General features: G+C 52.8%; 52 protein-coding genes (1 of these 52 running past the window's edge). 28 read left to right on the top strand and 24 right to left on the bottom strand.

Going from position 1 to position 57,671, the window contains the following annotated elements; translation table 11 throughout:
• On the top strand, window positions 1-1,233 hold the 3' portion of the coding sequence (gcvPA, locus tag ACP5H1_RS04510; protein ID WP_427972222.1) for an aminomethyl-transferring glycine dehydrogenase subunit GcvPA. Its footprint begins 162 nt before the window's first position; the window shows 1,233 of its 1,395 coding nt (coding positions 163-1,395); the start codon falls outside the window, past its left edge; its stop codon occupies window positions 1,231-1,233.
• Window positions 1,230-2,795: an aminomethyl-transferring glycine dehydrogenase subunit GcvPB gene (gcvPB, locus tag ACP5H1_RS04505; protein WP_427972220.1), complete on the top strand. Its 1,566-nt coding sequence runs from the start codon at window positions 1,230-1,232 to the stop codon at window positions 2,793-2,795. Before gcvPA ends, gcvPB begins: the two co-directional genes overlap by 4 nt.
• On the opposite strand, the gene ACP5H1_RS04500 is transcribed toward gcvPB, so the two are convergent.
• Window positions 2,787-3,416, bottom strand: coding sequence for a CPBP family intramembrane glutamic endopeptidase (locus ACP5H1_RS04500; protein ID WP_427972257.1), 630 nt, complete (start codon window positions 3,414-3,416; stop codon window positions 2,787-2,789). The two genes, gcvPB and ACP5H1_RS04500, sit on opposite strands and share 9 nt — an antisense overlap.
• 134 nt (window positions 3,417-3,550) lie before the next feature.
• Here ACP5H1_RS04500 and ACP5H1_RS04495 point away from each other — a divergent pair, with 134 nt between their 5' ends.
• Window positions 3,551-5,971, top strand: coding sequence for a DUF3536 domain-containing protein (locus tag ACP5H1_RS04495; RefSeq protein ID WP_427972218.1), 2,421 nt, complete (start codon window positions 3,551-3,553; stop codon window positions 5,969-5,971).
• 11 nt (window positions 5,972-5,982) lie between these two features.
• Here the strand turns inward: ACP5H1_RS04495 and ACP5H1_RS04490 are convergent, their stop codons facing one another.
• Window positions 5,983-6,498: an NUDIX hydrolase gene (locus ACP5H1_RS04490; protein WP_427972216.1), complete on the bottom strand. Its 516-nt coding sequence runs from the start codon at window positions 6,496-6,498 to the stop codon at window positions 5,983-5,985.
• Between the two features lie 79 nt (window positions 6,499-6,577).
• On the opposite strand from ACP5H1_RS04490, the gene ACP5H1_RS04485 reads away from it, so the two are divergent.
• The 9 genes from ACP5H1_RS04485 to ACP5H1_RS04445 all read left to right on the top strand — a co-directional run bounded on the left by ACP5H1_RS04485 (window position 6,578) and on the right by ACP5H1_RS04445 (window position 18,010).
• Window positions 6,578-7,567 (top strand): TIGR00269 family protein, encoded by a 990-nt coding sequence (locus tag ACP5H1_RS04485; protein WP_427972213.1) that lies wholly within the window; start codon window positions 6,578-6,580, stop codon window positions 7,565-7,567.
• Window positions 7,568-7,576: 9 nt separating this feature from the next.
• Complete coding sequence (locus ACP5H1_RS04480; RefSeq protein WP_427972211.1) at window positions 7,577-8,635, top strand: radical SAM protein; 1,059 nt, start codon at window positions 7,577-7,579, stop codon at window positions 8,633-8,635.
• A gap of 78 nt (window positions 8,636-8,713) precedes the next feature.
• A complete protein-coding gene (locus tag ACP5H1_RS04475; RefSeq protein WP_427972208.1) occupies window positions 8,714-8,986 on the top strand; it encodes a hypothetical protein in 273 nt (90 codons plus the stop codon).
• Window positions 8,987-8,989: 3 nt separating this feature from the next.
• Window positions 8,990-12,175, top strand: coding sequence for an isoleucine--tRNA ligase (gene ileS / locus ACP5H1_RS04470; protein ID WP_427972205.1), 3,186 nt, complete (start codon window positions 8,990-8,992; stop codon window positions 12,173-12,175).
• A complete protein-coding gene (gene cas4 / locus ACP5H1_RS04465) occupies window positions 12,172-12,801 on the top strand; it encodes a CRISPR-associated protein Cas4 (RefSeq protein WP_427972255.1) in 630 nt (209 codons plus the stop codon). Before ileS ends, cas4 begins: the two co-directional genes overlap by 4 nt.
• A gap of 49 nt (window positions 12,802-12,850) precedes the next feature.
• The gene (locus ACP5H1_RS04460) at window positions 12,851-13,813 is read left to right on the top strand and encodes an AAA family ATPase (protein ID WP_427972202.1); all 963 of its coding nucleotides are present in this window, start codon (window positions 12,851-12,853) and stop codon (window positions 13,811-13,813) included.
• Between the two features lie 484 nt (window positions 13,814-14,297).
• A complete protein-coding gene (locus ACP5H1_RS04455) occupies window positions 14,298-15,368 on the top strand; it encodes a VWA domain-containing protein (protein WP_427972200.1) in 1,071 nt (356 codons plus the stop codon).
• Window positions 15,369-15,403: 35 nt separating this feature from the next.
• On the top strand, window positions 15,404-17,317 hold the full coding sequence (locus ACP5H1_RS04450) for an arginine--tRNA ligase (RefSeq protein ID WP_427972198.1): 1,914 nt from the start codon (window positions 15,404-15,406) through the stop codon (window positions 17,315-17,317).
• Entirely contained in the window at window positions 17,318-18,010 is a 693-nt protein-coding gene (locus ACP5H1_RS04445; protein ID WP_427972195.1) for a purine-nucleoside phosphorylase, read from the top strand.
• Here the strand turns inward: ACP5H1_RS04445 and ACP5H1_RS04440 are convergent.
• Window positions 18,003-18,935, bottom strand: a complete 933-nt coding sequence (locus tag ACP5H1_RS04440; protein ID WP_427972193.1) for a hypothetical protein — start codon at window positions 18,933-18,935, stop codon at window positions 18,003-18,005. The genes ACP5H1_RS04445 and ACP5H1_RS04440 overlap by 8 nt on opposite strands.
• A 108-nt stretch (window positions 18,936-19,043) precedes the next feature.
• On the opposite strand from ACP5H1_RS04440, the gene ACP5H1_RS04435 reads away from it, so the two are divergent.
• The 5 genes from ACP5H1_RS04435 (at window position 19,044) to ACP5H1_RS04415 (ending at window position 26,408) form a co-directional block, all read left to right on the top strand.
• Window positions 19,044-20,489, top strand: coding sequence for a phenylalanine--tRNA ligase subunit alpha (locus tag ACP5H1_RS04435; protein ID WP_427972191.1), 1,446 nt, complete (start codon window positions 19,044-19,046; stop codon window positions 20,487-20,489).
• A gap of 4 nt (window positions 20,490-20,493) precedes the next feature.
• Window positions 20,494-22,170 (top strand): phenylalanine--tRNA ligase subunit beta, encoded by a 1,677-nt coding sequence (gene pheT, locus ACP5H1_RS04430; RefSeq protein WP_427972189.1) that lies wholly within the window; start codon window positions 20,494-20,496, stop codon window positions 22,168-22,170.
• A 7-nt stretch (window positions 22,171-22,177) separates the two neighbouring features.
• Window positions 22,178-22,996, top strand: coding sequence for a GTP cyclohydrolase I FolE2 (locus tag ACP5H1_RS04425; protein WP_427972186.1), 819 nt, complete (start codon window positions 22,178-22,180; stop codon window positions 22,994-22,996).
• A 158-nt stretch (window positions 22,997-23,154) separates the two neighbouring features.
• Window positions 23,155-25,008: a glycoside hydrolase family 15 protein gene (locus ACP5H1_RS04420; RefSeq protein ID WP_427972183.1), complete on the top strand. Its 1,854-nt coding sequence runs from the start codon at window positions 23,155-23,157 to the stop codon at window positions 25,006-25,008.
• A 59-nt stretch (window positions 25,009-25,067) separates the two neighbouring features.
• Complete coding sequence (locus ACP5H1_RS04415; RefSeq protein WP_427972181.1) at window positions 25,068-26,408, top strand: hypothetical protein; 1,341 nt, start codon at window positions 25,068-25,070, stop codon at window positions 26,406-26,408.
• A gap of 11 nt (window positions 26,409-26,419) precedes the next feature.
• On the opposite strand, the gene ACP5H1_RS04410 is transcribed toward ACP5H1_RS04415, so the two are convergent.
• The 4 genes from ACP5H1_RS04410 to ACP5H1_RS04395 form a co-directional block, all read right to left on the bottom strand.
• A complete protein-coding gene (locus ACP5H1_RS04410) occupies window positions 26,420-28,150 on the bottom strand; it encodes a glutamate--tRNA ligase (RefSeq protein ID WP_427972179.1) in 1,731 nt (576 codons plus the stop codon).
• A gap of 2 nt (window positions 28,151-28,152) precedes the next feature.
• Complete coding sequence (locus tag ACP5H1_RS04405) at window positions 28,153-29,169, bottom strand: polyprenyl synthetase family protein (protein ID WP_427972176.1); 1,017 nt, start codon at window positions 29,167-29,169, stop codon at window positions 28,153-28,155.
• Window positions 29,159-30,292 carry a type 2 isopentenyl-diphosphate Delta-isomerase gene (gene fni, locus ACP5H1_RS04400; protein ID WP_427972174.1) on the bottom strand — a complete coding sequence of 378 codons (1,134 nt, stop codon included), beginning with the start codon at window positions 30,290-30,292 and terminating at the stop codon, window positions 29,159-29,161. The genes ACP5H1_RS04405 and fni overlap by 11 nt, the downstream gene beginning before the upstream one ends.
• A 74-nt stretch (window positions 30,293-30,366) precedes the next feature.
• Window positions 30,367-31,773 carry an APC family permease gene (locus tag ACP5H1_RS04395; RefSeq protein ID WP_427972172.1) on the bottom strand — a complete coding sequence of 469 codons (1,407 nt, stop codon included), beginning with the start codon at window positions 31,771-31,773 and terminating at the stop codon, window positions 30,367-30,369.
• Between the two features lie 330 nt (window positions 31,774-32,103).
• Between ACP5H1_RS04395 and ACP5H1_RS04390 the strand changes: the two genes are divergently transcribed.
• Complete coding sequence (locus tag ACP5H1_RS04390) at window positions 32,104-32,292, top strand: hypothetical protein (RefSeq protein ID WP_427972169.1); 189 nt, start codon at window positions 32,104-32,106, stop codon at window positions 32,290-32,292.
• A gap of 7 nt (window positions 32,293-32,299) precedes the next feature.
• Here the strand turns inward: ACP5H1_RS04390 and ACP5H1_RS04385 are convergent, their stop codons facing one another.
• Window positions 32,300-32,734 carry a hypothetical protein gene (locus ACP5H1_RS04385; RefSeq protein WP_427972167.1) on the bottom strand — a complete coding sequence of 145 codons (435 nt, stop codon included), beginning with the start codon at window positions 32,732-32,734 and terminating at the stop codon, window positions 32,300-32,302.
• Window positions 32,735-32,861: 127 nt separating this feature from the next.
• On the opposite strand from ACP5H1_RS04385, the gene ACP5H1_RS04380 reads away from it, so the two are divergent.
• Window positions 32,862-33,293: a class I SAM-dependent methyltransferase gene (locus ACP5H1_RS04380; RefSeq protein WP_427972165.1), complete on the top strand. Its 432-nt coding sequence runs from the start codon at window positions 32,862-32,864 to the stop codon at window positions 33,291-33,293.
• Between the two features lie 230 nt (window positions 33,294-33,523).
• Here ACP5H1_RS04380 and ACP5H1_RS04375 read toward each other — a convergent pair whose 3' ends face one another.
• Window positions 33,524-34,471, bottom strand: coding sequence for a molybdopterin-dependent oxidoreductase (locus ACP5H1_RS04375; protein ID WP_427972162.1), 948 nt, complete (start codon window positions 34,469-34,471; stop codon window positions 33,524-33,526).
• A 130-nt stretch (window positions 34,472-34,601) separates the two neighbouring features.
• On the opposite strand from ACP5H1_RS04375, the gene ACP5H1_RS04370 reads away from it, so the two are divergent.
• Window positions 34,602-36,251 (top strand): ATP-binding protein, encoded by a 1,650-nt coding sequence (locus tag ACP5H1_RS04370; RefSeq protein WP_427972159.1) that lies wholly within the window; start codon window positions 34,602-34,604, stop codon window positions 36,249-36,251.
• Here ACP5H1_RS04370 and ACP5H1_RS04365 read toward each other — a convergent pair.
• The 4 genes from ACP5H1_RS04365 to ACP5H1_RS04350 are packed head-to-tail and all read right to left on the bottom strand — an operon-like array spanning window position 36,132 to window position 39,772.
• Entirely contained in the window at window positions 36,132-36,746 is a 615-nt protein-coding gene (locus ACP5H1_RS04365) for an adenylate kinase family protein (RefSeq protein ID WP_427972156.1), read from the bottom strand. The genes ACP5H1_RS04370 and ACP5H1_RS04365 overlap by 120 nt on opposite strands.
• Window positions 36,739-37,803 carry an AIR synthase family protein gene (locus ACP5H1_RS04360; RefSeq protein ID WP_427972153.1) on the bottom strand — a complete coding sequence of 355 codons (1,065 nt, stop codon included), beginning with the start codon at window positions 37,801-37,803 and terminating at the stop codon, window positions 36,739-36,741. The genes ACP5H1_RS04365 and ACP5H1_RS04360 overlap by 8 nt, the downstream gene beginning before the upstream one ends.
• Window positions 37,797-38,789: a methionine synthase gene (locus tag ACP5H1_RS04355; protein WP_427972150.1), complete on the bottom strand. Its 993-nt coding sequence runs from the start codon at window positions 38,787-38,789 to the stop codon at window positions 37,797-37,799. Before ACP5H1_RS04355 ends, ACP5H1_RS04360 begins: the two co-directional genes overlap by 7 nt.
• Window positions 38,786-39,772, bottom strand: a complete 987-nt coding sequence (locus ACP5H1_RS04350) for a methylcobalamin--homocysteine methyltransferase (protein ID WP_427972147.1) — start codon at window positions 39,770-39,772, stop codon at window positions 38,786-38,788. Before ACP5H1_RS04350 ends, ACP5H1_RS04355 begins: the two co-directional genes overlap by 4 nt.
• A 145-nt stretch (window positions 39,773-39,917) precedes the next feature.
• On the opposite strand from ACP5H1_RS04350, the gene ACP5H1_RS04345 reads away from it, so the two are divergent.
• Window positions 39,918-41,111: a thiolase family protein gene (locus ACP5H1_RS04345; RefSeq protein WP_427972144.1), complete on the top strand. Its 1,194-nt coding sequence runs from the start codon at window positions 39,918-39,920 to the stop codon at window positions 41,109-41,111.
• 2 nt (window positions 41,112-41,113) lie between these two features.
• Here ACP5H1_RS04345 and ACP5H1_RS04340 read toward each other — a convergent pair whose 3' ends face one another.
• From ACP5H1_RS04340 to thsB, 7 genes are all read right to left on the bottom strand, one after another.
• On the bottom strand, window positions 41,114-42,055 hold the full coding sequence (locus ACP5H1_RS04340) for an acyl-CoA thioesterase (RefSeq protein WP_427972253.1): 942 nt from the start codon (window positions 42,053-42,055) through the stop codon (window positions 41,114-41,116).
• Window positions 42,056-42,258: 203 nt separating this feature from the next.
• The gene (locus tag ACP5H1_RS04335) at window positions 42,259-42,726 is read right to left on the bottom strand and encodes a Fur family transcriptional regulator (RefSeq protein WP_427972142.1); all 468 of its coding nucleotides are present in this window, start codon (window positions 42,724-42,726) and stop codon (window positions 42,259-42,261) included.
• Window positions 42,727-42,822: 96 nt separating this feature from the next.
• Entirely contained in the window at window positions 42,823-44,058 is a 1,236-nt protein-coding gene (locus ACP5H1_RS04330; RefSeq protein WP_427972139.1) for an Nre family DNA repair protein, read from the bottom strand.
• Window positions 44,059-44,067: 9 nt separating this feature from the next.
• A complete protein-coding gene (locus tag ACP5H1_RS04325) occupies window positions 44,068-46,092 on the bottom strand; it encodes a beta-CASP ribonuclease aCPSF1 (RefSeq protein WP_427972137.1) in 2,025 nt (674 codons plus the stop codon).
• Window positions 46,093-46,134: 42 nt separating this feature from the next.
• Window positions 46,135-46,773, bottom strand: a complete 639-nt coding sequence (gene psmB, locus ACP5H1_RS04320; protein WP_427972135.1) for an archaeal proteasome endopeptidase complex subunit beta — start codon at window positions 46,771-46,773, stop codon at window positions 46,135-46,137.
• 101 nt (window positions 46,774-46,874) lie between these two features.
• Entirely contained in the window at window positions 46,875-47,936 is a 1,062-nt protein-coding gene (locus ACP5H1_RS04315) for an NAD(P)-dependent glycerol-1-phosphate dehydrogenase (RefSeq protein WP_427972133.1), read from the bottom strand.
• A gap of 185 nt (window positions 47,937-48,121) precedes the next feature.
• Window positions 48,122-49,804, bottom strand: coding sequence for a thermosome subunit beta (gene thsB, locus ACP5H1_RS04310; RefSeq protein ID WP_427972131.1), 1,683 nt, complete (start codon window positions 49,802-49,804; stop codon window positions 48,122-48,124).
• A gap of 129 nt (window positions 49,805-49,933) precedes the next feature.
• On the opposite strand from thsB, the gene ACP5H1_RS04305 reads away from it, so the two are divergent.
• From ACP5H1_RS04305 to arcC, 3 genes are read left to right on the top strand one after another with little or no spacing between them, the layout of a single operon-like run.
• On the top strand, window positions 49,934-50,161 hold the full coding sequence (locus ACP5H1_RS04305; protein ID WP_427972129.1) for a 30S ribosomal protein S17e: 228 nt from the start codon (window positions 49,934-49,936) through the stop codon (window positions 50,159-50,161).
• 16 nt (window positions 50,162-50,177) lie between these two features.
• On the top strand, window positions 50,178-50,933 hold the full coding sequence (locus ACP5H1_RS04300) for a phosphoribosyltransferase family protein (RefSeq protein ID WP_427972127.1): 756 nt from the start codon (window positions 50,178-50,180) through the stop codon (window positions 50,931-50,933).
• A gap of 27 nt (window positions 50,934-50,960) precedes the next feature.
• Window positions 50,961-51,878 carry a carbamate kinase gene (gene arcC, locus ACP5H1_RS04295; RefSeq protein WP_427972125.1) on the top strand — a complete coding sequence of 306 codons (918 nt, stop codon included), beginning with the start codon at window positions 50,961-50,963 and terminating at the stop codon, window positions 51,876-51,878.
• Here arcC and ACP5H1_RS04290 read toward each other — a convergent pair.
• Window positions 51,875-52,336, bottom strand: a complete 462-nt coding sequence (locus tag ACP5H1_RS04290) for an acyl-CoA thioesterase (RefSeq protein ID WP_427972122.1) — start codon at window positions 52,334-52,336, stop codon at window positions 51,875-51,877. The genes arcC and ACP5H1_RS04290 overlap by 4 nt on opposite strands.
• A 76-nt stretch (window positions 52,337-52,412) precedes the next feature.
• Here ACP5H1_RS04290 and ACP5H1_RS04285 point away from each other — a divergent pair, with 76 nt between their 5' ends.
• The gene (locus ACP5H1_RS04285; RefSeq protein ID WP_427972120.1) at window positions 52,413-52,862 is read left to right on the top strand and encodes an Lsm family RNA-binding protein; all 450 of its coding nucleotides are present in this window, start codon (window positions 52,413-52,415) and stop codon (window positions 52,860-52,862) included.
• The gene (gene tgtA, locus ACP5H1_RS04280) at window positions 52,862-54,409 is read left to right on the top strand and encodes a tRNA guanosine(15) transglycosylase TgtA (RefSeq protein ID WP_427972118.1); all 1,548 of its coding nucleotides are present in this window, start codon (window positions 52,862-52,864) and stop codon (window positions 54,407-54,409) included. The genes ACP5H1_RS04285 and tgtA overlap by 1 nt, the downstream gene beginning before the upstream one ends.
• Before the next feature lies 1 nt (window position 54,410).
• On the opposite strand, the gene ACP5H1_RS04275 is transcribed toward tgtA, so the two are convergent.
• Both ACP5H1_RS04275 and ACP5H1_RS04270 read right to left on the bottom strand, forming a co-directional pair.
• Window positions 54,411-55,148, bottom strand: a complete 738-nt coding sequence (locus tag ACP5H1_RS04275; RefSeq protein WP_427972115.1) for a proteasome assembly chaperone family protein — start codon at window positions 55,146-55,148, stop codon at window positions 54,411-54,413.
• Window positions 55,145-55,570 (bottom strand): PUA domain-containing protein, encoded by a 426-nt coding sequence (locus tag ACP5H1_RS04270; protein WP_158303777.1) that lies wholly within the window; start codon window positions 55,568-55,570, stop codon window positions 55,145-55,147. The genes ACP5H1_RS04275 and ACP5H1_RS04270 overlap by 4 nt, the downstream gene beginning before the upstream one ends.
• Window positions 55,571-55,687: 117 nt before the next feature.
• Between ACP5H1_RS04270 and argF the strand changes: the two genes are divergently transcribed.
• Both argF and ACP5H1_RS04260 read left to right on the top strand, forming a co-directional pair.
• Window positions 55,688-56,635 (top strand): ornithine carbamoyltransferase, encoded by a 948-nt coding sequence (gene argF, locus ACP5H1_RS04265; RefSeq protein ID WP_427972112.1) that lies wholly within the window; start codon window positions 55,688-55,690, stop codon window positions 56,633-56,635.
• 89 nt (window positions 56,636-56,724) lie between these two features.
• The gene (locus tag ACP5H1_RS04260) at window positions 56,725-57,099 is read left to right on the top strand and encodes a hypothetical protein (RefSeq protein WP_427972109.1); all 375 of its coding nucleotides are present in this window, start codon (window positions 56,725-56,727) and stop codon (window positions 57,097-57,099) included.
• Here ACP5H1_RS04260 and ACP5H1_RS04255 read toward each other — a convergent pair.
• On the bottom strand, window positions 57,078-57,671 hold a 594-nt coding region (locus ACP5H1_RS04255), incomplete at its 5' end, for a hypothetical protein (RefSeq protein WP_427972106.1). The two genes, ACP5H1_RS04260 and ACP5H1_RS04255, sit on opposite strands and share 22 nt — an antisense overlap.

Genomic DNA, 57,671 nt, shown 5'->3' with positions numbered 1-57,671 from the left:
CTGAGCGAGGTGGAGGTTTCAAGAATTATTGATAAGCTTCTTGACAGAAACGCTAAGTTAAAGGTTCCTCCCTTCGCTGGGGGAGGGCTAAGGCCGCACTACGTCCCTCCAGTAGTTAAGGAGATAGTAACTCGCGGCGAGTTCCTAACAGCTTACACGCCCTACCAGGCAGAGATAAGCCAGGGATTGCTTCAGGCCCTCTTTGAGTACCAGAGCCTCATGGCCGACCTGCTTGAAATGGACGTCGTTAACTCAAGCATGTATGACTGGGCCAGCGCCCTTGGGGAGGCGGCCCTGATGGCAGTAAGAGTTAAGGGAGCAAAGCGCGTGCTGGTACCTGACGTAATTAACCCGTTTCACCTCTCGACTCTTAAGGCATATACGTGGCCTCAGGGGATAGAGGTAGACTTTTACTCCACAGACAAAGAAACTGGCTACGCTGACGTTGAGGACCTCAAGACGAAGCTGGGAAAAGGGAGGGCATCAGCTGTTTACTTAGAGTTTCCCTACACCTTCACTGGAGTTGTTGACATGAACGCCAAGGAGGTCTCTGAGATAGCTCATGATAGTGATGCCCTCTTCATAGTAGGCGTAGACCCCTTGGCCCTAGGGATATACAGGCCGCCTGGAGAGCTGAACGCCGACATAGCAGTAGGCGAAGGCCAGCCGCTTGGCTTGGGCCTTTATGCGGGCGGCTCGACGCTTGGCATAATGGCCGTCAAATGGGATGGCTCCCTAATAAAACAGATGCCGGGCAGAATAATAGGGCTGACCACGTCAAAGGATGGAAACTCAAGGGCGTTCACCATGATACTTCAGACCAGGGAGCAGCACATAAGGAGGTCCAAGGCAACCAGCAACATAACCACTAACGCAGCGCTTAACGCCATAGCAGCCGCTGTGTACATGTCGCTCCTGGGCCCCAAGGGAATTAAGGAGCTTGCCGAGGCCATAAGGTACAGGTCACACTATGCAGCCCTCGCTGTTTCAAGGCATGGCTTTAAGCTGCCGCTGAAGGGCGAGTTCTTTGCGGACTTCATAATAGAGGCCCCTGAACCTTACTATAATCTCTGGCGCCTTCTGTTGGATGAAGGGATAATGGCCGGCATTCCGCTCTCAAGCCATGTTACATGGGCCAAAAATAGCTGGGGCCTCCTCAGCTTCAGTGAAGTGCACTCCAAGGAAGACATAGACCTCCTAGCCAATTTACTTGGTGAGGTGGTCAGAAAGTGAGCTACAGGCAGTCTACGTGGAACGAGCCATTAATTTATGAACTTGACAGGGGCAGAAGGGGCCTGCTCTTCTCAAGCCTTGTAGACGAATTCAAGAAACTCATCGAAGATGTCCCTATACCTCAGGAGGTTGCCAGGGAGAAGGAGCCTGAGCTGCCGGAGGTCAGCGAGGTTGAAGTTGTAAGGCACTTCACCAGGCTCTCTGAGATGTCATACGGTGTTGATAATGGCCCTGTGCCCCTGGGAAGCTGTACCATGAAGTATAACCCACGCATAGGGCTCAAGTACGCGTTTGACGAAAGGCTTGAGATGGTGCACCCCCTTATGCCGGAGGAGAAGATCCAAGGCCTACTCCAACTCCTATACGAGCTGCAGGAGTGGTTAAAGGCAATAACCGGTATGGACGTGTGCACCCTCTCCCCAGCCGCAGGGGCTCAGGGCGAGTTCACTGGAATCCTTATAATAAAGGGCTACCACGTGACCAAAGGCCAGGCCGACGTCAAAAATGAGATCATAATTCCTGACTCAGCACATGGCACGAATCCAGCCAGCGCAGCCATGGGCGGCTTCAAGGTAGTCGAGATACCTACAGCCGACGACGGAAACCTAGACTATGAAGCGTTTAGATCAGCGCTAGGACCCCAGACGGCAGGCCTCATGTTAACTAACCCGTCAACCCTTGGACTCTTTGAGCAGAGAATACTCGACGTGGCCAGGGACGTTCACAACATTGATGGGCTCCTATACTATGATGGCGCCAACTTGAACGGCATAATAGGCCGCGTCAGACCCGGGGACATGGGCTTTGACATAGCTCACCTGAACCTTCACAAGACGTTCTCGACGCCTCATGGAGGTGGGGGGCCAGGTGCTGGGCCTGTGTGTATTAAGGACCGCCCAATTAACGGCTCCCTCAGGCTCAGCGACCTCCTGCCCGGGCCTGTCGTGTACTACGACGACGAGAAGCAGATGTACAGGGTTAGGTGGAGAGGGCCAAACAGCCCAGGCTCCGTAAGGCCGTTCCTTGGCAACGTGCCCCAGCTGGTCTGGGCCTACGCCTACATACTTTCCCTGGGCCCCCAAGGCCTCAGAAGGGCTGGGGAGGTGGCCACGCTGAACACTAACTACTTCGCAGCGAAGGTCCTTAAGGAGACCAAGCTGTTCTCGCTGCCCTACGCCTCATCGAGGCCCAGAAAGCATGAGATTGTAATAAGCGCTGAGCCGCTCCTTAACGAGACTGGGGTGACTGCAGAGGACGTAAGTAAGTACCTTCTAGACGCTGGCCTCTACGCGCCAACCATGTATTTCCCGCTCATAGTCAAGGAGGCGTTAATGTTCGAATTCACTGAGTCCGAGACTAAGGAAAACATAGACAAGTACGTGGAGAAACTGAAAGAGGTAGAGGAACTAGCGCGGAGCAACCCGGAGAAGCTTAAGTCTACGCCTCTCAATACGAGCGTGGGCCGCGTTGATGTTGTTAAGGCTAACCATCCAAGAAGCGTAACGCCCACCTACAGAGTCCTCAGGGCCAGGGCCAGCGGCAAGGACCTAGTGCTAAGGTAGGGGAAGTCTTATTACTGGTATCACATAAAGTATCACATAAAGCCAGACCACGTGAGCCACCGATGAGGTAACAAGCCCATACCTCTCGGCAGCCCAGGACATTACAATACCAAATACAAAGGCCGCCAGGGGTAGTACAAGGTCTCCAGTCACCAGATGAACTATGCCGTAGAAGAGGGCGGCAAGAGGCCACTCGAGCTTAAGCCTTTTCTCTACGAACACCCTCTGTATGAAGCCTCTCCAGTAAGGCTCCTCTGAAAGGCCTATGAGCGTCAGTGCGAGGAGTGAGAAGGGCTCCCTGGGTACTACGTCATAAATGAAGTAGACGCCCCTTGAAAGGCCAAGATATACGGTGCCTATCCACCCCAGGTAGAAGAGCAGGTAAGCCAGGCCGGCAAATGGAAGCGACATAACCACATTCTTGGCGGAGAGCCTATAGAAGCTTCTTATCGTAGGGAAGAACTTCAAGGAGAGGGCTGCCATAGCAACGGTCGAGGCCGCCATGGCATAGAGAAAGTGGGAGGCAAAGACCCTGAACGATAAAAAGAACAGCAGATAAGGAATAGCAAACAGGGACGCGATCTTTAGGTCCTCATCGCCTAGCCCCCTTGTCATTATCATCACTTCGCATTACGTAAGTTCTAAGCCCTTACCTAATGTGCGCGTCCAGTTTAAAATTTAGAAGTAAAGTATTGGGCAAAGGAGTATAGTAATATGTTTTTAAGTATCTTTGCATTAAAGCGCCCTGAGCGCAAATGGACGCAAGCACTATAGACACTAATAGATACCTGGCCGTCTTTGGGCACTTCTACCAGCCGCCCAGGTTTAACCCGTGGACCGGGGAGATAGACTATGACCCCTCGGTCAAGCCTTATCATGACTGGAATGACCGCATAACCAGAGAGTGCTATGAGAGTAACGCTATGGCTAAGCTAGAGGACGAGCACGGACTTGTTGAAGATTTTTTCAACAATTACCTCTACCTCACCTTCAGCTTTGGCCCCCTGCTTCTTGACTACTTGGCCAAGAGATACCCTAATGTGCTTAGCAGTATAGTGGAGGCTGACAAGGAGAGCGTAGTTCGCAGGTCAGGCCATGGCAATGCGTTGGCCCAGCCCTACGCCCACATCATAATGCCCTTGGCCAGCAGGGAGTACAGGGAGACTGCCATAGCGTGGGGCATAAAGTACTTTGAGAAGTACTTTGAGCGTGAGCCTGAAGGATTTTGGCTTCCTGAGGCTGCGGTTGACAACCTAACGCTGGAAATCCTAAGTGATTATGGCATAAAGTTCGTCCTCCTGGGTCCAAACCAAGCTAAGGCAGTTGGCATGCCTGGAGGCCCTAAGAAGCCCGTTGACGAGCAAAGCGTTAATACTAAGGTGACCTACAAGGCGGTGCTTCCCTCCGGGAAGGAGATAGGGGTAGTGCTCTACAATAAATGGCTCTCAGGCCTCGTGGCCTTTGGCGATGCGCTTAAGAGCGGCGAGCTCATACTCAGAAAAACCCTTGAGGCGTTCGACCCTAACAGTCCATCGCCTCAGCTGGTTACAATAGCAGTTGATGGAGAGACTTTTGGCCATCATAAGAGAGGGGGCGAGGTGGAGCTAGCTAGAGCCTTTTCCCTGGCTCCCAGCTACAGGATATCGCTCACCAACATATCAGAGTTTTACTCCAAGATATCCCCACCAGCATACGAGATTGAGATAGCGGAGAACAGTTCATGGAGCTGCCCACATGGCGTTGAGCGCTGGAGAAGCAACTGCGGCTGTGGCTCTGATATAAGGCCTGGGTGGACCCAGGCTTGGAGAACCCCGCTCAGGACCGCCGTGGACTTGGCTGCCTCGGAAATTATGAACTCCTACCTTAAGATCGGCGGTGAAGTGTTCATAGATCCTAAGAAGGCGTTGTTGGAGTACGGCTCTGTGCTAACGGAGGATTCCTCCTCAGAGGCCGCAGCGGAGTTCCTTAAAGAGCACCTCAGGGTCAGCGACGAGAAGTCCAAGAGCTTAGCCCTAAGGCTTCTGGAGATGGTGAGACAGTCGCTCTTGATGCAGTCAAGTGATGCCTGGTTCTTCGAAGATATATATAGGCCTGAGCCCATACAAGCAATGCTTCACATGAGGAGAGCGCTGGAGCTGCTCAGGGAGACTTCTGGTAATGACATAGAGCCTAAAGTACTTGAAATATTAGATGCCGCCAAATCCAACGATCCCTCTGCCGGGACTGGGAAGGATATCTACATGAAGTTTGCCGTAGGCGCCACAACGACGCCAGAGAAGATGGCCGCAATGCTTGCCATGAGGCTTCTCTTCGAGTCGATGCCCCAGGAGACGGACTTCTACTCATACAGGGTCATAATAGAGAGGCTCTCGCCGCTCAAGCTAGGAAGGTTTAGGGCTCTAAGTGGCGTGGCGACCCTCATATCCAAAGTAACCTGGACATACCATCATGTAATGTTTGCTGCCATATACTATGGGTGGTACGACGTCTTTGGTGGCGCTAAGATCATATCGTCCATGCAGGAGTACGAGAAAGTGGAGAAGGACATTTCAAACATGTTCTCTAAGGGCATGATGCCCGACCTCGTGAGTTATCTTAGCTCCGTGTTCAGCGATGGCTTCATAGACCTTCAGAGATCCCTTAAGGATGAGCAGAGAGTACTGCTCAACCATGTAATGGAGAGCGCTACCGTCGACCTTTCACATCAGTTCGACGTCCTTTACGATAATTACATGCCGCTCATGCAGTATGTGAGGATGCTTGGCATGGATTATCCAAGGGTCTTTGAACACCTGGTTGAGTATTTTGTCGAGAAGTCCATATTACAGCTCTTAACAGAAAGCCCCCTCAACGCATCAATAATAATGGAGCTCAGCAGGTGGGCGGCCAACAGCAGCCTGAAAGTTAATCATGAAGTGCCTAGAGCATATGCCTTTAGAATGCTGAATTTATTAAAGGTCCTTCAAGAGGACCCCTTAAACGAGCAGGCCATGAACGACCTTAGCCTGCTGCTCTCCTCATACAAAACACTAGGCCTTAGTGAGGACTACCTGCACCCAGTGCAGGCGGAGTTCGTCAAGCTCAGAAATAAGGTGCTCCGCTCAGTTAAGCTGCCCCAACAAGTTAATGACTTGTATAAAGTCATAGCTTTAAGTCTTAAGGTAAAGTATCCGTAGCCCCATATACTTTAATATCTTTCATTTATCCACGACGTCTCCTTAAGCTTCTCGAGTATCCTAAGCGTTAGGCCCCAAAGAACCAGGTCATTACCAAGGAGTACCCCACGCACGGCCCCTCTCCTTCTGTGCTCAACCAGGCTGGGCTCCTTTAGGTTATTTATGTTGACCCAGAAGACGGCATCCACCTCCGGGTCCCTTGGCATTGGATCCACGGGGCCATTAAGCTCAGCCACTATAGCCTCTGTATAGATCTTAGGCTCGGAAAGGGTGCTGAAAGTTCCCAGCCTGCCGTGAACCCTTACTAAGCGTGGATGAACCCAGGCCTCCTCCCAGGCCTCCCTCAAGGCCGCCTGCTCGGGGGTCTCCCCTTTCCTTATGAGCCCGCCTGGGAGGGCTACGTCACATGCAAACCTTGACTTTAACGAGCAGTTCTTCCTTTCAAGCAGGACATGCCGAGGCGAGCCCCAGAGTAGGACTAGTACCGCGGCAGAAGGTCTCTGGCTAGACATTGTTCTCTGGAACAAAGTTCAACCACCGCTTATCCACTTTATTGAAAAACACGTATAATAGGTCCAAAGTAATAGCTGAGCCTCAGGAAGAGGCTTGCCACCCCTCTGCAGCAGGTGCGGCCTAAGGCAGGCTGAGGTTTATCAACCCCAGAGCGGCGAGTCCCTTTGCCGCGAGTGCTTCTTTGAGGACATCACAGCCAGGGTCAAGCAGGAGGTAGAAAGATGGAACATGATAGAGCCTGGAGACGTCATTCTTCTAGCCCTCAGCGGCGGCAAGGACGGCTACACATTGCTTGACGTAATGAGCAGGATCTACAAGAGCGATAAACTCATAGGCCTTAACATCATTGAGGGCATCCATGGTTACAACAAGGAGGATGACGCCCGGTATCTAGTGATGACCGCCAAGGAGCTCGGCGTTGACGTAGTAGTGACTTCAATAAAGGAGTACATAGGCCTTAGTGTAGACGAAATCATGCATAAGGCTAAGGAGCGCTCGACCCGCATCAGCGCCTGCACTTACTGCGGCATAGCCAGGAGGAGGATTATGAACTACTACGCGAGGGAGCTTGGCGCCAACAAGCTTGCCACCGCACATAATCTCGATGATGAGAGCCAAACCGCCGTGATAAACATACTTAGAGGGGACTTTGAGAGCCTGCTGAGGCAGCACCCCCTGGCAGAGCTGGTCAGAGATCCCATGCTGGTCAGAAGGATAAAGCCCCTCCGTAAAATTTATGAATGGGAGACCGCCACCTTCACCTTCCTCAAAGGATACCACATACAGGAGACGGAGTGCCCTTACATATACCAGCTCCCAACCCTTAGAGCCAAGGTCAGAAGGGAGCTCTATAAGTACGAGAGCGAGCACCCAGGAGCACTTCTACGCTTTATTGAAAGCCTTGATAGAATGCTCGAGCCCATAGCTGCTGGCATTAAGCCAAGAAGCGACCTGGGTAGGTGCGTCAGGTGCGGCGAGCCCACGCCAAGCGGAAAGGCTCTCTGCAAGCTGTGCGAGCTACTTGAAGGCATAGGGGTTTCCAGCCCACTTTACTCCGTCAGGAAGCTAAGAGCCCGCGTTTAGGTGAGCCCCTTGTACGACTGCGTATATGACATAAAAGAGGGGCCCAAGGTTTACAATAGGGCGCTCTACAAGATCTACAGGAACTTCCCCCTGATGGGGCACATAGCCTTCGGCGTAATTGAGAGGGGATCTAACGTTATACAGGTAAGGCCTTCCACCCTCTGCTTTCATAATTGCATATTCTGCAGCGTCGACGCTGGCCCCAGCTCAAAGCACAGAAGGACCGAATACATGATTTACGATGCTGAGTGGCTAGCCAAGTGGGCTGGCGAGGTGGCCAGGGCCAAGGGCGGTGACGTAGAGGCGCTCATAGATGGCGTCGGTGAGCCGCTTACTAACCCACGGATAATAGAGCTTATAAAACTTCTGAAACAGGAGAAAGGCATAAAGAGGGTCGCCATTGAGACTCACGGCGGCTCCCTCTCAGTGGAGCTGGGTAAGAGGCTCTACGAGGCGGGCCTCGATAGAATCAACTTAAGCATTGACGCGGTCGACTCCGAGCTTGCCAGAAGAATGGCTGGGGCCTCGTGGTATAATGTTGAGAGCGTGATTCAGACAGTGAGAAAGCTTGTCGAGGAGACAAAACTTGATATAGTGCTCACGCCCGTGATTGTACCCGGACTTAATGACAATGAGCTGCCGCGCATAATTAACCTAGCCAGAGAGCTTAAGCTTGGCGTCAGGAGCGGCTGGCCGACTGGCGTCTTGGCTCAAAAGTACGAGGAACATAAGTACGGCAGAAAGCCTCCAGGAGTTAAGCCGTGGGGCTGGGGCAAGTTCTATGCCTATCTTAAAGACCTTGAAGCTAAGACTGGCTATAAGCTAATACCTTCACCTGTGGAGCTTGGCTTTAGACAGACCCCTAGGATAGATAAGCCCTATAGGAAGGGTGACAAAGTCACGCTGATGGTAGCTTCTGAGGGATGGCTTAAGAACGAAATGCTCGGGGTCGACCCTGAGTGTTCCAGGGTCTTTTCAATAGTTGGCGTCAGGGCTCCCGTTGGCTCAAAGGTAAGGGCAAAAGTTATTGAAGATGAGAACAACATTTACATAGCTAGGCCTGAGTAGGGCAAAGCCCTTTAAAACTATTTGATCTCTTAAAAAGCCTAAATAGCCTTCAAGGCACCAGCGGTATAGGTGCAACTAATGCCTGATAGAGAAGGCTCAGCAGTGCACAAGAAGCTCTACAGGATCTATTACACGACCTATTATGACTCTGAACACGAAGAGGTTAAGAGAAAGCTTAAGGAGAAGTATGGGGTGGAACCCGCAGATATAAAGTCCTCGGTGCTGCCAGAATTCAGGTTCCTGGAGCTGCCGGTAGCTAAAGGTGGCCTTGAAAAAGAGATGAGCGAGCTGGTCTCCTCAATCATAGGCTCGAAGTACGTTAAGGTGGACTGGATAGATACTGGGGTGTGAGGCTTGAAGGTCCCGGGCCTCCTGGCGTCTGACAATAGGCCCCAGCACGAGATAGAGAGCTGGGTTTTCAGTTTCTGGGACAAGAACGACATATACCATAAGATGAAGTCGTCTAGAGGTGACAAAGGAAAGCTTTACTTCCTGGACGGCCCTCCTTACGCCAGCGCCTCCTCAATACACCTTGGCACTGCATGGAATAAGGTGCTTAAGGATGCGTTGCTTAGATATTACAGGATGTTAGGTTATGACGTGTGGGATAAGCCAGGCTATGACACTCACGGCCTGCCTATAGAGATCTTAGTCGAGAAGAGGTACAATATAAGGAACAAGAAAGAGATAGAGACTTCTGTTGGCATAGAGAGGTTTGTAAACACATGCCTTGACGTAGTGAAGAACAACATAAAGGGCATGACTGAGAGCTTTAAGCAACTTGGAGTCTTCATGGACTGGGAGAACCCCTATGTCACTTACTCTGATGATTATATAGAGTCCGGCTGGTACCTGTTCAAGGTAGCACATGACAAGGGCCTGCTCTATAGAAGCCAGAGAGTGCTGCACTGGTGCCCTAGGTGTGAGACCACTTTAGCAGATTATGAGGTCTCGGAATACACTGAGCTAGATGACCCCTCCATCTACGTGAAGCTCAGGGTAAAGGGAAGCGACAATCTTTACCTCCTCATCTGGACCACAACGCCCTGGACGTTGCCAGCTAACGCCTTTGTTATGGCTCACCCTGACATGGAGTACGCGGAGGTTGAAGTCAACGGGGAGAGGTACGTCATGCTTAGCAGTAGGGTAGAAGCAGTAATGGGGGAGGCCGGCGTAACTAACTACAGGGTCCTCAGGACATTCAAGGGGTCTGAGCTTGAAGGCCTTGAATACATACACCCGCTTGAGGACATCGTTCCAGCTCAGTCCGTTCTAAAAAAGTATCACAGGGTCGTAATGGCGCCAGAGGCCGTGGTTGCCACCGAGGGAACCGGCCTGGTGCACTCGGCTCCAGGTCACGGTGACATAGACTTTGACGTCGGCTCCAAGCTTGGGGTGCCGCCCATAAGTGTAGTTGACAACCAGGGCAGGTTGACCGAGGACGCCGGGAAGTACAAAGGCCTTTACTTCAGAACAGAGGCCAACGAAGCTATAATTAATGACCTGAGAGGCAGAGGGGCGTTGTTCCACGTAGGTAAGGTAAGGCACAGGTACCCAATATGCTGGAGGTGCAAGACTCCCCTAGTACTCAAGACCACAGAGCAGTGGTTCATAGGCGTCAGTAAGCTAAGGCAGGAGCTGCTTAGGCAGCTCGATAACGTTGAGTGGGTACCTTCGTGGGCCAAGAGCAGGATAGCCTCGCTGGTCGCCAATATAGAGGACTGGGTGGTTAGCAGGCAGAGGTACTGGGGCATACCTCTACCCATATGGGTTTGCAACAACTGCGGTCACGTGGAGGTCATAGGGAGCGTTGACGACATAGTTAGGCTTGGCGGCCGTCGCCCTGAGCACTTGCACAGGCCGTGGATTGACGAGGTCACCCTAAGGTGCCCCAAGTGCGGCGGCGTTATGACCAGGGTGCCTGACGTCGCTGACGTCTGGTTTGACAGCGGCATAGCATTCTACGCCAGCCTAGGCTTCCCCAGGAACAAGGAGGCTTTCAACCGCCTTATGCCTGTTGACCTCGTGCTTGAAGGCCATGACCAGCTGAGGGGCTGGTTCTTCAGCCTCCTCCGCTCGGGGGTGATAGGGTTTGGCAGCGCACCTTACAGGAGGGTGCTAGTTCATGGGTTCGTCCTGGATGAGCAGGGCAGAGAGATGCACAAGTCCCTCGGTAACTACGTCGCTGTTGAGGACATCCTTAAGGAGTACCCACGCGACGTTCTCAGGCTCTACTTACTGCGTAACACTACATGGGAGGACCTCAGGTTCTCATGGCATAACATAGACATAGCTGCCAGGGACTTCACCATAATGAGGAACGTGTACGCGTTCGCCTCCATGTACATGAGTTTAGACGGCTTTGACCCAAAGGCTGTTACCTTGGACTCCGTAAGGGATCACCTTGAAGTCGAGGATCGCTGGCTGCTGTCAAGGCTTAACAGCTACCTCGACGAGTACAGGAAGCACTTTGATAAACTTGAGGTTCACGAGGCAGCCCGCATAGTGAGGGACTTCATAGTTGAGGACGTCAGCAGGTGGTACCTAAGACTCATAAGGAGGAGGGTGTGGGAGGAGAGCGACACGCCCTCAAAGAGGGCCGCATATGCAACGCTTTACACAGCGCTCAAGACGTGGGTCCTCATGGCGGCCCCAATAATGCCCTTCCTGAGCGAGTACCTCTACCAGAACTTCATTAGGCCGGCCGAGCCTGATATGCCAGAGAGCGTCCACATGAACCGGTTACCTGAGCCTGACACCTCGCTTATAAACAAGGACCTTGAGGGCAAAATGGAGATAGTGAGGAAGATAACTGAGTACGCACTGTCGGCCAGAATGAAGGGAGGCATTAAGCTAAGAAGGCCGCTTAAGACGCTATATATCTCACCTTCGTCACAGGACGTGCAGGACGCTGTTAAAGAACTTCAAGGCTTACTAACTCAGGCCGTCAATGTCAAGGAAGTTAAAGTAGTATCCTCGGAGATCCTTAACGAGCTGAGAGAGTACAGCCTTGAGCCCGAGTTCAGCACCATGGGGCCTGACTTCAAGAAGCTAACTCCCGCTGTCATAAAGGCCTTGCAGAGCGACGCCATGGCGGCGCGCGAGATACTGCAGAAAGGTTTCTATGATATTACCGTTAACGGGCAGACCGTGAGGGTGGAGAGGAGGCACGTAAGGATAACTGCGAAGTACCCGGACTGGCTCCTCGCAGAGGAGACGCCTTACGGCACTATAGCCCTTGACAAGCGCATCTCTGAGCAAGAGGCACTCGAAGGCACTGCAAGGGAAATAATAAGGAGAGTTCAGTACATGAGAAAGCAGGCGGGCCTCTCAGTGGATGCATACATAGAACTCTGGATTAACGGCGATGAGGAGCTTCTGGCCGCAGCTAAGGCCCTTGAGGATTACGTGAAGTCCGAGACGAGAGCTGTCATAATACATTATGACTTGCCTCCTGAGGGCGTGAAGTCCAGCGAGTGGGAGGTTGATGAGAAACGTCTGAGCCTGGCAATAAGGGAGGTCAAAAGAAACCAACAATAATAAGGCCCAGCGACCTTCATACATTTGGCTATTGTCCAAGGCTTGCATTCTTTGAGCTTTACATGCCTAGGAGGAGGGGCCCTCTCGAGGTCCTGAGGCTATTCATGGGGAGGGTCTTCCATGCCATGTTTATCCTTAGGGATAAAGTTAAGGGTTACATGAGTGAACATGACCTTGCCCTAAGTCTAAATGAGAATGTCATGATAGTTGGACGGGCAGATTCCATCAGAGTAGCTGAGGGGAAAGCGCACATCATTGAAAGGAAAAGTTCAAAAGCGCCAAGGAAAGGAGCGTGGGTCAGCGACGTTATTCAGGCAGGCGCTTATGGACTTATAGTTGCCAGAAACTACAGGCCTCAAGAAGTTACTGTTGAGGTCAGGTATCCAACGGCGTCGAGGGTGTTTAAGTTTGACAGCAGGCTTTCAGCCCTAGTACTTAGAGCCATAGATGACTACCTGTTAGTTAAGAGGAACGGCATACTTCCAGCGGCCAAGAGAGGCCGCCGCTGCAACAGCTGTCCATACAGGGAGGCCTGCTTCCTTCTTGACCTAGAGGGCGAGGAGGCTAAGAACCTGGAGGAGCCGGGCTCTTGGCTTATTAACATCGATACCATAGAGGAGCAGTAAGACAAAAACCCTTTAGCTAGCATAACCAGAGAGGCAGGAGTAACCGAAAATGGAGAGCTATGGCAGCGATAAGGAGGACCCCATAGAGGCTAAGGCGAGGGAAATCTACTCGCAGATCTCGGAAGCCGCGAGACCTGTGAGAAGCCCCGCGGAGGCAGTCAAAGTGCTCGAGGAGAGGTTTAAACTATTGGTAGACCTCAGGATAGTTAAAGTTACCTTCGCAGCGTTCATGATAGGCAGGCCCGTGCTCTTTGAGGGACCCCCAGGCACTGGCAAGACGGAGATTGGAGAGGCCCTCCTAAGGCTGTGGTCTGGCAGGGACCCTTTCGTTTTGCCCGCGTCCCCAGATTACGATGAGTATAAGACCATTGGCGACTTCCATCCTCTCATGGCTATGAGGTATGGCTTCAATGAGAACTCGTTCATTCCAAGGCCTCTGCTCGCGGCTATGATACTAGATGCTGGTGTGCTAATAGATGAGATCAGGAGAAGCAACGAAGATTTCCAGAACATGTTGTTGGACATAATAGATAAGAGAAGAATAGTTGTGCCTGAGCTGAAAAAGGCCTTTAAGGCCAAAGGTCTAGGATTTCAGTTCATCTTTACCAGCAATCCAACCGACGTAGCGCAGAGAGAGTTAAGCGATGCCTTCCTGAGGAGGGTTATCAGGATTAAGTTCACATACCCTGACCCTGAGGATGAGCTTAAAATAATAATGCTGCACATAAACGATAGGCCCCTCGTAAAGGACTCTATGCTGAGGAGGGTGGTCAGCGCGGTTAACGCCCTCAGGAGCTCCAAAAACATGTCACATAAGCCGGGAATTGACGCGTCCATTTCCTGGGTTCGCCTAGCGCAGGCGGTTGCAAAGACCGAAGGAAGCGCAAGCGTGCTTCCGAGGCACCTGATTGAGACCGCCGCGGCTGCACTTATAAAGGACCCAGCCGACGAAGACGTAGTGTATGCAACCGTCAAGGAATACATCGATGAAGGAGTCACCTATGAGGACTGAGGATTTAATAAACCTCGTGCGTAGGTTGGCGACGTTCCTCAAATCCCAAGGCAAAGGTGTCAGTATAAGTGAGGAGCTTACCGCCATATACCTGGCAGAGGCTTACTTTAACCTTAGCGACCACGCGAATTATGATGACATAACGACGATAATTCTGGCAGCGCTCGCCAAAGATGATGAGTCAGAGGCCCTGATAAAGGAATACCTGTCTAGGCTGTCAGCGTGGCGCGACAACGCCAACAACGACCTTACGAGGAGATGTAAAGACCATGACCAGAGGCAGAAACCGCATTATGATGTTATCAATGAAGTGCAATACGTGCATAGAATTCCTAAGAACCCACGCAAGTTAAAGTATGTTGCAAACCTGCTAGCCAAGTTGGGCGAACTGCGAGATCCTCGCGTTGTTGCTAAAATTCTGGAGCAGAGGCCCTCCATAGCGTTAAGCGTTGGCAAAGAAAGAAGCCTGGCGGCCGTCAGGTATATGAGTGCGGAGAAGGCGGCAGAGGTTGTAAGAAAGCTCGTTGCAAATGCTGACAGCTACGAAGAAGCACTAAGCGTAGCTAGGGCCGTAGATCCCAGGCTCCTCTGGAGGGTTGAAATTAAAGGCTTCATAAAGGGGTCTTCGCTTGAAGCTTTAGTTAAGGCTTCCCTCTCATTAAGGCACGCCGCAGCTTCCTTAAGTAATCGGGAGCTGCACTACCTTCAGCTTGCAGTAGAGGAGAGCAAATACGCAGAGACGGCTCTTAGCAAAGTTAATGAGGAGGAACTAGGCGAAACCGCCAGAAGGCTCCTAAACGAAGCTAAGGCTATAATAGGGGTGGCTCAGGGAGACACAAGTTCCTTAGCAGACTTGCCGCTGGAGGTCTTAATCCCAGTAGTTCAGGATCTCTATATTAATACTGAAGACGTGAAGGAAAGAAGGGCTCTTGAACGCCTTTTAGAACTTTCGCTCACCGGAATAGCAGGTCTATACCAGGGCAAGAGAACAACTTATAACGCCGTTGGTGGGCGGCTTGACCTGAGAAGGTCCGAGCTAAAGTACATAAGAATGGTCAATAACTTTATGACCTATAGAAGACGTGAGAAAGCAAAGAACTTCTCGCTCTTACTGGACATAAGCGGCTCCATGAGGCCATACTCTTCTATGGCGCTAGCAGCCGCCGCTCTGGCTACAGACAGCATAGATTTACTGGTGCTCTTTAACGATACAGTAAAGCTTGTGAAGGGACCTCTGAAGAGGCAGACCATGATAAGGCTGTTGGCGTCGCTTAGGTTCGACGGGTATACTAACATTTCCCAGGCCTTAAGGGCCTCTGAAACCGCTAAGAGGGCTGTCATAATATCTGACCTAAGGCAAACAGTCAGGGACTTGGAGCCCTCTGAAGCTATCTGCAGCTTCATCAGCAAGGGCCGCAGGTTAGCCCTTCTTGCGCCTCCATCGGCCACTTTAGCTGAGATCTCAAAGATACAGGGCTGCGGCGCGAGTGTAGTAACGGTAAGCGGACAGAGCGACGTCATAAGGGCCTTTTCTAAGATTCTCAGGAAAGTTTAAGTCGACGTCTCACTGCTTGTCGCTAGGGCTGAAGCTTGCTAGACCCTGTGACCCGGGCCATCGTCAGCTCTTCGGAAATCCTCTCAGACATTCTAGGTGTTGACCAGCTGGTTGCCTTTAGGGACCTGATGGAACCTATAAAGGAGGAGTATGGGGACTCCTCATTTCCCTCTATAAGGTACTCCAAGGACCCTGATGAGGTAGCTAAGATATTGGCAAGTAGGCTTGCATCAGACTATAACATTTACTATGTCGACGCGAAGAACTTAAAGGGGTTCACTAACTTAACCTTCAGGTGCGGGGACCTTGTCAAAGCAGTAGTGGAGTGGGCTAAGAATAGCGGGGAGTTAGAGGTCCCTAAGATATCTAGGCCCCTCAAGATAGTGGTCGAGCACACCAGCGCTAACCCCATACATCCCCTTCATATAGGGCACGCGAGGAACGCCTGTATAGGGGATTCGCTTGCAAGACTTCTCAGGTCCAGAGGGCACAGTGTTGTGACGAGGTTTTACATAGATGACGTAGGCCGACAGGTGTCCATAGCAGCCCTTGGAGTTAAGCTGCTAGGCATAGACGTGCTAAAAGAGTCGCAGAGGCTCTCAATAAAGCCCGACTCCCTGGTCGGCTGGATTTATGCTGTGACCAGCACCACAATAGACCTTCTAAACGCGAAAAAGGCTGGAAACAGTGAAGAGGCAGAAAAGCTAGCGTCAACCCTTGCTAGACTAAAGTCTCAGGACCCAGGGAACTTCTTTGACAAGCTTTACAATGCGCTCTCCTCCCTTGAGAACCCTGAAGCAGCTGTGGCTGACCTTAATAATAGGTATGAGAAGGGGCTTGAGCCTGAGAAGACCTTGATTAGATCTATGGTTCAAGCAGTCCTCGAAGGCTTCAAACAAAGCCTTGATACTCTTGGCGTAAGCTTTGACCTCTGGGACTGGGAGAGCGACCTGGTCTGGAGCGGGCTCGTGAGCAAGCTTATTGAAGAAGCTAAGGGAAGCAGATACTTCATTAAGTACAAGGACGCTGACGCAATAGATATACCTCAGATAATAAGTGAAGAGGTTCAGTACGACAAGGAGGCCCTCAGCTCTATAAAGCTTCCCAAAGGGTTCTCCCTGCCGCCCCTCATTCTGCTCAGGAGCGACGGGACGACGCTTTACACCACAAGGGACCTGGCCTACAGCGTACTTAAGTTCTCCCAGACCAACGCGGATAAGGTAATTAACGTCATAGGCGCTGACCAGAGGCTCCCACAGCTGCAGCTAAGGGTAGCGCTTTACGGCCTCGGCCATAGGAGGGAGGCGCTAAACCTAATTCATTACGACTATGAAATAGTCAGGCTCACCACCGGCAGCATGCATGGCAGGAGAGGCGAGTATGTCACGCTGGATTCCCTTCTCACGGAGCTCTCCGCACGGGCATTGAAGGAGGTCATTGAGAGAAACCCATCTATGTCAAAAGAGGAAGCCATGACCATAGCTAGGAGTATAGGCGTCGGAGCCATCAGATACTTCATGGTTCACATGAGCGCTTCAAAGCCCCTGACCTTCAGTGTTGACAGGGCTATGAACCTTAGGGAGAGCAGTGGTCCGTACCTTCAATATACGTACGTGAGGGCCGTCAATATACTTGAAAAACACGGGAAGGTTGATCTTAACTCCGTGGACCCAGACAAGTGCACGGAGCCTAGGAGGAGGCTCCTTGTAAAGGCATTGAAGACCCCGCTAGTGATAGCTAAGGCAGCCGATGATCTTGCCCCAGAGGATCTGGTATCACATCTGGCTGACCTAGCGGATAACTTCAATGCATGGTATGAACAGGACTCCGTGATCAGGGAGCCCGATGTTGGGGCAAGGGAACTAAAGGCCTTAATAGTGGACATCGTCAGACAGTCCCTAGGCATTGGTATGAGCGTGCTGGGCATACCAACGCTGAGGAGGATGTGAATGCCCTACCACATAAGGGCTGAAAGGGTTCCTGAGGGAGTTCTGATAACAGGGGACCCGCTGAGAGCCGACAGGTTCACGTCACTACTTGAAAGGCCACGCCTTATAAATGACAACAGAGGGCTCAGGACTTACGTGGGCTTCTACAAGGACAAGGAGGTTGCTATAGCAGCTCATGGAATGGGAGGCCCCAGCGCTGCCATTGTGGTTGAGGAACTAATAAGTATAGGGGCTAAGAAAATTATAAGGGTGGGAACCGCAGGCGCCATCTCCCCAGAGCTAAGGCCTGGAGACGTGCTTGTCGCTGACGCGGCGTCCTCAACATATGGCGGCGCCGGCCTAGGACTTTACTTTGGACCTATATGCCCGCCGTCATCTCCTGACCCAGAGCTCACCTACAGGCTACTGCAGGAGCTATCTAAGTTAGGCGTAAAGGTTGCCAAGGGGCCCGTGTTCTCCAGCGACTCCTTTTACGCGGAGTCCAACGTGCTAGGATTGCTTAAGTCCCTTGGATTTAAGGCCGTCGAAATGGAGTGCGCCACAGTAACGGCCCTGTCACGAATAAGAGGCGTCAGCGCCGCCTGCGCCCTCGTGATAAGCAACTCAGCTGGCTCCCTGCAGAGCGACCAGACGCTGGTGGACAAGGGCCTCACGAGCGCCGCTACTGCATCCCTAGAGGTTCTCATCAGGTAAAGCCTAGGTCCACTACCAAAGAGTTCTTGTGCATCAGCTGTGATGACTTAACAGCCGCAAGGGAGCCCCCGCTGTCCTTAAACATTATGAACCCTCCCCAAGAGGCCCATGGAATTAACGATTTGCCTACGAGCGCCCCAGCATCAACAACCCTCGGCCTCATGGATATGAAGTCCTGCGAGACTATGGAAAATAACTTGTTGTCCCACTGAACTCCCAGAAGCTTGGAGGCTTTCGATGCTGCCTCGCTGAGCCTCAGCGATGCAAAGTAGTAGTCCTGGGCACTGAGCAACTTATGGCGCCAGCTCTCGACAGCTATGCCACTGCTCGATATATTCATCTCAGCCTTCCTTGCGGCTAAGAGGCTATCAACTTCCATGATCACCGTAGCTACTACGTGAGGCTGCTCTGCTATCCTCTCTAATAGCCTGAATTTCCTCGTCGCACCTACCTTAGGTTTATCGCCTCCATAGTCCAGCATATAAACTACGTACTCACCCTTTACCACGCTATCTATATACTTACAGGCTTCAAGCGCCTTCTCAGACCTTGAATCAAGGCATAAGGTGTAAATCGCCCTTTCCGATCTCCTGTGCTTTGAACAGAAGCCCTCGGCCGCAACAGGGCAATATAACCTCTTAAGGGGGTCATCAGCTTCATCTAGGGGGCCGTTGTGCCACTGGCAAAATGACTGCCACGGCTCCTGGGCTATCTTGAGCTCTGACGTATACTTAAAGACGTCAGAGTAGCCCTCAGGCTGCACTAAAAGATGGTCCAAGGACGCAGGATACATGACTACGTCCATGCTTTCCTGTGACGTTACGAACAGGAAACCCTTTGGAGGCTCAACCTTCCTTAGCGCAGGTTCGCCTATTCTCTGCTTTATAAGCCTTAGAATGGCTCTGGTAGCCCCCACAGTAATCATCGAGATATGAAGTCAACCTGACGGAGGATATTAAGTTTACCCGGGCCTCCCGCTCTCCGAGACAAACATTTAATTGTTAAACCTTAAGTCAATCACAGGAGGCTAACCATGGCTGCTGAGCAACTGAGCCCTAGCGAGCTTGAGCTTCTCAAAAAGCTCGCAAGTCTTGGTGAGCCGCTAGACCTTGAGAAATCGGAGGAGCTTATAGGTATGCCTGCTAGCAGCGCCGCGAGTTTAGCAAGCCTTCTCGAGGCTAAGGGTCTTGTCAAGGTTGATAGGAGAACGGCCACCAAGATACTTTTGACGGAGAGGGGCGAGGAGGTCCTAAGGAACGGACTACCTGAAGAGAGGCTTCTCAAGCTGTTGGAGGCCAACAATGGCTCTGTAACAGTTGATTTAGCCAGAAGCTCCCTTGGGAACGACTTCAATATAGCTGTCGGAGTGGCCATGAAGGCCGGCTATATAAAGATAGTTAATGGTGTGATAACTCTCATAGACCATGAGGGTTTCAAGGCCAGCGTAATCAACCTGAAGGGAGGCCTTAGGAGCATAAAGGAGGGAGGGCTCGTAAGCGAGAAAATAGTTGACGTCCTGAAGGGCAGAGGGCTTGTAAAAGTTGAGCAAAAAAGCCTGATAAGTATAAGGCTGTTACCTCAAGGGCTCTCGCTGGCGTCCGCTAAGCCAAGCATAGCAAAGTTATCCCATGAACTTATAGCCACAGGCAAATGGAGAGAATACACATTAAGGCCCTACGATGTTAGCGCAGAACCGCCATTAAGGATGCCTGCAAGAAAGCACTTCTTTGCTGAGTTCATAGAGGAGCTTAAAGATCTCATGAAGGAGATGGGTTTCGTCGAAGTGAGTGGCCCCCTCGTTGAGTTGGAGCTATTCAACTTCGATGCGCTCTTTCAGCCCCAGGACCACCCAGCCAGGGAGATGCACGACACGTTCTGGCCCGACCTACCACCAGCTGACCTAAGCGACTATGCTGACATAGTTGCCAGGGTTAGGTATGAACATGAACATGGCTGGGGATATCAGTGGGATGAAGGCGTAGCCTCAAGGAGAATTCTGAGAAGCCAGACCACCGCGGTAACCATAAGGGTTCTCGCCTCCAGGCCCAGGCCTCCCATCAGGTTCTTCACGATAGATAAAGTCTTCAGGGCGGATCCGGTGGACGCCACCCACCTATCAGACTTTCATCAGCTAGATGGAATTATGGGCTGGGAAGACTTCACGTTTAGGGACTTACTTGGTTTCCTAAGCGAGTTCGGCAAAAGGCTTGGCCTGGAGCTTAAGTTTAAGCCTGCCTACTTCCCGTTCACGGAGCCCAGCGTGGAGGGTTATGCAAGAATAGGAAGTAGCATGGTTGAGGTCTTCGGCGCGGGTCTCTTCAGGCCAGAGGTTCTAAGAATTGCTGGCGTTGATTACCAGGTGGGCGCCTGGGGCATGGGCGTTGAGAGACTGGCCCTGGCACGCTTTGGGCTTCATGACGTTAGAGACCTCTACTCTAAAGACTACGACTTTCTGAGGTCATTTAAAGTCAAGGTGTGAGGCCATGGTAACGCTCAGGTTTAGGCCTGAGAGGCTGGTGGAGACTACAGGTATAGACCTGGACATAGTTGAGGAGGCGCTTTTCAGATTAAAGTGCGAGACTGAGCTTAACGACAACTATCTCTCAGTTGAGATAAACCCGGACAGGCCAGACATGTTTATCTCTGAAGGCATAGCAAGGGCCGTCAGAGGCATAGAGTCCATAGAACTTGGCTGGACTCCCTTAGATGGGAGGCTCAGGGACAGCGGCCTGGAGCTCGTCAACGAGATGCCGGGGACGAGGCCTTACATAGCTGCTGCCGTGGTATATAATGTAAACGTTGACTCGGAGTCCTTCCTTGAGGAGCTCGTTCAGTTCCAGGAGAAGCTCCATGATACTGTAGGAAGGAGGAGAAGGAAGGTAGCAATAGGGTTCCACGACCTGTCGAAGGTTAAGTCCAAGAGGCTCAGGTACGGCATGTTACCGCTCAAGAGCAGCATGGTACCCCTTGGTAGAAGCGAACCCATGCCGATAGCTGAGGTTCTGAGGAGCACAGAGCAGGGGGTAAAATATGGTAATATAAGTTTGGCTGAGGGTCTCCACCCGGCATTTACAGATGATAGTGGGGCCGTGCTCTCGCTGCCTCCAGTGATAAATTCTGAGCTCACCAGGGTTGAGGTCGGCACCAGGGACCTTCTAATCGACGTCACCGGAACAGACCTTGCTTCCGTACTTAAGGTGCTGGACATCATAACGCTTAACTTAGCCGAAAGGAGAGGAACTTACATAGGTCTCGTCAGGATAGTTCCAAGGACAGGAGAGCCTTTAAATGCGCCAGTACTTAAGAGCAGGGAGCTGAGCCTTGATATAAATTACGTAAACAGGGTCCTAGGGACGGACCTAACAGTTGATGAGGTTGTACTCTCGCTGCTTAAGATGAGGCACATAGCCTCGCCTGAGAACGACCATGTAAAAGTTATGGCTCCCCCATTCCGTTATGATATAATATCTGAGATAGATCTCGTAGAAGACGTCGCCATGGCGTTAGGCTATGACTCCCCCAAGCTTTCACCGAGCAAGTACATGAACAACGCGAGAGGATCGCTGTTAGACCACACCCTGCTCTCAAGGGCGGCACGCGACATAATGACAGGGCTTGGCTTCACTGAAGTTATGAGCTATATATTGACCAGCTCCTCCTTACTGAGGCTCTTTGATATGATCAGTGACGCTGTAGAGCTCAAAAATCCTGTACAGGAGGAGCTAGATGTCTTAAGGCCCTCCCTCATACCCCAGCTACTTCAGCTCATGTTCTTCAACGTCAGCAAGACCAAGCCTGTTAATATCTTCGAGATAGGCAAGACCGTTAAAAAGATCGGCTCTGAAGTAGTAGAAGACTTGAAGCTGGCTGCCGCTACCATGGACGACACAGTAAGCTATGAGGACGTTCAAGCCGTTGCTTACGCATTTATAAGATCCTTTGGCCTCAAGCCCAGCGCCAAACCTCTCACAGCTAGTTGGCTTCTCGCAGGCAGGTCCGCCTCGCTCCTAGCTAACGGCCACGAGATTGGAGTTATTGGCGAGATAAGCCCTGTTGTACTGGATAAGCTCAACGTCACGTACCCGGTGGCCGTTTTTGAACTCTCGTTAACAGAGCTCCTAAAGGTGATAAGGGCTGGAGCTGCAGGACAGGAGCCCTGACTACCCCGTGCCAGTTAAGAGGATAGGCTTCAGAGGCGTCCTGAAGAGGATCCTAATAAAGTCGCCCCAGGGGATGTTCGCCTTTGACGCGAAGATCAACGTATATGTGGACATCTCATCTAACAGGAAGGGGGCCCACCTGTCTCGCAACGTCGACGCCATGCAAATACTGGACTCCTTCCCCCAGGAGTCGTGGAGCCTTGAAGGACTTGCAGAGAGCATTCATGATCAGCTTCTGAATCTTCACAGCTACAGCGATAGCGCCGGCGTTGAGCTATATACAACGTATTGGGCGAGGGCAGTCTTTGAGGATATAGAGTCCCTGGAGCCGGTTAGAGTTAAAGTTGCCGTGGCAGGAGGAAGATATGAAAAGACCTTCCTGACCAGCGTCTCTGTAAAAGGTTTCACTGTATGCCCCAGCGCACAGAGAACTATAGCTGACATGTTTAACTATAGCTCCACGGCGCCTAGCCATAGCCAAAAAGTGATGCTTAAAGGCTCCATAATATCCCACAAGCTTCACATAATTAGCGTTGATGATATCGCATCGGCCCTCTGGGCCTCCCTCTCGGCGCCGGCCTTTACGTTACTTAAGAGGTCTCAGGAGGCAAAGCTTGTCTTTGGAGCCCACAGAAACCCAAGGTTCGCTGAGGACGCCGTCAGGGAAGCCGTGAGGAGGCTCAGATGCCTAGTCGACGAAAGCCTTCCCGGGAATACTGTGCTTAGAGCAGAGATCTATAGCCTGGAGAGCATACATCCGCATAACGTTTTCGCTGTTGCAGAGGGAAAAGTGGAAGAGCTGCCTAAGATGGGCTGCGGCGTTTAAAGTTACGCTAAGGAACCCTCATTATTGATGTTGCGCGGCATAGGATAATCAGCTTCACACCTCTACATATGCACGCTTTTAAATTAATAGTTTAAAAAGAGTCTAAAGTAAATAGTAAATATCAAGTGGGTACCGTTCCCTATTAGTGGTGAACACGGGTGGCAAGGCTTGCGATGGTCAGCAATGGAACTATCGCGGCACTCTATGACGGCAACTTCTACATAAGGAGCATTTATTATCCCATGCTTGACCAGCACCATAACCACTCAGTAAACGGCGCCTTTAAGATAGGTCTATGGAAGGACGGCCAGATGCTATGGCTCGAAAACGTGGACAAGTCTATTGAAATGGACAACCTGATAGCCAGGGCTATTTTTAGATTGAGCGACGCTACAGTGGAGCTTACTTCGTTGGCCTCTCAAACAAGGCCAGCAATAATAACTAAGGTTAGCGTAAAGGGTGAGGGCCTCTTTAGGTTCATACAGTACAACGACTTCAGACTCAACAACAGTGAACTTGGTGACACGGCGCTCTACGACCCTCGACTCGATGCCATGATCCACTACAAGGGAAGTACCTGGTTCGCGGTTACCTCATCACATAAACTCTATGAGTATACCACAGGAAGGAGAGACCAAGGAGCTGTGCTTGGAGACTGCCAGGACGGTGTTCTGAACAAAAACCCGATAGCTCAGGGCTCCGTTGACAGCGCTGTCTCAATAGCTGCCAAGGAGTTCTACCTTTACATAGTTGCTGGAAGAAGCTATAACGACCTTGTGGAATCTTTAAAGGACATGAGGGCAAGTCCTGGTGAGCACTTTGAGCGCGACAGCAGGTACTGGAACGTTCTTACAGAGCCTGTCAAGGATGTAAAACTCTTGAAGCAGGGCGTCGCCGTACTCATCGGCCACATGGGTAATAATGGCGAAGTACCTGCCTCGCTGGACACCAGCATCCTCAAGTTCAACCTTGACACATATGCATATACATGGCCAAGGGATGCAGTTCATGTAGCCATAGCCCTTGACTCTATGGGCTACTGGTCCTTCACCAGGAGGTTCTACGAGAAACTATTTACAGAGCTGATGATTCCTGAAGGCTACCTTTACCAGAAGTATAACGCTGACGGCACTTTTGGAAGTACATGGCATCCATGGACCTCTGAGACTGAAATTAGTAAGAACATACAGGAGGACGAGACCGCCCTGGCAGTCTACGGTTTCTGGTACCATATAGTGACCTCTAATGATTACTTCCTGCTACGGGAAGTCTATGAGAATTTGGAAAAGGCCACAGAGTTCATGGCAAGTTTCATTAATGAGAAGTTGTCCCTGCCTTTGATGAGCTACGACCTCTGGGAGGAGAGACTTGGAGTTCACGCGTATACGGTCGCCGCTGTCTATGCTGCCATGAAGAGCGCTGCAGACATCGCGAGGAGGCTTGGAGTATGGAGCAAGGAGGACAAGTGGAGACACCTAGCTAAGGCCATCCAAAACGGCTTCAGGGAACACATGTTTAACAGGGACGGAGGCCACTTCTACAGGATGATAGTGATAGATAAGGACAGGGTTGTCGACGTTGATAAGACCGTAGATTCCTCAATCCTGGCAGCTGGCCTCCTTGGCCTCGTGGATCCTTCAGATCCCATGTTTGAGAGCACCGTAAAGGTTGTGAGAGATAAATTGTGGGTTAGCAGGGTAGGAGGCCTTGCAAGGTATGAAAACGACTACTACCAAAGAATCGCTGGTGACTACGCGGGCATACCTGGCAACCCATGGATAATAACTACCATGTGGCTGGCGCAGAGCTATATATTGCAGAGCGACTTCGACTCTGCAAAGCAATTAATGACGTGGGTTGAGGGAGTAGCCTCCCCCACTGGGATGCTGCCAGAGCAGGTCAGCCCCTTCGATTCGGCGCCGCTCTCAGTAATGCCGTTGGCGTGGAGCCATGCTGAATACATAAAGACTTACTTCATGTTAGGCAGCAAAAGCCTGCTGCCGCCGGGCTAATCGCCATACACAAGCGCTTATCTTGCTTAAATAAGCGCGCTGCCTTTTAATAGAGATAGGTGTCTAACTTAGCTACGGAGTGCAGTTCATCGATACTTAAATGGTATACATCAAGGCCCTGGGCGCTTAGCTGCGACAGCGTAGCCTACTACTGCGAGCCTATAGATGGAGGCCTTACCCTCATAGTGGAGGGGTGTGGTGAGAAGGCCTTTGCCCCCATTTCCATACTGCCCGATGGATCAGTCCTGGAACTGGACTCCTCCGCCACGTGGCTTAACTCTATATTGAGCTCTTCTACCGCTGCATTCCAATCAAGCTGCAGTGGGCCCAGGAAGATAAGGGAGCTAAAAATAGTAAGTTCGGGGCTCAGGTCCATAAGCTACGAGGCCGTAGATGAAGGCGGTGAAAGGTTACTGATAAAGGCCTTAAGGCGCCTTGAAAACGACAACATAGAACACCTGGTACTCAGGTACTTAACGTTTGTAAACTATAAGCGGGTCCCCAAATTCATATGCAACTTAACTTATAAGAGTTCGCCCTACATTATTATCACGAACTTTGTTGACGGATTTCCAGCGGCTACGGCCTATGTCAATGACGCCTCTAACAGGTCTACTGCTAACGTGAATTCCATAGGGCCTAAGATAGGGTTGGCTATCTCGGAGCTTCATAACGTCATGATGACATGCAGCGAAAGCTGGTGCAGGCCAGAGCCCATAACGGACGCTGACATCAAGAGGTGGCTTGAAAGGATCAGCTGGAGGTCTTCATGGCTGAGAGATAAGGGCTCCCACATGCTTCCATACAGCGACAGGCCTCTGGTTTATGAGGCCGCCGACTCCTTAGAGGAGCTAGTAAGCTTCCTGGAGCCACTTGCAGAGAAGCTCCTTGGAAGAACCAAGCTGAGGATTCACGGTGACCTTCACCTCTACCAAATAGTAGAGTCTCAGAAGGGAGACATATACATAACGGACTTTGAGGGGGAGCCGTACAAGATGCCTGCAAGTAAGCTCGAAAAGGAACCTATAGCAAGGGACTTAGCTGCGCTGGCGAGAAGCATTGACTATGCCGCAATGATGGGCGAGCAGCTGAGGACCGGCGCCTCCCTTCTTCAGGTCTCGTCGTGGCCTCCAGAGGAGCTTCTTAGATGGGAGAAGGAGGCCTTTAAAAGCCTCCTGGAATCATACGTGAGGAACGCCGAGAGCAAGGGGCTTAGCAACCTCCTGGACGGCCTCTCATCGCTTTTCTTTTGGCTTATTGAGAGGGCTAGTTATGAGTCCGTTTATGAAATCGTCGCACGCACCGGATATCATTATGTGCCCCTGAACGCTATAATAAGGTACAAGGAGGACTTCGACGAACTGGCGAAATATGTTAAGGAGTTCTCTTCACAACAATAAGGCCTGTCACGCTACGTATGGGTCAATATAGCTACTAGGGGGTTGACGGAGTCTATTATGACGAAGCCGTAACGTATGAACTGCAGCCTGGATCCCTTGCCGTAGTTACTTATGTAACCTTCAGCCAGGCCATCATGTTTTATTAAGTTCAGGCCGTCAGGCTCCAGCACCGTCAGCCGGACGGAGCTCGCCTCAGGTACCCACTGAATTATCGGGTAGCCTCCTCTCCTGGCCTCTTCAACGCTGTCATTCTTAAACACAAGTAAACCATCGTTGGCGTTCACTGCATAGTTTCCTAGGCCGACTAGCCTTACCATGGGAACCTTAGCGTCATCGCTTGGAATATAGATGTAGTCCCCATCGCATACCTTTATCTCGCGAACTGCCTGCGGCCTATTGGGATGTAAAGGTATCTTTGCCACGTGACAGCCGGGCTGACTTAACTTCATCCTGATGCCGCGGCCGCCTGTGAGCTCCACAAACATAAGCCTGTCAGCTATAGGGTCAAGCCTCTTCCTGTTAACCGCAGCTAAGTTTGCCCAGCTAAGCTTGGCATCGCCTGGCCTTACACCGACGTCAAGGATTACATCCCTTATAGACTCGGGCAATATGCCGCGCCTACGAAGCCCAGCTATCGTGCCAAACCTTGGATCGTCAAGACCCATGAACTCGCCAGGTCTATCACTCATGATCTTCTTTATGTAGCTCTTGCTCATTATAAAGCCTTCGAGTTTTAACCTTCCAAAGTGTATGTAGGTGGGCTCAGGCCACTTAAAGCATCTGTAGACGTAACCTTGTTTTAGTGTATTAAGCTGATGCTCCTTACCCCTGAGCACGTGCGTGATACCCATTAAGTGATCATCAACGCTTACTGCAAAGTTATAGGTGGGCCACACTATATACTTGTCTCCAGTCAGCGGGTGAGGATGGGCGTCAGTATCGATGATCCTAAAGGCCACCCAATCCCTGAGGCTGGGGTTTGGGTCGTTGACGTTCGTCTTAAATCTTACTACCGCCTCTCCCTCCTTGTAGTGCCCTGAGAGCATCTTGTCAAACTCCTCTAGCTGCCACTCAGGTGGCTTGTCCCTGTACTCTGGCGGCATGCCCTCGGATATCAGCTTCTTGCTCTGCTCTCCTCCCAGGTCCACGTAGGCGCAGCCCTTTGAGAGGGCCTCCTTCATAGTTGAATAGAATATCTCCATGCGAAGGCTCTGTATGTACTCCTCGTCCCACTTAACTCCAAGCCACCTGAGGTCCTCCTTAATCATATCATAGGCCTCCTTCATAGGCGTTTTGGTCCTAGGGTCCGTATCCTCAAACCTTAGCACCATCTTACCCCTGTACATCCTCGCGTACTCGTAGCTCAATATTGCGGGCCTAGCATTACCTATGTGAATTACGAAGTCAGGGTTAGGGGCAAACCTGGTGACCACTTTACCCTCCTGAGCGTTAGGGAGCGGGGGTAGAACCTTCTGCTCGGGCTTCTGCTTTTTCTGACCCTCCTCCACGGCTTCGCCGAACTCCCTTGCCAGCGTGTCGCGCTGCTCCTCTGCACTCATGGAGTTAACCTTATCTACCATCTCCTTTACTATGGGCGCCAGCTCCCTGGCCCTCTGCCTGAGCTCTGGGTGCTCAGCTATGAGCGCCGACATTACGCTGTTTACCATTGCTTTGCCTCCATGCTGCACCGCATTGCGTAACGTAACCCTGTAGACTAGAGACCTCAGCTCGTCTAAGCTCATGTTTACTTCTCCCTCTGGGCACTAAATACTGCAAGATCCTTTAAGGCTCTATAGGCCTTTTCGTCCACTATGAGCCCCGAGGCCTTCAGCATGTCGAGCTTTTCCACAGCAAGCCGAGAGTAGCTGTTGGCGAGGCTCTGTACGTAATCGAGGGCTCCCGCGCTCTTTATAGCCTCAGCTGCCTCCTTAAGCTTCTCCTCCGAGCTATTTCCGTTAAAGACATCAATTAGGAGCTCCTTGACCCTTTCATTACTTGAGGCCGCCTTCAGGACCAATATGGTTTTCTTACCCCGCCGGAGATCGCTGTAGACGGGCTTGCCGGTCTTGGAGGGGTCCCCAAACACTCCAAGTATGTCATCCCTTATCTGGAATGCTAGGCCTACGAGCCTCCCATACTCCCCCATGGTCTCTATTACCTCATCCTTGGCCTTCGCGGCTATTGCGCCTAACTTTGCTGACGCCTCCACTAGCGCCCCTGTCTTAAGATATATCATCCTTAGATAGTCCTCTGCGTCCACGTCCCAGCTCCTCTCGAAGAGCATATCATAACCTTGGCCTTCAGCCACTTTGCGGGAAGCCTCTGTTAGGGCCTGCACTGCCTTAATTACGTACTCCTCGTCAAGGCCCTTCTCGAGGCTCCTCAGAATTGACGCGAAGGATAGTGAAAACATGAGGTCACCGGCGGTAATTGCCAGCGGAACTCCATAAACCTTGTGGACTGTGGGCACCCCTCTCCTGAAGTCATCGTTGTCCATAATGTCGTCATGCACCAAGGTGAAGTTGTGGAAAATCTCCACGGCCGAGGCGAGAGGAATTGCGCGCGCCTCAGCATCAACGCCGCCTAGAGCTCTGGCCGCGGCAAGAACTACCAGTGGCCGTAGCCTCTTTCCGCCTGCCTTTATTAAGTGAAGCGATGCCTTGTAAAGCTCCTCGGGGGCGCCCTTTACTACGTCATATATGTCCGAGTTCACTAATGGTACGTACTTCTCCACGAGCTCGTTCATATCATCAAATGTCATTGTTCCGTCTCCTCCAAAGAAGTGTCATAGCTCTGCTATTTAAGTAACTACCAATGTTTATGCCTCTTGATTCCAACTCATCCCTGAGCCGACCCCATATGGTAATGCTGGCAAGCCAGAGGTCCTGGGGCCTCTTACTGCCGCTCATTAACATCGCTGCCTTCAACTGATAAAGTATCTGTGAAACGTACCTCTCTAGTCCTTCGCGGCCTGCCGAGAGCGCCCTGAGGGCGGGGGCTGCGAAGCCGCCTATGTCGGCGCCTAGAGCTATAGCCTTAGCCACATCATGGCCGTCCCTGAGCCCCCCGCTTCCAATTATATACGCGTCTGGGGCCGCAGCCCTAGCCTCCACTATTGCAATGGCCGTGGGGTTACCCCACAGGTCTGCCATGCTAGCTGGGTCCCTGAGCGGCGCCCCATGCTTAGCTTTAGACCTGAGGGCCTCTATCTTGATCCAGTTGGTGCCCCCTAGCCCCGCCACGTCAAAGCACTTAACGCCAACTGAGCGCAGCACACTAATATCTTCAGCGCTGAGGCCTGTGCCCACCTCCTTAACTATCACGGGAACAGGCATCTCCTCTACGAGCTCCGCCACCTTCTCCAGCACGCCGCTAAACTTGGTGTCGCCCTCGTCCTGGAACAACTCCTGTCCAACATTGAGATGTATCGCTATGGCGTCGGCCCCTATAATCTCCACAGCCTTTAAGGCCTCCTTCACTCCATATCCTTTGGCCAGCTGCGCTCCGCCAAGGTTAGCGACTATGAAGGCATGCGGAGCCCTCTCCCGCACCACGGAGAAGGTGTGAACCACTGAAGGGTCCTCTATCGCCGCCCTTTGGCTTCCAACTCCCATGGCTATTCCAAACTTCTCAGCCACCTCGGCTATGGCAGCATTTATAGGCTCTGCGTCAGGGTGACCCCCCGTCATGCCGGTTATTATTAAAGGCGCGCCTAGCTCGTGGCCGCAAAACTTAACCGAGAGATCTACGTCCTCCAGGTTGGCCTCAGGGAGCGACCTGTGAACCATCCTTACGTACTCTAGCAGCGTGGTCTCCTGAGGCTCCACGCTGCCTTTCCTTACAATGTCTATGTGCTCAAGTTTACGAGCGCTCGTAAACGTCATTCAGCGGCTCACTCGTGCAGTCTTGTAAAGGAGGGACTTAAATAAGGGCCTAGGTTCCACGCTTGCCCGGCCTACTAGCCCTGTGGCTGCTCAGAACCTCTTATGCTCTTAAGCTCGTCCAGAACTTCAGCATATATGAACCCTATTATTATCCACGCTATAAATATGTCAACCTCCAGCTGAAGGTTCTTTGACATGAAGCTCAACGACATAGCCCACAAACTTATAATGGTTGCACCAAATCCTATTAAGACGTCTACCAGCTTCCGGGCTATCCAATTAAATGACCTAAGTGAGTCAAACGTCATGGCTCTGCGCAGCCCTCTGAAGCCTTCAAGAATATATGAGAAGTTGGCGGAAAGGTGTACGAATAAGTTAGCGAGACCGGCCAGGCTGCCATAAACTAGGAACAACGCAAAGGGCCTCTCATAGAGCGCCAGTATCGGAAAAGTCACCATGCCATAAATTATTACTGTGACTACCACCGCATTAAACGGATGGTCGCCCCTTACGACTGCCAAGCCCTTATATAGCATGTTGTTCTTTGCCATTGCGTAAAGGGTCCTTGACGTGGCAGCCATGAATGACAAGGGCGCTAAGATACCATCGTTGAATGCAGCAAAAATGAGAGGTATTATGTAAAGATCCCTGTAAAACTTGCGCATAAAGTCTATAACTGGTATTCTCGCCGTTAATATGAAGTTTAATTGGCCAGTTGTCAGGGAAGCGTCCAGAAGTGAGTATATCACCAGACTGGCAAGGAGTCCACCCGCTATGACCACAATTATTGCAGCTTTACCTATGTACTCTTTCCTTATGGCCTCCCCGCCCAGCGGAGTTATGGAGCCATATCCTGTGGGTATGCCTATCGCGAAGAGGATACCGGCTGCCAAAAGTGACGACGATGGTATTGACTTTAATGAGAACGGGTTGTAAAACCTGAAGCCTGCTATCATGAGGTTAACTAAACTTATGTAGATCAGCGCGGCCAGCTCCACTATTGAAGCTATTTCGGCATATTTTGCCGAGGGCCTTATGCCCAAGATTAGGAATGCCGCCGCTGGAATGTATATTATGATGGCTGCCAAAAGGGGGTCCAAGTGAAGCGCGTATCTTAGGACATAGGCGGCCCCCAGGAAGTAGGCAGAGCCGTAGATAACAGAGTACATCATGTAGAGCCAGCCCGTTTCAAGGCCCAACCTTCGCGTTAGGCTGTAAAGCGCGTATATATAGTAGCCCCCAGCCTCGCCGTACCTCTTTGAGAGGCCATAGACTACCGCGGCATTTAACAATACCAGAAGCGTTCCTATTATTATCACTACTGGGGCGAAACTTCCTGTGTAGAAGACCACCCCTGTGGCGTAAGTTAGCAAGGAAAGCAGCGCTGCCTGCCCTCCAAAGGATAAAAACACTAAATCGAGCAGGCTTAGCTTTCTGCTCAGCTGCCCGCTTGCCGTTATTGTCCTCTCCGAGGTCTTCATTGATTGGGCTACCTTCTCATTTAAATAACCTCATGCTAGTTAAAAGTCTTACTGGGGTGTTTAGGTTTCGCTGACTGCAGGGAACTCTATGAACAGCTGATCGAGACCAGGGAGAGGATAAAGGACCTGAGAAGTCAACTTGAAAGCCTTCTGAGCGACCTCAGGCTGGTAGTCGCTTCTCGGAACGATCTTATATCATGTTTAAAGCTCCACTCCCCGACCTACTTCTCATGGCTTGAACTTAAGCCTGAAGAAGCAGAGCCTGAAGCCTCTCGGGACGAAGCGTTTGAGATTTCCCCTGATGACTGCAACAGAGTTCGTCAGTTACTCGTGAGGGAGAAGTCGCTTGAGTCCTCATTAACGTTTAGGCTGGCTGAGGCCAACGTTTCCATAAGAAACGAGGTTATTAGGCTCGCGGGTCTGGCAGCTCTCTGCAGGCATTTTGAACCCGAATTGTCTGAAAAGATAAGTAATGAAGTGCTTGACCCTCTTCTTTCTAAGTATCTTTCAATAGAGTGAGGCGATCCTAGGAGGCTCCCGATTTCCTATTCACGGCCTTACGCAGCTTTCTCGCTATGTACGCTACAACTTCAAGGAGCGCTAAAAGCTGCACGAAGTCTATATTCACGGAGAACTTGCCCAGGTCGTTGACAATGAGCACCACTAGGGGATAAATTACTACTTTAGCGTGCAGAACCGCCATATCGAATACAAGTGAGCCAACGTCGGCTCCTACCATGTAAGCAAGGAATGGAAACCTGTATCTGGGGTAAAGCGCTAGCAAAAGGAGATACAGGAGCAGTGAAACCGCTATGGACGAGTCCGAGAAGGCCCTTGTAGCAGCTGAACCTATCATGTAGCCTAGGAGCAGTGAAATTATGGAGAGCACGCTTAGCACGGCCATTTCAAGTTTTCTTATGAATTCACGCTGGAACTCTGACCCCGTATCGGCGTTGCTCACTGCAGACCCCCAGTTGCTGGCACGTGATGTCACATGGGCTGAAACGGATCTAAACTTTTTACATCCATCTTATCCCTTTACTCGGTAAACCGATATGGACAAACATGGCTGGTTTAGAAGGCATTTGATGTCGCCCGTGGACGCCTCGCTTTTAGAGCCCCTTAGGTTGCAGCCTGGCATGACAGTGGTGGACCTGGGCTCAGGGCCTGGGAGGTTCACAATACCCGTGGCTAAGATCGTCACCCCTGGGAAAGTCTATGCAGTGGACATAGATAAGGAGTCCATTCGTATCGTTGCTGAAAGAGCCTCGGAAGAAGGCCTCTCCAACGTTGAAGTTATAGAAGCTGACGTGATCCAAGGAGTTGGGTTACCTGATAACGTGGCAGACGTAGTGATAATGGCTAACGTGCTGCACGATTTCATTCATGAAGGAGTTTCGCAGGCCGCGCTAGGAACTGCTGTGCGACTGCTAAAGAGTGGGGGAAGGCTTGCGGTCTACGAGTTTAAAAGGGAGGCGCTCTCCTTCGGGCCCCCCTCAGTGGTTCAGGGTGTCCCCTGAGAAAGTGGCTGAAGAGCTAAGGGCCGTGGGCTTAGCATCAATCAATGTAGTTCAGAACGTTAGCGAGACTCATTACCTAGTTATCGGAGTTAAGCCCTGAGCCAAGCTGTAAAGGCAGCCCCTATTTAAATTCAGGGTAGAGTTTTACAAGACGTAAAAGACGATGGCTTCTGCAGGAGCAGCCTTTAGTAAGACTATGCAAGTATCAACGTTCTGCGCGGGCAGGACAGCTACCAACAAAGGTCGGTCAACGACGGATTCCTTACTTTAAACCTCTCATTATGGGACGCTAACCCCCTCTCGTGATAAGCCAATGCCTCCCAGTAGCCATCCTCGTAGTCCCTCAGAAGCTCGATCTTCGAGACCCACTTAGTCCCCTTCCAGCCGTACAGAAGCGGACTGAAGATCCTTGCGGGACCCCCATTCTCATCAGGCAGGGCCTTACCATCCATGCCCACCACGAGCGCCGCGCTCTCAATGGCTACATCGATCGGCATTACAGAGGTGTAACCGGAATGACTCCATGAGTAGACCCATTTGGCGTCCTCCAAGCTACCGAGCTTCCTGAAAAGGTCTTTCAGTGGGACCCCAAGGTACCTCCGGCCTTTAACGCTCCAGCCTGTGACGCAGTGGAAGTCCTCAGGCCCCAGGTCCCTGGCCTCGCTCATTATGTCAGCGAGCCCCAGCTCTAGCGAGCTGCCGTCTGGCCCCACTAAGACCAGCTTCCAGGAGCCCCTTTCAATCCTTGGGATTTCCCCCTCGGCTGAGTAGATTACGAACTTAGGTATGGCCACCTGGCCAGGTGGCAGCTCGGTGGCCGCGCACTCCTTAGAGGTCATTACTTGGCTTAGAACTTCGCCTTCCTTAACCTCGCCTCTCTTAAGCAGCTCCCCCTCGGGCGGCATTAAGGCAAGGCCGTTAGTGAAGAGGACACCGGTCAGATTTATGAAAAATGACTTCCTGACGACCACTCTAAGCTGACCCACCTCGCTTGCCCCGCTAATCAACTTGAACACGTGTAGATCGTAGGACCTTCCTATCAGTTCATGGCCGGAGTAGACGGCGTTCAAGTCAACAGAGCCCGTCAGTTCAATGATTCTCCTTAGCCCAGCCGTAGCCTCGCCCTTAATATCATCGAGTGACGCTAGCTTGTCGGTTGAGGAGCACTCAAAGGCCACCGGCATACCTATTTTTGCAAGCCTCCGATTAAGGTAAGCCCTGCATCCTAAGATGTTAGGTACGGTCGTCATATCTCCCTTCCGGAGCGGAGGGGCCCAGAATTTAAGGCAGAGTTACTTACGGATAGCCATGGATATCAGGAGACTGATAGATGGCGTGCCCAGGAGATACAGGCCGTTGGCTTCAATACCAAGCGCCGCAATTATAGCCAAACTGTTGCTGGACACAGGGGTTCTCAGGATACCAACAGGCCTTGCAATTGATGCCGCAGGCGCTGCCCTGCTCTCGTCAGTGGCCGGCGTTTCAGTAGCGATTAGGAGGCGCAACAGAAAAGCGCCATCCAGCAACATGAGCTTCAGGATAATAGAGGTCGTGACCGCGGGCACCGCTGAAGAGAGGGCTCAGGCCTCCCAGCTGTTGGCCTCCATAATAAAGGAGAGGGCCAAGGCTGGCAGGGCCAGGTATATGATAATTTCAATGCTTCAGGGAGGCTACAGCAGGACCCTCATAGGTGTCATGAACCCAAACCCCTCAGAAGTTAGCATTGAGGCAGAGATTTTGAAGACGCTCATATCAATGAACGTTAAGGGCGCGAGGCTTAGCGAGCTGGAAGAGGTGCCAGAGTCCCTTGTGAAGGGCCTTGAAGCCCTCGAGCCCACCGGTAAGGGCGAGCCGGTCATAGTGGAGCCCTCCAGGGGCTCCCTTCCATTGATGTCTTCAGAGGAACAGGCTGCAGGGCTTAGGCTTGGAGTTGCCTACGAGGGCGCCTACCCGAGGCCTGTACAGCTCACCGTAGATGATATAAAGGGTCATGTGGCCATTTTCGGCTCAACTGGCACGGGTAAAACCACGACCTTGACTACAATACTTGAGGGCCTCAGCAGCATTGGAATTAATTTCGTGGCTTTCGACTGGGCTGGCGAGATAAATAGGTTGATCAATGACAGCCTGGAGAGGTGGAGCCCCCTCAAGGATGGGGGCATTAACCCGTTCACTGACAAAGGACTCCGGTCGTCCCCGGAGCTGCTGCTGGACGTGCTTAGCAGCGCCATGAATCTGACCCAGCCCCAGAGCTACATAGTTATGAGGGTCTTCAACGACGGCATACCGAGGAGCTTCAGCGAGCTTCAGGAGGCCATAGAGGCGTACCCTGAGGAGGCCAAGTGGGACAGGGAAGTCAAGAGGGGGCTGTTAAGGAAAGTCGCCATAGTTGCCAGCGCCAGGTTCTCCAACATCTTTAATGGCTCTGTGGACCTCGAGGAGCTGGAGGGAAGCCCAAGGGTAGTGCTGCTTGACGAGATAGAGAGCTACACAGTCAGAAGAGCCTACTCGCTAATAATGCTTGCGGCCATGTTCTCCCGCAGGAACAGGACTAAGCCCGTGGTAGCTGCAATAGATGAGGCCCATAACCTCTTTAGCGATGATAATGACCTCCTGGGCCGCATAATGGCTGAGTCCAGAAAGTACGGGCTCTACATAGCCTTGGCAACCCAGAGCCCCTCAGCGGTGCCCAACGACGTGCTACTGAATGCCAACACTAAGATAGTTCACGCCCTTAGGAGTCTCAGGGATAAGGAGGTTATAGTTCAGAGCATGAACTTATCTCACGATATGATTAACCTCCTTGATAAGCTGCAGCCCGGCGAGGCCATAGTTCAGTCACCCACCATTGTAAACCCCATTCTCATAAAGGTCCAGCTCAGAGCCCCACTGAGGGACAGCGTTAGCAACGGCCGGGTCGGAGAGCCAGTCAATGTTAATGCCGGTCCTCCACTCTGAAACGCCTGATATGACGCTGGAGAGCACGGACTGAGGGCTCATACCTGTCGTGTCAACCTCTATGGTCATATCGCTATAGTCCATAAGCTCATCGGCCACGGAGCCCAGCGCCTCGGCCATCGCGTTCTCAAGAACCTTGCGGCGAGGCCAACCCCTTGACAGGAGCCTCTCGAACAGCACCAGCGGGCTCAGCCTGAGGAGAACAACGAATGGAACCAGTTCGTTAAAATTTGCGAAGTCTAAGAAGAGGGACGGGTAGTGAGTCGGCACGATAGTGCAGGGGCCCAACTTGCTCAGTACAGAGTTTACAAGGCGCTCTTCATCAATTATGAGCGTTCCAGGCCTCTCTGGGTCTGGCCTTCCCAGGCCCTCTTTTACAGCCACCTGTGACGGCTCAACTACGTTACATCCCAGCTCCTCTGAGAGCAGGCCAGAAAGGGTTGACTTGCCAACGCCTGGCGTTCCAGCCACTATTATTACGAACTGCTCAGCCATTAAGCTCCCTCCCCCTAGACCATAACTTGGCGACCTCGTCCTGCGGCGGTGACGAATACACCTGCTCCGAGCCTTTTCCTTTGACAATTAACTTGGGGGTCCTGGAACTTCCTCCCACCACGCCTATAACCGATGACTTAGCTCCCAGGTCCCTGAGGAGCTCAAGGACCCTCTCCTTGTTCTCGGGCCTTACGGTGGCTATGAAGGAGCCGCTTCCCATAGATTTGAGTGGGTCCATTTTAAGCGCAGTGAAGATTTTCCTTGTTATGTCCTCCACTACAACGCTATCACTATATACTGTTATGTCGTGCCCAGAGGCCCTGGCAACCTCATAGGCGGCACCTATGAGGCCCCCCTCAGTTATGTCATGCATAGAGGTGACTAGCCTCCCCTCTGCCAGGGGAAGGGCATAGTTCATTATGCTCGCTCTTGAGATCAGCGAGGACGCCTCGCTGATATCGCTCTCGCTAAGGCCAGCGCCAAGGAGGAGGTCCTTGAAGTCGTTAGCTATTATAGCGGTGGCCTCCATGGCTGTTGGGTTAACCTGCACAACTATGTCTCCTTCCTTAGCCCCCGCGGTTGTGACTATGTAGTCATGCCTGCCGCATCCCATCACGGTGGCCACCACTATGGCATGTTTCAAGCCCGGAGTTGCCTCGGTATGGCCGCCTACTATCTCTATCCCTAGTCGACTGGCCTCTGAGGAGAGCTCGCTCATAACGGCGCTGAGCGAGGAGAGCAAAGAGCCCACGGGCATCAGCACGTCAACTAGCATCCACTGGGGCCTTACCCCCCTTACAGCTATGTCGTTAGACGCCACGTCAACTGCCAGGGAGCCCACGCTGAAGTGGGACTCTGTTATAGGGTCGCTGTGAACTGCCATGACGCAGCTCCCTAAGTCTATTAAGGCCGCGTCTTCCCCTATGGCTGGACCCATGAGAGTTGACGTCCAGCTGAATCCTCTTACCCTTGAGAGCACTATTTGCTCAAGAATCTCTTGGGGCAGCTTGCCGGTCCAGCCACCTTCATAAAGTCTTATGCTGTAGTCATCTACCATTCGCTCCTGGCCTCCGAGGCGGCCTTAACCATGTTAACTAGCTTGGCCTTTGCGACCTCGCGAGGCAGTGGCTTGAGACCGCAGTCTGGGTTTATGTAGACCTTCTCAGGGGGCAGCACGTCAAGCTTCATCAGTTTCTCTATGGCTTCCTTCACCTCCTTCACCGTCTCAACCTGCATGCTGTGAACATCTACCACGCCATAACCAAGTTCTTTGTTGTAGCCGTACTCCTTTAAGTAAGGCAGCAGCCTGAAGTTGCTGTTCTTGAACTCAAGAGCGAACTGGTCGACAGGATAATCTAGTATATAGGGCAGAATTCTCTCAAGCCTACCGTAACATATGTGAACTATCCTCTTAGCCTCTATGCCTGAGAAAACGTAGCGCAACGCTTCTCCTGCCAGCTCAGCCTCCTCCCTCCAGGGCCTTGTTGAAAGCGCAGGCTCGTCCACCTGTATGTACTTCGCGCCTGCCCTAACAGCGTCAAGGACCTCCTCCCTTATCACCTTGGCTAATGCCATAATAAGCTCGCTCCTGTCTTTGTAGTAGACATTGAAGCTCCACTCCATCATGGTATAGGGTCCGGTTATTATGAACTTCACGGGCCTCCCGCCGCTTATTGATGATGTGTAAAGCCAGTCCTCTATTGCAAGCGGCGAGGTCCTGATGAGGGGCCCCTTAATTATAGGCTTCCTGAAGTACATGTTATCGTAAATCCTTACCCACTCGCCCTCCTCATAGCCCTGCACCCGCTGCGCGAAGTAAACTACCATGTCTTCGCGTGACTGCTCGCCGTCGCTGATTATGTCTATCCCGGCCTCTAAATAGTCCTTTACAACCTCTGCTATGGGACCCCTTATGAGCCTGTGGAACTCCTCCTCGGAAATCTCGCCGCGGTCCCTTCTCTTTATCAGCTCGCTGGCCTCTGGAAGCTTTGGGTAGCTGCCTATCACCGTGGTTGGGAACTTTGAAGGCACTTGGTAGCTCACTGCTGCACCACCTCTCCAAGCCTTTCAGTTATGGTAGAGAGCAGGTAAGCCTTTCTGAGGCTATACGTATACGGTATCACATCAAACCAAGTAGTGGTTGTGAGGCCTATCTCTTCATCACCTGCCTCCTTGGAAACCTGGAGCACCCAGTCCCTAATTTTATCAAAGTCGTCATCCTCTATCCTCCTGGCGTCTATGACTCCCAGAACCGGCTTATGACCTCCAAGGCCCTTCTTTGCTATAAGCGACAGCGCCCTGGTGGGCGCATCAGCTACGTCCATGGAAATATACGTCGTCTTTACGTTCAGGAGAGCCTCGTAGACGTCCTCCCTGGCCACGTCAAAGTATAGCGATACAACCGTAGGTACCTTGAGCCTAGACACAATGCTATTTATGAGCTCGACGCCTAATGCCGCGTCATCCCTAGAGAGCTCCTGGTCAGTCATATAGGGCTCGTCTATTTGTATGAGCGATGCCCCCGCCTCCTCCGCAGCCTGCGCCTCCATTGCAAGCGCCGACGCTATGCTCTCTGCCAAGTCTTCTTTGCCCAGCTCGCTTGCGTTCTTGGACATCAGGAGAAACGTCAGAGGACCTGGTATAACGGCCTTGAGTGGGCTAGGCTCTGCTATGTTGCTGAAGGCTCTTATCCGCGGGGGCCATACAAAATGATCAGGGTCTGGCCTATCAGTGAACAGTGGCACCCTATAGAAGAAGTTATTGTCAAAGTACCTCAGGAGGCCGCTCGCCGCGACATTTCTCCATGCGTTAACGAATGGCCTGAATATGTCGTGCCAGTCAACCATTCCATCGACCACGTACCTGAAGCCCAGGGCCTCCTGTACGCCTATTATGGCGGCCTCCTCCGCGGTCACGTTCCACTCTATGCTAACCTGTGAGCCTGCGCCCCTCTCCATGTCCCTCAACGCATGCCTTGCCTCCCTCGTGCGAGGAAAACCCCCAAGCACCATAGACCATAGCCTCAATAATTAACACCCGCTCTCCCAGTGTTAGCGACTCTTTTAAGCTTGAGCCGTATAGCCCGAAGGCCTTGCGCAGTCCTTAACCTTATTAATGCCTCAAGAAAAAGCCATTATAAGCCTCTAAGTTCTGTCAGAGCTGGGACGCGATATGCCCAAACTTAAGCAGAACGTTTACATAGTAGATGGCGTTAGAACGCCTGTCGGCAAGTTTGGAGGCGCTTACAAGGATGTACCGGCTGTTGACTTGGCATCATTCACGCTTAAGGAGGTCCTTGAAAGGACAGGTCTCAAGCCGTCAGACCTTGATATGCTAATTTATGGACACGTGATAAGGGCTGGCACCGGCATGGACTCGGCTAGGCAGGTAGCAATAAAGAGTGGGGTACCTTACAACATAGACTCTATGACAGTTGACATGGTATGCGCCAGCGGCATGGCAGCTATAATAACGGCCGCCAACTATATCGCGTCGGGCTCTTATAACGTGATTGTCGCGGGCGGCATGGAATCTATGAGTATGGCCCCCTTCATAATTCAGTCATCCGCGAGGTGGGGAATGAAGCACCTCATAGGTAGGGAGTGGCAGATCCTAGACGCTATGGTATACGATGGCCTCTGGGACGTGCTTCTTAACAAGGTTATGGGCGAGGAGGCTGACATGACGGCGGCCGAATATAACGCTCCAAGGGATGAGCTGGATAAAATATCATATGAAAGCCATGAGCGCGCAGCTAAGGCATGGGATGACAACCTGATGAAAGACTTCGTGGTGCCCTATGAAAGGAATGGAAAGGTGATATTAGACCATGACGAGGGGATAAGAAGGGACACCAGCATAGAGAAGCTAAAGTCGCTGCCCTACGCCTTCACTAGCAGGGGACCTCACACCGCGGGCTCCAGCAGCCAGCTCAGTGATGGAGCTGCAACTCTTCTCATAGCGAGCGAGGAGGCCGTTAAGTCGCTTGGTCTTAAGCCCGTAGCGCGCATAGTGGGCTTTGCTTACCACGGCGTTGAGACCTGGAGGTTTCCTGCGGCACCTGTTGGGGCCGTGAAGAAGCTGCTTGATGACGTCGGGTGGACTATTGATATGGTAGACTATTGGGAAAACAATGAGGCCTTTGCAGTGAACAGCTATATAATGCACAAGGAGCTGGGGATACCCTATGACCGCATGAACGTCCATGGAGGCGCCATAGCGGTGGGCCATCCGTTAGGTATGAGCGGCGCAAGAATAACTTTGGAGCTGATCAACGTCCTGAGGAGGCACGGAGGCAAGAGAGGAGTAGCGTCAATATGCCATGGACTTGGAGGGGCGGCCTCCATAGCCATAGAGTTAGTCTAAGGCTAGGGCGCCAGCCCCTTCTGCGCCAGAAGCTCCCTGACTTTCTCTGCGTTATCCCTGAAGGCCTGAAGGCCTTCAAGCCTCGGGCGCCTCCTCTCCTCGGCCTCGGCCATCAGCTTCTTCTGCCAGTCCTCTGTTGGTGTGAAGGGCTCCACGGGCTCGCTCCTGCCAGTGGGGCCTACATGAACCAGTGTAAAGTAACTCGTCGTTGTGTGGCGCTCCTCGCCAGTTATCTCATCCCTCTTGATTACCTTAGCCATCACCTCCATGCTTGACTTGCCCACATAAGTCAGAGTGCTGTAGGCTATTATGGTCTCCCCCAGGAGTATCGGAGTGTAGAAGTCCGTGCTGTCCACCGAGGCCGTCACCACTGGCCCGCGAGCGTACCTTGTTGCCACTAAGGCTGTCACCTCATCAAGGAGTCTCATGAGCCTCCCGGCGAAGAGGGTGTTTATCTGCATAACATCCTCAGGCATCACAACCTTGTTAGTTACTACCGTATACTTGTCGAGGAGGCCCCTGGGAGGGGATGTGTCAAAGACCCTCTGCCTTCTATCTTTTATCCTCTCCTCCCTGGCCTTCCTTCTCTTGATAGCGTCCTCATAGAGGGCCTCTTCCTCTGGGGTTCTAGGCTCTATGCAGACCCCCACGGGGACAGGTCTCAGGTCTCTTCCCACAGCCACATAGGTCATGTGAGCCAGCGTTGTTAGCCTCTTCTCGTTCATTATTGGATTCTCGGCCTCTACCAGGAGGCTGAGATCAATGCTGCTGTTGCCCACGTAGTCAACCCATGCTGTTATTATGGCGTTCTCGCCGACAAGCACTGGGGAGAGGAAGTAAAGGCTTTCGAGGCTTGCTAGCAGCGTCGGCCTCCTGGCTATCCTGGTTGCCTCCATACTCGAGACCTGGACCATCCAGTCCTCCATGATGCCGCCAAATAGCATCCCCAGGGGGTTAGCATGCATAGGCAACGCTTGAAACACTGATGTCATGACAGTCTGCAATGGCGACAACGTTCTTTCGCAGTTCGCTCGGGCCACCTAAACCACCACCTTAGAGTGCTAGAGTTTATTTAAAAAGGTAGCACGGCTGCTTCGACGCGCGAGCCAGAACAGGTTCGTGTCCATCTAACGAACCTTCAGCTGAGCTAAATAAGGTCGGGGGTATCGACTCCTAGCCCTCTGTCTTCTTTCTTTTCTTCGCTGCAGTAGGCCTCAACCACTATCTTCTTAACGTTGAGCCCCTTTGCCTTCAAGGAATCCATGACCGTAGACGCTACGTCGCCATCAACGTCAAAGATCCTGTCAGAGTCTAGGCAGTACACGTTTATGTGAGGTATAGGTTGATCTATCCTCAGTTTATCATTAATGATGAATGTATCCACGATACCCATGCTCTCCAGCATCTTTATGGTATTATAGACAGTAGAAATGCCCACGCGGGGAAGCTCTTCCTGCGCGGCGTCGAAGAGCTCCTTAAGCGAGGCGTGCTCCTTGACCTTTGATAATATAAGTTTTGTCAGGAGGACCCTCTGCGGAGTTATCCTCTTGTCCTCAGAGCTTATTTTTTCTAGCACCTCCTGCAGCTTTGATTTTACCCACTCGTCTTCTGCCATGGTTAGCACTCTGGAACCTTTTTGTATTGAAAAGTTTTTATACTTAACTTCATATTAATACTGTCGCTCACTGAGTTAAGATATGGCCGGCCTTAGCTACCTTAGGAAGTCTGTTAGCCTTCTCTGCCTCGCCCTAAAGCCTAACAGGGAGCTCTGAGCCAACACGTCCTGAGGGCTCGCCCTGAGCCAGCTAGCTGCGTACTCGGCAGCCGCCTGCACGCTGTCGAATACCTTCGGCTCGCTCAGCATGGCCCTCCTGATAGACTCGCGTATGTGCCAGTTGCCCACTGGGGCATAGTATGTAGGTAGGATTTCCCTTAAAATGACAACGTCGGCTTTCTTTGCCGAGCTTCTCAGGCCCTCAAGCACTGCCAAACGGGCCGCGGAGAAGCCGCCGTCCATGGTTGATGCCCTTCCAAGCGGGTCCTCCTCCACTCGCTCCACTATTGGCCTCTCGGCCTGCTGCGTCCAGAGGCCCCTAGGGTGCCATACCTCTATCCACTCGAAGGTGCCCTCACCAGACATAAGGATTACTAAGAAACGGTTCCCTAAGTACTCCGCTTCCCTCACCTCAACGCTGTCAACGCTTCTAAAGTCCCTAACCTCCCTCCTCAACCTTCTTGAAATTATATCGTCAACTGCAGTTATCGCCCACCTTGTTGGAACCAGCTTTCTGGCCCTGAGCCTTCCAAGAAATCCAAGGCTTAGCATGTCCTGTATCTTATAGACGTCAACTCCCGCCTGGTAGAGCTCCCATATTATATCTTCAGCTTTTGCATCGTCCCAGATCGCCTCCTCAGCCTTTCTCTGAAGCTTGGGGGCCCCGCTCACAACAACTCTCTCGGCTGGGGCCCTGGGCCCCATGGGTTTTGTCAGGCCGTCAAACCTGAGCTGCGGAAGCGGCAGCGACTTCAGAAGTACGTCGCTCTCAACGGGCCTCTCCGAGAGCGACGCAAGCCCTAGCTCCGTCTCGTACAACCTCCAGGGTTCATGGACGTCAAGCCTTACATAGGCGGATACCATCTCCCCCCTGAGCTTCACTATACTACCGAGGGTCTCCCTCCTCTCCGCCCATAGCTTAGGCGCGTCATAGTAAGCCGCCTCGTCCGAGGACTTACCCGGGGGCACCATGTAGTAAAACGAGACCTTGGGGTATCCATACTCGCCGACAAGCACGCTTGGAGGCGTGGAGCCCACCACGTCTTTTCCATTTATCCTCTGCACGGCGCTTACCTGGACTCTAAACCTCTCCAGTATAGGGCACCTTGGCAGGCCGCAGAGCAGCTTGTAGCCCTTGCACCTGGCGCACAGCTCAGGGGGTATGGAGGGCAAAGCGCTCCCTCAGCTGTAAAGTAGGGCGTTGTGCAGTTTTGAGGATCTGGGGTACACCCTTATGGTCTCAAGGTTCTCGGGCACCACCACTTCTGGGGATGCATCAAAGCCAAGCTTATCCCACCTACCCTTAATAGTTGAGGCCAGCGCGGAAAGCCCAGCAGGCTCACCGTGGTTAAGTATTATAGTTCTGGGCTTTGGCGTGAGCCTCCTTAGGAAAGCCAGCAGCTCGCTCCTGTTGGCGTGGCCTGAGAAGCCTTCTATTCTTGCGACCTCGAGGTTCACCTTGTACGTCTTAAGCCTGTTCTCGTCCTCTAACTGTACTTCCCGCTCGCCTTCAATTATTCTCCTGCCAAGCGTCCCAGCCGCCTGGTAGCTCACGAAAACTAGCGAGTTCCTCTGGTCGCCCGCCAAGGCCTTAAAGTACTCGAGTATAGGACCTCCTGTCATCATCCCGCTTGTTGAAATTATTATTGCCGGTCCCTGGCTGTATATCGCCTCATCCCTCTTGCTCTGGTCGTTCACGAATACCATCTGTGGTCCAATGAACGGGTTCGCTCCTTCGTTGAGTATCTGGTCCCTTATCTCCTTCGAGAGGAGCTCTGGGTAGGCCGTATAAATCGCGGTAACCTCGTATATTAAGCCATCTATGTAGATGGGCATCTCAGGTATTTTCTTCTCCTGCATCGCCTTGTTGAGAAGTACCATCATGTCCTGCGACCTTCCTACAGCCATGACTGGTAACAGCACCTTACCTCCCCTCTTATAGGTTCTGTTGATCAGATCCATCAGCTGCTGCTCAGCTTCTTCGCGGGTGGGCGTCTCCGTGGCTCCGTAGGTGCTCTCCATTATTAGCGCCTCGATGCGGTGGAACTCCGTGTTGGCAGGGGGCTGGAGTCTCAGGGCCTTGTTATCCCTTACGCTGTAGTACTTGAGGTCCCCCGTGTAAAGTATGTTGTAAAGGCCCTGGCCTATGTGTATGTGTACCAGGGCAGAGCCCAGTATATGGCCGGCGTCGCTGAAGGTGAGCTTTGCGTCAGGCGAAAGGTCAGTGACGACGTCGTAGTTTACTGTTATGGTGTGATTAAGCATGGTAATCAGGTCCTTCTGAGTGTAGGGGGGCTCCTTGCCCTCCCTTATGTAGAGGTTTATGAAGTCCTGCAACATGAGGGTAGCTATGTCGCGCGTGGCGGGGGTCATGTATATGGGCCCACGGTAACCGTACTTGTAGAGCATAGGGGCCAGGCCCACATGATCCATGTGAGCGTGCGATATGACTACAGCGTCCAGCTCGTCAAGCCTCAGCTCAGGGGCGTCAAACATGGGGTAGGCGTCAGGGCCAAAGCCGCTCTGGGCGAAGCCAACATCAAGTAAAATCTTGCTCTCCGAGGTATCTACCAGTATACAGGACCTACCAACTTCCCCGAAGCTTCCAAGGCCGGTGATTCTCACGTAACGGGGCCCTGAGATCATGTCCCTGTAGATCCTTTCCCCTATCTCCCTGAGCGCGTGCCTCCTCTCGCCTGATGCCATCAGGTAAAGAGTGTTGAGCGACGCCAGCGTCTTGCTGACCAGAGGCGGCTTCCTCTGCACTTCAAGCCTCCATCCTGTGGCCGCTAGAACCTGGTTCCTGAAAGTCTTGCCCTTACCTATCAGCTTTCCGGGCTTATCAGTTAGCACCCTTACCTCTCCAAGGACTTCATCAAACTGTATGTCGCTCGGGTCTATGGTAACGTCCTGAGGGGCGTTCTCAAGTATGTACTTTATCGTGGCCTCCCTGGTCGCCCTGGCCTTTGGGTCGCTCCTAACCACTATCCTCTTCCTGATGAGCTTGGCAAGCTCCTTTACTTTCTCCTCGCCCTCCAGCATCCATTTGGGGTTCTTAACGTAGATCGCTATCTCTGGGCCCTCAAACTCTATCTTGGCTATCTCAGCGCTGCCGAGGTTCTTGTATATCTCCTCGACTATTCGTCTCCGCAGCTCAAGCCCTGATATCAGGCGCCTCTCTTCGCCTGGTTGAGACTGGCTCTCCAAAGCTGCACCACCGCAGGAACGGTCTGCAGTTCCTACAAAAGATTAGCGTGACTGAAAAGGTATAAACTTTTCCTGATAGGTAGAGTGCCCTATTATCGTGACGTCTATCCCATCGCCTGTGGCCGAGTCCCTAAGTATGGCGGACCTTATGGCCTCAGCGGCCAGGTTTACAGCGTCGTCCAATGATATGCCCTCCTTGTAGCCCCTTTCCAGAACTCCAAGGGCCACGGGGGAGCCTGACCCCGTAGATGCGACCTTCTCCTCGGTGACACCTCCATAAGGATCTATAGCGTAGAGGTGTGGGGCAGTGTCGTATCCACCCACTATCAACTGAACCAGGTATGGGAAGTACTTGCTCGACGAGAGTATATTGGCCAGAAGGGTCGCCATGCCGTAGACGCTCAGCCTCTTGCCCCTGTCAAGCTCATAGTACCTGGCCTCCTCCCTCACGGCATCAGCCAAGGCCTGCGCGTCCGCCACTAGGCCTGATATAGTCATTGCGGCATAGTCCGTAAGCTTAACTATCTTCTTAACCGTGCGGCTCGCTATCAGGGTCCCAGCGGTGGCCCTCTTATCTGCGGCAAGAACCACATAGTCGCCCGCTATTAGGCCTACGGTCGTTGTCCCATGCCAACCCCTGCCGTATCTGTTTAGTGTGTCATAACTGAACACTTTCTTCACCAGCAGTTTGCTGCACAGCAGATTTTTAAAGATGCATCTGCGGGTCTCGCTATAGTTTGACCGAAGGTTCGGAGAGGTTCAGTTAGCCGAGTTTTACATCTTCAGTCCCCATTGATGACTTTGGTCTTAACAGCCAGTTCCTCTGCCGCATCCCTTGTTAAGCCCTTCTCGCCCAGTATGGTGTACCTCTCAGGCCTTATCGATGCAGCCTTTACCAGGGCCTCTATAACTTCATCGTCAGTGACACCCAGCTCCTTAGCATTAACCGGGGCCCCTGCCTCCTTCAGCAGCCTCCTTATGCGGACCCAATCCTTACCGTAAAGGTATGACATGAGTATCGTACCCACGCCCACGGCTTCACCATGAAGGGGTGGCCTCTCGCTTATCATCTCAAGCGCGTGGGCGAACAGGTGTTCAGATCCGCTGGCAGGCCTGCTGCTCCCAGCTATGCACATGGCCACGCCGCTGCTTACCAGGGCCTCCACGAGAGCCCTTATGCCATCCTTGCTGCCAAGCCCTATCTTCCTGGCATAGGCCCCTACGTGCCTCGCGCTCATAAGCGCTAGGCTAGCTGCGTAGGCCCCGTAGTACTCGCCCCTGAGGTTATGGGCAAGCCTCCAGTCAAGTACCGCAGTATACTTACCTATCAGGTCGCCGAAGCCCGCGGAGGCGAGCCTCCTTGGCGCAGATGATATAACGTCTATGTCCAATAACAGAAGCCTTGGCGGTTTGGCCAACTTCGAATATGGCCTTTCAAACCCCCTCAGCGTGGCAAAGGGGCTTGTTATACCATCATGGCTAGGCGCTGTGGGCACGCTGACGAACTCCTTGCCTGACTCCGCGGCCGCGTACTTAGCTAAGTCTATGCTTCTTCCGCCTCCTAAGCCTAGGAGCACGTCCGCTCGATCCCTCTTGGCCTCCTCCGCAACCCTGTTCGCCTCGTCTACAGTGGCGGGTCCCGCTATAGCATACGTCACACTGAAACCGCTATCCTCAAGTATCTGCTTAACATCGCTGTACAGCGAGTTTATTATATGAGGCCCGGTGACCACAAACACTAGCGAGCCACTAGGGAACATGTCTCTAAAATGCTCTCCAAGACTCTTCAGTGCGCCCTCTCCAACTACGATCCTTTTTGGCAGCTCTATTATGTGCTGTTCCATTTGAGTCTCCAATGCGCTCTGTAGGCCTAGCAATAAAAGGCAGCTACAAGGCAGAGCGATCTCCCAGAAGTTTCATCAGGAAGGGCCAGATAATCTTTAAAAAGGGTCATAGCTAACCCCTGGAAAGTTTCTTTGACCAAAAAGGGAAGAAACCTATGCTACATCTACTCAGGTAGCGCCGTTATTCAATCGCTTGAGCTAGAGGCGCTTGAAGTGCTCGACGAAGACTCCTCTTCCTCGCTGCCCTCCTTCTTGCTTGAGCTTGGCCCGGTTGAGCTCTTCTTCGCGGCCACCATGTCGTCAATCCTCAGTATCAGCGTCGCGGCCTCTGTTCCGGCCTTGTACGCGTTTACCTTGACCCTGAGCGGCTCCACCACGCCATTGGCCCACATGTCAACTATGTTGCCGGTGTTCAGGTCTATGCCGTACCACTTCTTTGAGGGATCGGAGTGGGCGCTCCTAAGCTTCATGAGTATGTCTATCGGATCGTAGCCAGCGTTGGTGGCCAGCGTCTGCGGCAGCGCCTCAAGCGCCTTCACGAAGGCCTCGACTGCCAGCTGCATCTTGCCTGGGACGCTCTTCGACCACTCCCTCAGGGCCTTAGCGACCTCGGCCTCCACGGCGCCTCCGCCAGCAACCACCTTACTGTCCATTATAGCGTCGGCCACGGCGCTCAGCGCGTCGTGTATGGCCCTCTCGGCCTCGTCCACCATCCTCTCAAAGCCAGCGCGTATCAGTATGGTCACGCTCTTCGGGTTCTTGGCGCCCTCTATGAAGACCATCTTGTCCTCTCCTACCTTCCTCTCCTCGACTAGGTCAGCGTAGCCCAGGTCCTCAGGCTTGAGGTCGTCCAAGTTAGTCACTATCTTGGCGCCTGTCGCCCTGGCTATCTTCTCTATGTCGCTCCTCTTAACCCTCCTGACGGCAAGTATTCCCTTCTTCGCCAGGAAGTGCTGGGCCACGTCGTCAATTCCCTTCTGGGTTATCACCACGTTGGCGCCGGTGGCGGCTATCTTCTCCACCTTGTCCTGCAGTATCTTCTCCTGCTTGTCGAGCAGCCTCTTTATGGCATCAGGCGACGATATGCTGATCTCCATGTCTATCTCAGGCTTCTGTATCTCAAGCGGGGCGTCAAGCACGGCTATCTTAGCGTGCTCGACCCTCTTTGGCATGTCTGGGTGGACGACCTCCTTGTCTATTACTATGCCGTTCACCAGCTGGGTGTCTGTAAGGGCGCCGCCGTGCTTCTTGACTATCTGCACGTTGTTTATGTCGACGTACCAGCTGTCGCCCCTCTTCTCAGCTACCGCCCTCGCGGCGTCGACAACTATCTTGGCAAAGTACTCCCTGGCCTCGCCAACCGCCTTGCTGTTGAGGCTGGTCATGGCAACCTTCATTAGCTTGTCAGTGTCGTCTATCGACACCGGCTCAGCTATGCTGTTGAGGACCTCTATGGCCTTGTCAACAGCGCTCTTGTAGCCCTGTATTATTATGGTTGGGTGTATGTTCCTGTCTACGAGGTCCTCGGCCTGCCTGAGCAGCTCCCCAGCGAATATCACTGAGGTCTTAGTTCCGTCGCCGGCCTCCTCGTCCTGGCCCTTGGCGGCCTGGACCAGCATCTTGCCAGCGGGGTGCTGTATGTCCATCTTGTCGAGTATTGTGGCCCCGTCGTTGGTTATAGTTACGTCACCAAGGCTATCAACGAGCATCTTGTCCATGCCCTTAGGGCCATACGTGGTCTTGAGGATCTCCGATACTGCGATGGCTGCCATCATGTTGTTGCGGAGGGCCTCCCTGCCAGCAGTCCTCTGAGTGCCCTCCTTGAGTATGATCACTGGAACTCCCATGGTTTCAAGCTGTGAGGCCATAGATTATTCACCCGCCTTAATGTTCCTTGAATTTATGTTAGAGTGCTTCTATAAAAGCTTTTCTGAGACATCGGGGTTGTCTTCCTAATGCTTTTAATGTCTGACCCCACAGGGGCTCCTGGTGGTAAGATGGGTAAGGTTAGGACGACGCTGGTCAAGAGGACTGCCAGGGAGCTCCTGGCGAAGTACCCTAACCTGTTCACTGAAAGCTTTGAAAACAACAAGAAAGTGGTGTCGCAGCTGACCTACTGGTCCTCAAAGAGGCTCAGGAACCAGGTTGCCGGGTACATAACTAGTCTAGTGAGAATTAACAAGGAGAGGCAGAAGCGCCTGAGCGAGGAGACTAAGACCAGCTAAGAGGGCCTGAGCCCCCTTGCCAACTACTAGGGTAAAGCTCCTGGCAGCCCTAAGGGACCTGGCTGGAGGGGCTCAAGAAGTACTGGTTGAGGGGGACAGCTGGACCGAGGTCCTCAAGAAGTTACTGTCGCAGTACCCAGGACTTAGCTCCGTGCTCTCCCAGGACGGAACCCCCAGGCCTGGGTTTCTGGCCTTCGTGGATGGCGTCGATAGCAGGCTCCTTGACAGAAGCCGCCAAGCCAAAGAAATAGTCGTGCTCCCAGTAAACCACGGAGGGGACGACAGGTTTCAGTGGATAACTTGGAGCCAGATAGACGAGGCTGTGGAGAGAATAGCCGAGAAAATAAACAACTCCGGCTTTAGGCCCGACGCCATAGTGTGCATAATGAGGGGAGGCCTGATACCCGGGAGACTGCTGGCCGACAGGCTGGGGGTCGAAGACATAGGCACTCTAGAGGTGAAGCTTTACATATCACCAGGGCAGAGGGGCGAGAGGCCCTTCCTGAGGCAGCCGCTCACGCTTCCAATAAAGGACAAGAAGGTCCTTTTGGTTGATGACGTGAGCGACTCGGGGCTCACGCTCCAGTTCTCCGTGCAGGCGCTATCGCTCTACATGCCAGCCGAGATAAGGACTGCGGCCCTCTACATAAAGCCCTGGACCAAGCTGGTTCCTGACTACTATGCTGCCCAGGTCAGTAAATGGATAGTATTTCCGTGGGAAGTAAGTGAATTTAAGAGGGAAGTTAACGGCCAAGAAAGTTCAAATACCTAATGAGACCATGACTTAACGGCGTTCGCCGTGCGCGTAGTAATAGCCCTGGGCGGTAACGCTATACTTAGAAAGGGCGAAAGGGGAAGCCCTGAGGAGCAGTGGAGTAATGTTAGGAGGACCGCCTCACTTATAGCAAAGACCTTCCAGCAGGACGAAATAATAGTAACGCATGGAAATGGGCCGCAGGTGGGCTACCTGCTTGAAGTTATGAACGCTGCTAGGGGTTATCCCTCGCAGAGCATGGACTTAGCTGACGCTATGACCCAGGGATGGCTGGGCTTTATGCTTCAGACGGCCCTAGAGGAGGCCTTTCAGGGCAGGCGGAGGGCTGTCGCTATAATAACGAGGACCCTAGCGGACGCGAATGATCCTTCGTTCAAGAACCCAACGAAGTTTGTCGGCGCTTACTTCAGCGAGGCCGAAGCCAAGAGGCTCTCGTCCGAGTACGGCTGGACGTTCAAGCAGGACCCAAGAGGGGGTTACAGGAGGGTGGTGCCGAGCCCAGAGCCTCTGGACATACTTGAGTCAGACCTAATAGAAGAGTTAGCCAGGGAGGGCATGATTGTTATATCGGCGGGAGGGGGAGGCATACCTGTCATGAGGACGCCAGAAGGCCTAAGGCCTGTCGAGGCCGTCGTAGACAAGGACCTTGCGAGCTCCCTGCTCGCTGTCAAGCTCAAGGCTGACCTCTTCATAATCCTAACCGACGTCAGGGGCGTCGCCGTAGGCTTTGGAAAGCCCAACGAGCGCTGGCTTGACGAGGTCTCCGCTGATGAGCTTGAGGAGTATTACAGGAAGGGAGAGTTCCCTCCGGGCTCCATGGGACCGAAAGTCTTAGCGGCATTAAGGTTCGTTAGGTCTACCGGAAAGACCGCGATGATAGGAAGCCTTGACGAGCTCCCTGAAGTGGTCAGGGGCTCGTCAGGCACAAGGATAAGGCCCTAGCCAGTCGCTTTTATGCCATCGTTAACCTCGTCGCGCAGCCTGGCGCCCGCGGCAAGCAGCTTCTCCTTCAGTTCGCGCGGGAGCTCCACGGACCCCCTCAGGTTCTCATCATAGGCTACCGTAACTATCGTGCATTTAGCTGCCAGCCTGTTCGTGGTCTCATTGTAGATCTCGTACTCGTACGTGAGGCTGCTCCTGCCTATTATAATGCTAGTTATGTCCACCCTGTAGGAGTCCCCAGGGCCCAGGGGGCTCTTGTAGTCGCACCTGGCGCTGACCCTTGGCATTATTAGCCTTTTACCAGGCTGGCTGCCCTGGGTGAAGCCGAGCCTTGCCAGGAACTCCTCCTCAGTCCTTTCACAAACCCTGAAATAGTTGGAGAAGTGCATCCAGCACGCCGCGTCGGTCTCGCTCCAGTAAACCCTATAGGAGGCTGAAAATATGGGCTTGGAGGCCATGTGGACCGCCTAGCATTAGCGCCTAAATACTGTTTTTATTCCCTTATCCGCGGCTCTAAAGCTAGGTGTAGGCACTATGTCAATAGCCACAGAGCCTGCGCGGAGGTTCACGGCAAAGCTCAACAGCCTCATAGACCATGTCGTCAACGTCACAACTAGCGACGGCAAGACCTACACGGGCAAGCTGACGGGCTTCGACCCCTCGACGCTCTCCGTTGTAATAGAGGAGGCCAAGGATCCCTCCGGCAACCAGTGGCCCATCATAATAATAAGTGGAAGTCGCCTGGCCGAAATAAAGGTCGGGGAGTCCGAGGTGTTTAACGCCAAGGAGTTCATGGAGTTCCTGCTCAGGTTCGGCAACATTGACAGATCCCAGGTCAAAGTGTATGAGGACGCTAACGTGGTTGAGGTCAGCAGGACCATAAGGGTCTCAAAGAACGGCGTGGAGGGCTCGGGCCCCCTAGCGCAGAAGGTCAACACGCTCTTCAGGGAGTACCTGAGGACGAAGGGGGTTGCAATCAGCTGATGCCTAACGTATTTAGAATTAAAGACTTCGAACTGGCGGGCAGGATAGGGGTCCTTGAGACAGCCTCAGGACGCGTTGAGACGCCGGCCTTTTTTCCAGTGGTAGACCCGCTGCGCCAGGAGATTGACTTACAGGAGATCAAGGAGGCCGGCTTTAATCAGGTTATAACTAACGCCTACCTGCTTTACAGGAGGTTTGGCGACAAAGCCAGGGAGATGGGAGTTCACCGTATTCTCGGCTTTGATGGTGTTATAATGACCGACTCAGGAGCCTATCAGATGCTGGAGTACGGATCTATAGACGTTGACCAGAGGACTGTTGTATCGTTTGAGAAGGACATAAAGAGTGACATAGCCGTAATCCTAGACCACCCCACGGGCGACGTCAGCAGGAGGCTGGCAGAGCAGAGCGTCATAAACACTTTGAACAACGCCAGGGAAGCTATATCTTATCTTGACCTTGAGAACTCCAAGACTATATGGGTCCTCCCGATACAGGGTGGCAAGTACCTTGACCTAGTTGCCAAGAGCGCCAGCGAGTCAGCGGACTTGCCCTACCCCATGTATGGAATAGGGAGCCCCACCGTCTTTATGGAAAAGTACAACTATAAAGTGGTCGTAGACATGATAGGCACCGCCAAGAGGTTCCTCAGGCCCGAGAGGCCTGCACACCTCTTTGGGGCAGGTCACCCGCTGATGTTCCCTTTCGCGGCGGCCCTTGGCATTGATACCTTCGACTCGGCCTCATACATGCTGTACGCGAGGGACGACAGGTACATAACGGACTACGGCACCGTGAAGCTTCAGGAGCTGGAGTACTTCCCATGTTCATGCCCCGTGTGCAGGAAGTACACGCCAAAGGACCTGCTCGAGATGCCCCCTGAACAGAGGAGGAAGCTTCTTGCGATACACAACCTCTACGCGATAAAGAGGTCCATAGAGAGGGTTAAGCAGAGCATAAGGGAGGGGAGGCTCTGGGAGCTCTTAGTTGAGGTTTCTCACTATCGCCCGGAGATGCGGGAAGCGCTAAGGGCCATAAGCAAGTACTACAGGTACATGGAGTCGTTCACGCCGACCAGCAAGGGCGGCCTCCGCGGGGCCAGGCTGTTCTCCATAGAGAGCACGTGGAACCCAAGGATCATAAGGTTAAGGACGTGGGTGCTGCTCCGCTACAGGCCCTCCTTTAACCTAGTCAGGCTGGCCCCGCTGCTCAGCAGGAGTGGCATGTGCCAGCAGTCCAAGGCTGACGGGCTCTCCTTGGTATACTACATTCCATATCTTGGCGCTGTGCCCGAGGAGATCTGCGGCGCCTACCCAACGGCCCAGTTCAGCTATGGCGAACCAGTGCCTGATGACGTTATCAGGGACCTGGTGAATTTCCTCCGAGCGCTCGTGATAAGGCTCAAGAGGGAGGGCCATGACATCATAGTTGAGGCGACGCCGAAGAAGCGCTGGAGCCTAGAGGTTGGACAGGAGATGCAGAGGATGGGCCTGAAGGTCCTGTGGGCAGGGGACTTAAAGGGGGGACCGAAGGCCCAGCACGGCTGAGTCACATAAATATGTTCGTGCCTCCCTGCTTTCCCTCCCTCTCCTGGGAGAGTATATCTGAGATCTTCTCCAGCTCCTCCTTCTGCTTCTCCGCGAGCTTCTCGAGCTCGTCCATAGGAACCTTAACGCCCAGCAGCTCGTTAACTATAACTCTCATGCCTACGAGCGCCGCGTCGTAGTCCACGGTGTCCACCGCAGAGTAGGGCAATACCATAACTGCCGGAACTCCGTAGTGCTCAAGGTATATGTGAAGCAGCGCCAATGGGCCAACCACGCCCAGGCCCTCCTCCATCAGCGGCGCCTGAAGTTTTGGACCCTCGTAGAGCCTGTTGTGAAGCCACCTGTAGCCGTACTTTTCCTCTGGCGGCTCATAGTCGCGGCTGAGGCCTCCGACCAATATTGCATACTTTACGCCGACCTGTGAGGCCCAGAGAGCCACCTCGCTGCAATAGGCGTTCTGGTCTACGGGCTCGGGGACCGCCCTGTTGACCAGGGCCAAAACTCCGTTGCCCGCGTAGAGCTCGAATGGGAACCCTATGCCGTCGTCCTCCATAATTATCATAGATGGAAGCCTTGGAGTTAGCACGTAGCCTACCTTACTGAGGGACAGCGCTGAGGCCAAATATCGCGGCACCACGTAGCCGATCCTGCCGAAACCTGGGAAGCCTGCTACTAGCACGGAGCCCCTGAGCGACTCAGGGGACTGCCTCATAACTATTGATATGCCTTTCGTCCTCAATCCTCCACACCCCTCCTAAACCTCACGACCTCCTGCGGACCCAACTGGCGCATGAGGAAGCCTGGGGCCTTTGCCTTGCCGACGCCGAGCAGGCTATCATTAACATCAACTATGAGAACCTCGTCACCGGGTCTTATTAACTTATCGGCGTCCAAGACGCTGTTGCCTGTGACCTCACCCTCAAGGGCGGACCCGCTGCTCACAATGACCCTAAACCTTGGAGGCTCCGTCGCGCGTTTTATAATCTTGCCTGCCTCAGGAGATATGCTGAACGTGAAGTCCCTTGGCCTTAAGGTCATTAACCTGACCCCATTGTAATAAACGTACCTTATTTTACCTCTCCTAAGCTCCACCTGAAGCGGAAGTGATGTTATGGCCGCTGCTACCTCCTCGTTAAACTGCAGCGCGAGCAGGTAACTCACCTGTCTCAGCTCCCACCCAGTGGCAGGTCTTGGAGGCAAAGGCCCCTTCCCGAACCAGGGCGCAGGTTGTCCGCAAGCTTTTAAACTGACATGATGTAAGAGACCTGGGTCTCAAACATGACATCCCCACATGAGCTTAAGGGTAAGGACTTCCTGTGCCTCACTGACTACTCGACAGAGCAGATAAACTTCCTGCTTGACCTCTCAAGGCAGATGAAGGAGCGCTTCTACGCCGGCGAGAGGATGCTGGACACCCTCCGCGGGAGAAGCGTAGCCATGATATTTGAGAAGCCCTCAACGAGGACCAGGGTCAGCCTCGAGGTGGCAGCATACCAGCTCGGCGCATTGCCCATAATGCTCAGCTCCAGTGAGCTCCAGCTGGGCCGCGGCGAGAGCATACCTGACACCGCCAGGACGCTTTCAAGGTTTGTAGACGCCATAGCGGCCAGGGTGAGGAACCACAGGGACCTCGAGGTCCTGGCACAGTATGCCACTGTGCCCGTGATAAACACCTTAAGCGACCTGTCTCACCCGCTCCAGGCTTTAGCTGACTACCTTACGATTTACGAGAAGAAGGGCAAGTTCAGCGGCCTCAAGCTGGCTTTTGTGGGTGACGGAAGCGACAACGTGCTGCACAGCCTCATGGTCGTCGGGGCTAAGCTTGGGGTCAGCATATACGTGGCCTCGCCAGCCTCCCTAAAGCCGAACGAGTCCATACTGGCGGCAGCCATGAAGGACGCCGAGGTCACCGGCGCTGAGATAAAGTTCACTGAAAAGCCTGAGGAGGCCGTGGACGGCGCTGACATAGTGTACACTGACGTGTGGGTCAGCATGGGGCAGGAGGGCATAGCTGAGGCCAAGAAGAAGCTGCTGGCACCTTACCAGGTCAATGCAAAGCTCATGGAGAGGGCCTCGAGCCGGGCCATATTCATGCACTGCCTGCCGGCCCACCGCGGCGAGGAGGTAACCGATGACGTGATTGATGGCCCCTGGTCTGTGGTCTGGGACGAGGCTGAGAACAGGCTCCACACGGAGAAAGCCGTGCTGGCAGCCCTCATACCTTAGCCTTACTCCCTTCTTAAGAGGCTTTAGGCCTCCGCTTGAGCTCCTACCCCTTTAACCTTACAGTTAGTTAACGTGTAAGGGGTATAGCTTTGAGCTACGAGGTGCTCGGGGGCATCATCGATGTACTGATATCGCACATAAACAGCCTCGAGAGGAGCGAGAAGAGGATTAAGGACGCGGAGAGCCCTTCGGCAATAGCAAGCGTCATGCTGTATAAGTCGTGGAAAGCCTCCCTGCTAAAGATAACAGCGAAGGCCAAGGAGACCTACGAGGAGGCCAAGAGGGGCAACAAGCTGGCGGCCTCGATAGACAGCTGCGCCCTCGCCGACATGGTTAATAACGTGCTGATAAGCTCTAACCCCGAGGACCCAGTCTTCATGGAGCTGAGGCCCGTGCTCACGTACCTGAAGGACATAGCTCTGGCCTCCTGCAGCCCCGACCTTCAGCCGACTATCCAGCCCTGAACCGCTGACTGAGGGCCTAAGAGCAGGTCCGGCGCCAGGGGAGCCCTCACGTAGGGGTAGGAGCCCCCGCTTGGGAACACCGGCGAGTACCACGCTATGTTTGACGACATAGAAATAGAGGGCACGAAAACTGCAAAGTACGTGCCTGTTCCTATGTCCTGGTAGTAGAGTACTGCCACCCTGTAGTCACCCATGGAGCTAACCGTAGCGTTAAGGGGGGCCTCAAAGGTTACTGGACTGTGCCAGTCCGTCCACTCATAGTCAGTGGCCCAGACTGGGAGCAGAGCGCCGCTGACCCCAGGCCAGCTGCCCAGCCAGTCGGTGAAGAGCCCTCCTCCTGGGGTATCCCTTATAGCTATCACTGTGCCATCATCTGTAGTTGTGGCTATCATTAGACCGGGACCCCCTACATCCACCCAGCCCACTGATTTCACCAGCCACGATATCTGTTGCTGTGACTCATAGAGCCCATAGGGCCATGGCTGTCCGCCCTCAAATCCATCCTGAAAGTTGAACTCTACGTCATAGCCCTCCATTAGATATCCCTGCCAATCGTAGACGGGCTCATTAGT

This window comes from Acidilobus sp., assembly GCF_049973875.1.
GTDB lineage: Archaea > Thermoproteota > Thermoprotei_A > Sulfolobales > Acidilobaceae > Acidilobus.
This window is presented reverse-complemented; position numbering and strand designations above follow the sequence as displayed.

Coding starts and splice junctions, on each gene's coding strand:
- ACP5H1_RS04445 (WP_427972195.1), top strand. CDS start 17,318: ATGCCCTACCACATAAGGGCTGAAAGGGTTCCTGAGGGAGTTCTGATA.
- ACP5H1_RS04440 (WP_427972193.1), bottom strand. CDS start 18,935: ATGATTACTGTGGGGGCTACCAGAGCCATTCTAAGGCTTATAAAGCAG.
- ACP5H1_RS04435 (WP_427972191.1), top strand. CDS start 19,044: ATGGCTGCTGAGCAACTGAGCCCTAGCGAGCTTGAGCTTCTCAAAAAG.
- ACP5H1_RS04475 (WP_427972208.1), top strand. CDS start 8,714: ATGCCTGATAGAGAAGGCTCAGCAGTGCACAAGAAGCTCTACAGGATC.
- ACP5H1_RS04495 (WP_427972218.1), top strand. CDS start 3,551: ATGGACGCAAGCACTATAGACACTAATAGATACCTGGCCGTCTTTGGG.
- fni (WP_427972174.1), bottom strand. CDS start 30,292: ATGACGTTTACGAGCGCTCGTAAACTTGAGCACATAGACATTGTAAGG.
- ACP5H1_RS04365 (WP_427972156.1), bottom strand. CDS start 36,746: ATGGCTGAGCAGTTCGTAATAATAGTGGCTGGAACGCCAGGCGTTGGC.
- ACP5H1_RS04500 (WP_427972257.1), bottom strand. CDS start 3,416: ATGATAATGACAAGGGGGCTAGGCGATGAGGACCTAAAGATCGCGTCC.
- pheT (WP_427972189.1), top strand. CDS start 20,494: ATGGTAACGCTCAGGTTTAGGCCTGAGAGGCTGGTGGAGACTACAGGT.
- ACP5H1_RS04395 (WP_427972172.1), bottom strand. CDS start 31,773: ATGAAGACCTCGGAGAGGACAATAACGGCAAGCGGGCAGCTGAGCAGA.
- ACP5H1_RS04380 (WP_427972165.1), top strand. CDS start 32,862: ATGTCGCCCGTGGACGCCTCGCTTTTAGAGCCCCTTAGGTTGCAGCCT.
- thsB (WP_427972131.1), bottom strand. CDS start 49,804: ATGGCCTCACAGCTTGAAACCATGGGAGTTCCAGTGATCATACTCAAG.
- ACP5H1_RS04305 (WP_427972129.1), top strand. CDS start 49,934: ATGGGTAAGGTTAGGACGACGCTGGTCAAGAGGACTGCCAGGGAGCTC.
- ACP5H1_RS04345 (WP_427972144.1), top strand. CDS start 39,918: ATGCCCAAACTTAAGCAGAACGTTTACATAGTAGATGGCGTTAGAACG.
- ACP5H1_RS04290 (WP_427972122.1), bottom strand. CDS start 52,336: ATGGCCTCCAAGCCCATATTTTCAGCCTCCTATAGGGTTTACTGGAGC.
- ACP5H1_RS04405 (WP_427972176.1), bottom strand. CDS start 29,169: ATGACATTTGATGATATGAACGAGCTCGTGGAGAAGTACGTACCATTA.
- ACP5H1_RS04460 (WP_427972202.1), top strand. CDS start 12,851: ATGGAGAGCTATGGCAGCGATAAGGAGGACCCCATAGAGGCTAAGGCG.
- ACP5H1_RS04340 (WP_427972253.1), bottom strand. CDS start 42,055: ATGCTATTTGGCGGCATCATGGAGGACTGGATGGTCCAGGTCTCGAGT.
- tgtA (WP_427972118.1), top strand. CDS start 52,862: ATGCCTAACGTATTTAGAATTAAAGACTTCGAACTGGCGGGCAGGATA.
- ACP5H1_RS04360 (WP_427972153.1), bottom strand. CDS start 37,803: ATGGTAGATGACTACAGCATAAGACTTTATGAAGGTGGCTGGACCGGC.
- ACP5H1_RS04315 (WP_427972133.1), bottom strand. CDS start 47,936: ATGGAACAGCACATAATAGAGCTGCCAAAAAGGATCGTAGTTGGAGAG.
- ACP5H1_RS04410 (WP_427972179.1), bottom strand. CDS start 28,150: ATGAGCTTAGACGAGCTGAGGTCTCTAGTCTACAGGGTTACGTTACGC.
- ACP5H1_RS04285 (WP_427972120.1), top strand. CDS start 52,413: ATGTCAATAGCCACAGAGCCTGCGCGGAGGTTCACGGCAAAGCTCAAC.
- ACP5H1_RS04455 (WP_427972200.1), top strand. CDS start 14,298: ATGAGTGCGGAGAAGGCGGCAGAGGTTGTAAGAAAGCTCGTTGCAAAT.
- ACP5H1_RS04335 (WP_427972142.1), bottom strand. CDS start 42,726: ATGGCAGAAGACGAGTGGGTAAAATCAAAGCTGCAGGAGGTGCTAGAA.
- argF (WP_427972112.1), top strand. CDS start 55,688: ATGACATCCCCACATGAGCTTAAGGGTAAGGACTTCCTGTGCCTCACT.
- ACP5H1_RS04370 (WP_427972159.1), top strand. CDS start 34,602: ATGGATATCAGGAGACTGATAGATGGCGTGCCCAGGAGATACAGGCCG.